We start from the raw sequence: 56,084 nt of genomic DNA, 5'->3' as shown, positions 1-56,084 counted from the left end.
CTCTCCGCGATGAGGGCTCGGCCGATCCGGACGCTCTCACAGCTGTGATCCACCAGCACACCGGCGCTCCCGTGATCTCCTACGACGCGTCCCGTCGCGCGTTCAGGGCCCGTGTGGTCGAACGGCTGGCGTACGAGTCCAGGACGCTCTTCGGCAGCAGCCAGGACGTGATCGACAGATGCCTCGAATTCACCTACGCCCCGGCGAAAGGCCACGCCTGGACGTCGACGGTGTCCGTCCTGAAGTACGACACCTGCGGCCCGTCCCTCTCGATCGGCAGCGGCGCCGGGCTGGCCGGCCGGCGTGTCGCCGCCTTGGACGCGTCGGAGCTGAACCGTTCCGGAGTGCGGAGGGCTCTCGCGCCCTACCGGCGGTTCCTCGAGGTCAGCGCCGTCACGAGGACCGGCGGCACGGTGCGGGTGTCGGTCGTGGTGTCGGAACAGAGCACCCGGCAGTGTTACCGGATCACGCGTAAGCGTTCTCAGGTCTTGTCCGTGCCCGCACAAAGCTGCCAGGGCTGAGACGACCTCCTCGCCCGTGCTCGCCCAAGGCGTTCAGGCGGCCAGCGGATCCAGCACCAGCGGGTCGATCCTGCCGTCCAGCATGGCGCCGAGGCCCTCGATGGCGCACACGTCGGGCCGTTCCGCGATGTGCACCGGCATGCCGGTCGCCCGGATCAGCATCTGGTCGAAGCCGGGGAGCAGCGCGGAGCCCCCGACCAGCGTGATCCCGCGGTCGGCCAGGTCCGCGACGAGATCGGGCGGGCAGTCCCGCAGCACCTTGCCGATGCCGTCCAGCACGGCGGTCAGCGGCGTCCGGATGGCGTTACGCACGGCGGCGGTGCTGACCCGCACACTGCGGGCGAGGCCGGTGACCACGTCCCGTCCGTGGATCTCGGTGGTCTGCGGGGCCTGCGAGGAGAGCCCGGTGCCGGACAGGGCAAGCTGCAGCGGCCGTACGGACTGGCTGGGCAGCATCAGCTCGTGCTCGTGCCGCAGCAGGTGCACGATCGCGCGGTCGACGGCCTCGCCGCCCACCGGGATCCGCTCGGCGGTGACGATCGACCCCAGGGAGAGGACGGCGACCTGGGTCGCCGCGGCCCCGCACACCATGATCATGGTGGCCTCGGGCCGCTCCACCGGCAGCCCGCACCCCACCGCCGCGGCGATGAGCGTGTCGACCAGCTCGACACGCCGGGCGCCGAGCCCGACCAGCGTCTCGACCGTGGCCCGCTGGGCCAGCGGATCGGCGTCGTGCGGGGTGCAGGCCGCCGCGCGCAGCCGGGGCCTGCGGCGCAGGCTGCGCCGCGTCTTGTCGCCCAGCAGATGACGCAGCATGCGCTGGGCCATCTCGATGTCGACGACCGTGCCGCCGGAGACCGGCCGTACGACGCGGATGTAACCGGGGGTCCGTCCCGTCATCCGCGCGGCGAACTCACCCACCGCGATCAGCCCTCCGGTGCGGACGTTCACGGCGGCCACGGACGGCTCGTCGACGACGATCCCCGCCCCCCTGACGTACACACGGGTCCGGGCCGCCCCCAGGTCGACGGCGAAGTGACAGCGGCGCAGCTGCTCCAGACTGACGGTCATGGCAGATCCTCCGAGTGCGCGGACCATGGGGCCGGGGCGCCGGCGGACGACAGCCCTCCCGTGCATGGTGCGCGCGGCGCCGGGCCGGGCGCCCCTTGTGGGGGGCCGGGCGGGGTGCGGCCGAACGGGTGCTCGTCCGGCCGTCCCGGCGTGTCGCGGGTGACAGTGGCGGCCGGCACACGACCCGGCCCAGCGGACGCGGAGCAGCCGGCGGTGGTCGGCCGGGCGCCCCGGAGCAGGCCGACGCCGCCCGCGGCGGTCGGAGGCGGTCCGTGGGGCAGCGGGCCTGCCGGGCGGCGCCGCTCATGACCGAGCGGCGGGCTCCTCTCCGGCCGTCGTCGGGGTGGCCGCCGCAGGCCCCGACGCCCAGCTCAGCCGGACCACCAGTTGCCCCTCCGCCGCACCCTTGGCGATCACCGCACCGGCCTCCGCGCTCAGCTTCACCCCGAACTCCAGCTCCACGGAGTCGGGCCGCAGCGCGCCGTCCCGGAAGACCCGGAGCGCGGACTGGGCCGCCGAGCGGACACCGTCGAGCGCGGTCTCGAAGGTGCCGGTGACCCGCTCCGCGGGCCCCTCGCCGCGCGACACGAGACGGGAGCCGCCCGTGCCGTCCGCCGTCTCCACGACGACGATCGCGCCGTCCTCGGTCGTGAACTCCACCAGCCTGCTCATGGCGCTGCCCCCCGTGACGCACGCTCCTCGACGGACTCCATTGTCGGCCGGGAGCCGCGTCGCGCAAGGGTTCACCGGTGGTCCACCACGCCCCGGACCACCCCCAGCTCCACCAGGTCCTGCGGCCGGACGCGCAGTTGCTCGGTCGTCGCCTCGACCTCCTCCGGCGGGCGCTTGAGGATCGCCGCCGCGAGCTCGGGGGCGATGACGGAGAAGTAACTGTCCGGCGTGGCCCAGGTGTTGCCGGGCGCGGCCAGCGCGAGCGCGCCCCCCGAACCGCCCTCGCCCACGACCAGGGTGGTGACCGGCGTGCGGGCGGCGGCCACCGCGCCGAACAGGTCCGCGATCGCCGCGCCCGCGCCCTGCCGCTCCGCGTCGGCGTCGTTCGCCGCACCCGGCGTGTCCACCAGCGTCAGCACCGGGATGCCCAGCCGGTCCGCCAGCCGTATGAGCCGGGCCGCCGTGCGGTATCCGGCGGGCCGGGTGGCCGTCCCGGTCTGCGCGGCGTAGGCGACGGTACGTCCGTCCCGCTCGCCGAAGCCGCACAGCATCCCGTCGGGGTCGCTGCCGCCGCAGCGGTCACCGCTGATCGCCGCCCGGCGGGTGAAGTAGGCGTCCAGGTAGGCCTCGGCGCGGGGCCGTTCGGCGGCGCGGGCCCGCTGGACGGCGGCCCAGCCGGTGCGCGGGCACTCCGTGGCGCCGAGGGCCCGGGGGACGGGAGCGGGCTCGGCACCGACCGCGGCGCCGGCCCCCGCCGTGCCGCCACTCAGCAGCCGCAGCCACAGCCCGAGCACCTCCCGCAGCCGGGCCGCGGGCACCACCTCGTCCGCCGCGCCCGCCGCCACCTGGGCCTCGGCCGTGTACGCGGCCGGGTCGGCCCCGGCCGGGCGGACACGGGAGCCGGCGAAGCCGACCTGGGCGCCGGGCAGCGCCAGGACCACGTCGGCGCCCGCGCCGAGCGTGGCCCAGCCGCCGCCCGTGGTCGGGTCCCGCAGCACCGCTATCTGCGGCAGGCCCGCCTCCCGGGTGAGCACGGACTGGCGGGCCACCCGCTGGAGTTGGGTGAGGGCGAGCATGCCCTCCTGCATCCGGCTGCCGCCCGTCGCGACCAGCGGCACCACCGGTAGCCGCCGCTCACGGGCGTGGGCGTAGGCCGCCTCCAGCCGGTCACCGGTGCGTTCGCCCAGCGAGCCGCCGAGGAAGCCGAACTCGAAAGCGATCAGCACGGCCGGGGTGCCCTCGACGCACGCGGTGCCGCAGACCACGGACTCCCGCTCCCCGGTGCGTTCGGCGGCACGGGCGCGCGAGGCGTCGTAGCCCTGCCAGGACAGCGGGCCGTCCGGCTTGGAATCCCGTAGGGGGGAGGGGAGTTCGGTGAAGGTGCCGGGGTCGGTGACCAGGTCGAGCGTCGCCCGTGCCGAAAGACGCTCAGGCATCGCCCAGCGCCCGCTTCATGATCTTCCCCATGTCGTTGCGCGGGAGGGCGTCCAGGTGGCGGACCACCCGGGGCCGCTTGTGCGGGGCCAGACGCCTGGCCACATGGTCGGCCAACTCCTGCGTGGACGGCGGACGCCCGGGGTCGGCCGGGACGATCCACGCCACGATCCGCTCGCCGAGGTCCGCGTCCGGCTCCCCGGTGACCGCCGCCTCGCGCACCCCCGGATGCTCCAGGAGGGCGTTCTCGATCTCCCCGGCCCCGATCTTGTAGCCGCCGCTCTTGATCAGGTCGGTGGCCTTGCGGCCGACGATCCGCACGTACCCGTCCGCCTCGCGCACCGCCATGTCACCGGTACGGAACCAGCCGTCGGCGGTGAACGCGGCGGCGGTGGCGTCCGGCCGGTTGAGGTACTCGGTGAACAGGTTCGGGCCGCGCACCTGGATCTCGCCGACGGTCTCCCCGTCGTACGCCGTCACCTCCGTGCCGTCCTCCTCCACCAGCCGCAGCTCCACGCCCGGCAGCGGCACGCCGACCGTCCCGGCCCGCGGCTCCCCGTCGGCCCGCACGCTGGTGTTCATCAGGGTCTCGGTCATGCCGTACCGCTCGATCACCCGCCGCCCGGTCGCGGTGTGGATCCGCTCGTGGTCGTGCACCGGCAGCGCCGCCGAGCCCGAGACCAGCAGCCGGGCCCGGCCCAGCGCCTCGGCCAGCTCCGGGTCGGCCGGGAGCGCCTCGGCGATCCGGTGGTACATGGTCGGCACCCCGAACAGCATGGTGGCGCCCTCGTTCAGTTCCCGGGTCACGCCCTCGGTGGTGAACCGGCCCAGGTGCCGCACCGAGCCGCCGCGCCGGAGCGGGCCGAGAATTCCCAGAACCAGCCCGTGCACGTGGAACAGCGGCAGCCCGTGCACCAGCACGTCGTCCCCGGTCCACCGCCAGGCGTCGGCCAGCGCGTCCAGGGTGGTGGCGAGGGCCCGGCGGGGGAGGACCGCGCCCTTGGGCGGGCCGGTGGTGCCGGAGGTGTACACGATCAGCGCCGGGTCGCCCTCCGCGGCGCGGTCCTCGGGGACGGCCCCGGCGCCGTGCACGTCGATGTCCACCCGTTCCAAGCCGGCCGCGACGGAAGGCAGTTCCGCGCCCGGCGCGGCCAGGACGAGCGCGGGCGCGCTGTCGGAGAGGATGTGCGCGAGCTCCTTCTCGCCCGACTTCGGGTTCAGCGGTACCGCGGCCGCCCCGGCGAGCAGCACGCCCACCACCCCCACCGCCGTCTCCAGCTCCGGCGTCGCCCAGACCGCGACCCGGCGACCCGCGCCCCGGACCCGCCCGGCCACGGCTCCCGCCGCGGCGCCCAGTTCCCCGTACGTCAACGACCGGTCACCGAACCTCAGGGCGACACGCTCGCCGGAACCGGCCGCCAGGGCCGGAAAGAGGGAGGACACGCGGGGCACTCCTTAACTGTCGGGGGCATACGGCACCAACGCCCCCTTCCTACACCAGGCTCCTCGCCCCCGCCTCGACCAGGTCGGCCACCACACAGCTCACGTTGTCCGGACCGCCGGCGGCGTTCGCCGCGTCGACCAGGGCGTGCACGGCGGCGTCCGGGTCCGGGCCGGCGGTCAGCAGACGCCGGATGTCCTCCTCCGGTACGACCCGGGACAGGCCGTCGGAGCACAGCAGGTACCGGTCGCCGGGCCGGACGTCGTGCAGCCGCAGGTCCGGGGCCGTGGACGGGTCGCCCGTCAGGGCCTTGAGGAGCAGGGTGCGCTGCGGGTGGCTGACGGCCTCCGCGGGGGTCAGCCGGCCCTCGTCGATCAGCGACTGCACCACGCTGTGGTCATGGGTGATGCGGAAGAGCTCCCCGGCCCGCAGCACATAGGCGCGGGAGTCGCCGATGTGCACCAGGGCCAGCCGGGACCCCGTCCACAACAGCGCCGTGAGGGTCGTACCGACGTCCTCGCCGAGGTCCCGGATCACCCGGCTCGCGCCCTGCACGGCGTCCTCCAGCAGGTTCAGCACCCCGCCCGCCGACAGGTCCTCGCCCTCCAGGGACCTCAGCGCCTCCACGGCGGCACCGCTCGCGGGCCCGCCCGCCGGACCGAAACCGTCGGCCACGGCGAGCAGCCGGCGTCCCGCGTACACGGTGTCCTGGTTGGCGGGCCGTACGTGCCCGGTGTCCGTGCGGGCGCTGTAGCGCAGTTCCAGCATGGCTGTGTCCTCCCTCGGCTTACCCGGATCCGCCGACAGGTGGTCGACGAGGAACGCGGCGAGGTCCCGCCGTACCGCCGTCTCCGCCTCGACCCGCGCCCAGTAGGCGCGGATCTCCGCGGCCGCCTCCTCCGGCGGCAGCGCGCACACCTCACGGATCCCGGCCAGCGGCATCCCGAGCCGCCGCAGCCAGGCGACGAGCCGCGCCCGCTCCAACTGGCCGAGCGCGTAGTAGCGGTAGCCGGTGCCCGGGTCGACCCGTGCGGGCCGCAGCAGCTCCAGCTCGTCGTACAGCCGCAGCGCCTTGGGCGACAGCCGGGACGCCCTGGCGAAGGCGCCGATCGTCAGCATCTCCATGTGCACCTCGAACTCCTCCGGTTCCGCCCCCGATGCTGGGGCTTCACCGAAGGGGAAGGTCAACGGCCTGTCTCGGTTGCGGCGAAGATTGTTAGCCTGCGGGAGCCGCCCCCTCCGCCCCGAAGGAGCCCACCGTGCCCCGCATCGCACTCGCCACCTACGACCCCGGAGCGGGGCCCAGCAAGGACCGTGATCTGCCGGGGCTGGTGGGGGCCCTGCGCGCGGCCGGGGCCGACGCGGTCGCCGCCCCCTGGGACGACCCCGGCACGGACTGGGGCGGCTTCGACCTGGTGGTCATACGGTCGACCTGGGACTACAGCTGGCGGGCCGAGGAGTTCGTGGCCTGGGCCGAACGGTGCGCGAAGGCGACCCGCGTGGCCAATCCGGTCCCCGTCGTGCGCTGGAACGCCGACAAGCGCTACCTCGGCGACCTCGCGGCGGCGGGTGTGCCCGTGGTCCCCACCCGGTACCTCGCACCCGGCGACGAGGCCGGCCCGGACGCCCTGCCCGGCGACCACGACTTCGTCGTGAAGCCGACCTTCGGCGCGGGCGCCCGGTTCGCCGCGCGGTACACGCCCGCGGAGCGGGAGACGGCCGTACGGCAGCTGGCGCGGATGCACAAGGAGGGGCTGACCGCGATGGTGCAGCCGTACCTGACCCACATCGACGTCAGCGGCGAGCGCGCGCTGCAGTTCTTCGGCGGCCGGCTGCTGCACGCCAGCCGCAAGCGGGCGGTGCTGGCCCCCGGCACGGCCTACGACGCGGACAAGGTGGCCCACCCCGACCTGGAACCCTGGACCCCGACCCCGGCCGAACTCGCCGTCGCCGAACAGGCGTTGGCCGCCGTACCGGACGCACCCGAGCTGCTGTACGCCCGGGTGGACCTGGCCGACGGAGCGGACGGGAGGCCCCGGGTGATGGAACTGGAACTGGTGGAGCCGAACCTGTTCCTCTTCCTGCATCCGGGATCCGTGCCGAGGGTGGCCGAGGCGATCCTGGCGGCGGCCGAGGGGAGCGCCCTACCGTCCTAGTCCGCGACCAGGGCCTCGTGCGTCTCCTCCACGCCGGCGATCTCGGCCCGGACGGCGAGCGGATGGGTGTCGGGCAGGGCGAGCAGACAGGGCTCCTCGGCGACCACCGTCCAGCTGGCAGGCTGGACCGTGTCAGCGAGGAAGCGGACCTACGAGACCTACGGGGAGTCGTCGTGAACAAGGTATGGCTGGTGACCGGGGCGAGCAGCGGGTTCGGGCGGGCGATCGCCGAGGCGGCGGTCGCCGCCGGTGACGTGGTGGTCGGCGCGGTCCGCCGCCCGGAGGCGCTGGACGACCTGGTGGCCGCTCACCCGGACCAGGTGGAGGCGCTGCGCCTGGACGTGACCGAGCCGGCCGCGGCCGAGACGGCCGTACGGGACGTGCTGGCGCGGCACGGGCGGATCGACGTACTGGTCAACAACGCGGGCCGCACCCATGTCGGGGCGGTCGAGGAGACCACCGACCAGGAGCTGCGCGACCTGTTCGACCTGCATGTCTTCGGCCCGGCGGCCCTGGTGCGGGCGGTGCTGCCGCACATGCGGGAGCGGCGCTCGGGCGCGATCGTGCAGATGAGCAGCATGGGCGGCCAGATGTCCTTCGCGGGCTTCGGGGCGTACAGCGGAACCAAGTTCGCGTTGGAGGGCATGTCCGAGGCGCTCGCGGACGAGGTGCGGGAGTTCGGCATCAAGGTGCTGATCGTGGAGCCGGGAGCGTTCCGGACCTCGCTGTTCGGCACCGGACGGGCCGGGGTCAGCGCGGACAGCGGGGTGTACGCCGGGGTGAGCGAGACCCGCGCTGCCGTCGCCGGCGGTGACGGTGCGCAGCCCGGCGACCCGGCCAAGGCGGCGGCCGTCGTCCTCGCCGCGCTGGAGGCCGAGCGGACCCCCCTCCGGCTGCCGCTCGGCGAGGACGCGGTGAACGCCGTCCTCGGCCACCTGGAGCAGGTCCGCGAGGACGTCACCGGCTGGGAGAAGCCGGCCAGGGCGACGGCGTTCGACGCCTGACCCGCTCAGCCGTTCCCGTCGGCCACGGCCGTCCGCTGCAGCAGCCCCCACGTGAACTCGGCGACCACCTCGTGCCGTACGCCCCGCGCGTCGGGGGCGGTGAAGGCCAGGCCCCAGCGGGTGGGGGCGGTGCCCTCCAGGGGGCGGGCGGGGGCGAAGGCGCGGGCGGCCTCGTCGACCGTGCAGGACCAGGGGACGAGGTCCTCGACGGTCCGCAGGGCGGGGCCCTCCGCGCCGGGGGCGCGTACCAGCCACTCGTTCCAGACGGCGCCCTCGGGCGAGACCAGCACCTCGAAGCGCAGATCCGGCCAGAGGGGAAGCGGCCACTGCCAGACCCGGCACTCCAGGTCGCCGAGGGGGCGCTTGCCCTCCTGCTCCGGGGGACCGAGGACGGAGCGATAACGGGAGGCCGCCGAGCGGGACCGGGGCGAGCGGACCATCGCCTGCCAGCGCTTGTTGGTCTCCCGCATCCGCGCGACCGAGACGCCCAGCTCCCGGCGGGCTTCCTCCACCAGGTCCGGATTGTGGTCGGCCATGCGGCGCAGCAGCACCAGCTGGAAGTCGAGATCCATGGCCCCATGGTGCCCCCCGCGGTTCCCGGCCATTGCCCAGGCACCGCCCCATGGCTAGCCTGTGTTCGTCATGCCGATCGTCTGTTGAAATCTCGAACGCAGACGCTGAGACCCAAGGGAGGGGGCCGGACATGGGGCGCCTCGTACCTGCCGTGACCCGGGCTCTCGACATTCTCGAGCTCTTCCTCGACGGAGACGGGACGCTCTCCGCCCCCGACATCGTGCGCAGGCTCCAGCTGCCGCGCACCACCGTGCACGAGCTGGTGACCACGCTCGCCGCCCGGCAGTACATCGTTCCCGTGACCGGGCAGCCCGGACGCTACCGGCTCGGCGTACGTCCGTACCAGCTCGGCAGCCGGTACGCCGAGCAGCTCGACCTCGCCGCCGAGGGGCAGCAGGTGGCCCGCTCGATCGCCGAGACCTGCGACGAGACCGTGCACGTGGCGATCCTCGAGAACACCGACGTCATCTACATCGCCAAGGTCGACTCCACGCACGCGGTGCGCATGGTGTCGGCGGCCGGCCGCCGGCTTCCCGCCCACTGCACCTCGGTCGGCAAGATGCTGCTGGCCTCGCTGACCGAGACGGAACTGGCCGCGCGTATCCCGGACGGCAGCGAGCTGCCCGGGATGACCCCCAACAGCATCACCGATCCGGGCGCCCTGCGCGAGGCCCTGGCCGAGATCCGGCAGCGGGGGATCGCGGTGGAGAACCGCGAGTCCAACCCGGACGTGTCCTGTGTGGCCGCTCCGGTGCGCGACCGCACCGGCCGGGTGGTGGCCGCCATGTCCATCTCCGTGCCCATGATCCGCTGGAGCGAGGACCGCCGGAGCGAGCTCGAGCAGCTCGCGGCGAAGGGCGCGGCGGAGCTGTCGGAGCGGCTCGGACACCGGAGCGTGGCATGACCGGGTACGAGGTCGCGATACGGGCCGGGGCGGAACTCGGGGAGGGGCCGACGTGGGACCCGGCCGCCGGCCGGCTGATCTGGATCGACATCCTGCAGTCCCGCGTCCACACCTACGACCCGTCGTCCGGCCGGCGCACGGTCCGTACGGCACCGCAGCACGTGGGCGCGGTCAAGCCCCGGGCGGGCGGCGGTCTGGTCCTCAATCTCCGGGACGGCGTGGGCCTGCTGGACCCGGACGACACCTTCCGCTGGCTGCACCACGAGCCGGTCCCGGGCCGGCGGGCGAACGACGCGGCGGTGGCGCCCGACGGTTCCCTCTGGGCGGGGACCATGCGTTACGACGAGGCGGCCGGCGGCGGCACGCTGGCCCGGGTCACCGGGGACGGCGGTGTGACGACGGTGCTCCCGGACGTCGCCGTGAGCAACGGAACGGGGTGGAGTCCGGACGGCCGCCTCATGTACTACATCGACTCTCCCACGCGGCGGGTGGACGTCTTCGACTTCGACGGCGAGCGGGTGTCCGGGCGGCGGCCGCTCGTGGAGATCGAGGAGGGCGCCGGATTCCCCGACGGGCTCACGGTGGACGCCGACGGGTGCGTGTGGGTGGCGCTGTGGGACGGCGGGGCGGTACGGCGGTACACACCCGGTGGTGAACTGGACCGGGTGATCCGGGTACCGGCACCGCGGACGACCGCGTGTGCCTTCGGCGGCGCCGACCTGACCGACCTGTACATCACGACTGCCCGCACGGGGCTGGCGGCGCCGCATCCGCTGTCCGGGTCGGTGCTGGTGGTACCCGGGGCGGGGAAGGGGCTGCCGCAGCCGGCGTTCGCCGGCTGAGCCGGGTGACCTCCGGGGAGGGGCGGGCGGGCCGGTGACCGCACGGCTGCGGGAGACCGGCCGCCGTCCGCTCCCGCGTGCGCTCGGCGCCGTCGTCCGCCGCGATCCGAACGCCGGTCACCGCCGCGCCCGAGCCGGCAGCCCGTTGCGCGGGGCGGGCCCGTCCGGCAGCGTGTCCCGCTCGGCGGGGGGCCGCCGAGGGCGACCGCGGTGGTGCGCTCACTCACGCACGGAGACGCTCTCCGCCGCGGCGGCGGCACGGCTGCGGACCGCCGCCACCTCCTCCGGGTGGTGCAGGGCCCGGGAGACGGCGCCGATCTCCTGCAGCAGGTGCAGGGTGTCGGAGGAGCCGGCCGGTTCCGCCGGCCCGGACGTCCGGCCGCGGGCCTCGACGGCGTCCAGAACCACCACCGCGGCGGCCAGCGCCCGCGCCCGGTCCGGTGGATGGCCGAGGGCGAGCGCGGTCGCGTAGGACCGCCTGCCCAGGCCGGTGTCGACATGCCGGACCAGCGGAAGCAGCGCGTCCCGGATGAAGGTCTCGCGGCGGGTCAGCCGCAGCTCGGGGGTGGCGCGCAGCACGAAGGGCACGCCCTCGCCGCTCACGGTCCGCATCAGCTGGTACAGAGGCCGCAGTTCACGGTGGGCGGCCCGGACCCGCCAGCGGTCGTGCAGGTACTGGCCGGCGTGCGGCAGGATGAACCCGGCCGCGATCAGGATGGCGGACAGCGCGGCCACGGGCGGGGCCAGGTCGGTGCTCAGCCAGTCCAGGTCGTGACCGCTCCAGCGGGCCGCGACGGCGGTCAGCTTGGAGCTGTCGAAGGCGAGGTTCAGCACATAGCCCGCGCCCAGCAGCTTCAGCCCCCAGCGCAGCAACGCGTCCAGGCCGTCGGTGCGCGCCCAGTTCCAGATCAGCCTGGACGTGATCAGGCACGCCACGCAGTGCGCGACCAGGTAGAGCAGGGTCTCCTCGCGCATGAAGGGCGTGTTGGCGTAGTACGTGTCCAGGTCCCGCAGTCGCTCCACGGGCGCGTCGGCGAGCGCGAACAGCACCCACAGGGCGACGATCACCCCCGAGTAGACGGCGATGACCCAGCGCACCGCGCGGCGTGTCGCCGCCGAGCGGTCGGCCAGACCGTTGCGCCAGGTGATGATCAGCAGCAGGCAGGAGCCGCAGAACGCGGTGATCAGCGAGTAGCACCAGGGTGCGGAGATGTTGGGCACGCCCGCCAGCCGGTTGACCCGGGCGATCGTCGACGGGGTGCAGAACACGAAGACCGCACAGGCGAGCAGCAGCAGTCCGCCGACCGCGCGCAGCAGCGGGTCCCGCCACAGCCGGATGATGGTGGGGAGCTTGATCACCAGGGCGGCGGTGAGTACCGCGGTGGGGATCCAGAAGGAGATGTAGAGCTCGCCCACCAACCGGGACGGGTTCTCCGCCGGCAGGGTCACCGGGCCCTTCCTCCGCGGCCCCGGTAGCCCAGGGCCCGCTGGGCCGGGTCGAGCGGGGCTTGTGGGCCGCCGGCGCGGACGTACGGCCTGAACAGGGTCGCCAGCCGGTGCCCGAAGTCGTCGGCCTCGGCCTCGTCGGCCTCCCGGGAGCCGTTGCGGGCGGCGACCGTCAGGGCGAGGTCGCGCCAGCCGGGCCCGTCGGCCAGGGCGCGGGCCGCCGCGGCCCCCGCCCGGTGGTGGTGCCGGTGGCCGGCGTGCAGGTGCCACAGCTCGTGACCCAGGATGACCAGTTGCTGCACCGCCTCGGCGCGCTCCTCCACGATGACCAGGTCGAAGTCCTGGAACTCCACCCAGAGGCCGGTGACCTCTATCTCGTCGGGGAAGCGCTCGAAGCGCAGTTCGACGGGCCGGCCGGAGCGCCGTGCGCTCATCTCCTCGCACAGCACCCGGCACAACTCCCGTACGCCGTCGGGCGCCTGTGGACGGTCCCGAACCGCGCGGGCGAGGTCGGCGGCCAGGCCGCGCATCGCCGAACCGGGCAGTAAGCGCCGGAGCGCGCCCGCGATGTCCATCGCTCCCCCTTCGGGCCGTCGTTCGGCGGCCCTCCGAGATTACGCGTCCGGATGTGTCCGCGTCATGGGGGTTACGCGCCCATCGTTCAAACAGAAACGATCAGATCCCTACGGCCCCACTCATTGACGTGGGAGCACTTCGCTTCTACGGTCCCGTTCGAAAGTACGGGCATCATCCGCAGTATCGAACAGCAGGGGCGTCGGGCTGAACAGCCGGACCGTGACGGCCGGCCGCCCTGAGACAGCGCCCGTCACCGAAAGGACCCCATGAGCAACCGAACCGCCCGTTTCACTCTCGACCCCGCCTTCACCGTCGGCGCGGTCGACCCCCGTCTCTTCGGATCCTTCGTCGAACACCTCGGCCGCTGCGTCTACACGGGCGTGTACGAGCCCGGCCACCCCTCGGCCGACGAGGCGGGCATCCGCACCGACGTCCTCGACCTGGTCCGTGAACTCGGCGTCACCGCCATCCGCTACCCCGGCGGCAACTTCGTCTCCGGCTACAAGTGGGAGGACTCGGTCGGCCCGGTGGAGAGCCGCCCCCGCCGCCTGGACCTCGCCTGGCACTCCACCGAGACCAACCGGTTCGGCCTCTCGGAGTACATCTCGTTCGTCAGGAAGATCGGCCCGCGGGCCGAGCCCATGATGGCCGTCAACCTCGGCACCCGCGGCGTCGCCGAGGCCCTGCAGCTCCAGGAGTACGCCAACCATCCCGAGGGCACCGCCCTGTCCGACCTCCGTGTCGCCCACGGCGACAAGGACCCCTTCGGTATCCGGCTCTGGTGCCTCGGCAACGAGATGGACGGTCCCTGGCAGACCGGCCACAAGACAGCCGAGGAGTACGGCCGCGTCGCCGCCGAGACGGCCCGCGCCATGCGCCAGATCGACCCGAAGGTGCAACTCGTCGCCTGCGGCTCCTCCAGCCAGTCCATGCCCACCTTCGCCGAGTGGGAGGCGACGGTCCTCGAGGAGACCTACGACCTCGTCGACTACATCTCCCTGCACGCCTACTACTGGCCCGAGAACGGCGACGTCGACTCCTTCCTGGCCTCCGCCGTCGACATGGAGTCCTTCATCGAGAACGTGGTCGCGACCGCCGACCACGTGGGCGCGAAGCTCAAGTCGAAGAAGAAGATCAACCTCTCCTTCGACGAGTGGAACGTCTGGTACCTGCCCGAGTGGGAGGAGTACTCGAAGACGATCGGGCAGAACGACTGGCCCGAAGCCCCGCGCCTGCTGGAGGACAACTACAGCGTCACGGACGCCGTCGTCTTCGGCTCCCTCCTCATCGCCCTGCTCCGGCACGCAGACCGGGTCACCGTCGCCTGCCTCGCCCAGCTGGTCAACGTCATCGCCCCGATCATGACCGAGCCGGGCGGCCCGGCCTGGCGGCAGACGACGTTCTTCCCCTTCGCGCAGGCCGCGAAGTACGGGCACGGGCAGGTGCTGGACGTCCGCGTGGACTCACCGACGTACGAGACGAAGAAGTACGGCGAGGCGGACCTGCTGCACGCCACCGCCGTCCGCGCCGAAGACGGCACGGTCACCGTCTTCGCCGTCAACCGCGACCGCGACCAGGCCCTGCCCCTCCACATCGCCGTGGCCGGGCTCGGCCTGACCTCGGTCGTCGAGCACAGCGTGCTCGCGGACGCCGACCCCGACGCCCGCAACACCCTCGCCGCACCCGAGCGGGTCGCCCCGCACCCGGCCGAGGGCACCGCCCTGAAGGACGGCGCGCTCACCGCCGTACTGGAGCCGCTGTCCTGGAACGTGATCCGGCTCGCGTAGGTCCCGTGCGTCTCGTGGCGCTCAGCGGCCGGGGGAGGCCACCGGTGTCACCGGTGTTCCGCCGGCCGCGGCGCCCAGCAGGGTCAGCCGCACCTTCCCCGGCCCCGACTCCGAGGTGAACTCGGACAGGACGGCCAGGGCCAGGGTGTTGTCGCCCCGGGTGCGCAGGATGCCGTTCGGCAGGACGAAGGTGTGCTGCGGGCCCACGTTGTTGATGTACTGCCCCATGTTCCAGCCGTTGAGGAACAGCTGCACGCGGTACGCCCGGTACGGGTCGTCCTCCAGGGTCAGGCCCACCGAGGCGTCGATGCCCGCGGGCACCGCCAGCCTGAACGTGGTCCGGTACCAGGTCACGCCCTGCCGCCGCTCGGCGCGCGGGAAGCGCACCGCCTCCCAGTCCCGGTCGGCGAAGCCGGGCAGGTGCCAGCCCTCCCGCTCCCCGAACAGCCCGCCGTTGTTCAGCGGCCCGCGCACCGGGTCGGGTGCCGCCTCGCCCTGCAGGCGCCAGGTCACCCTCGGCGAACCGCCCTTGAAGGTGACCGCCGTCAGCCCGCGCGCGACCTTGTGGGTGTCCAGCCCCTTGCCGTCCTGGTCGTGCTGCATCCGCCGCACCAGCACCGACAGCACGTGCCGTCCCGGCCCGCGCAGTTCCTCCCGTACCGGGAAGACTGCGGTGTCCGCCCAGCTGCCCTGCCGGACGGTGCCCTTGTCCGGCACTGGCATGCGGTGTGTGCCCAGCGGCTCGCCGTCCAGCCACGCCATCAGCAGGCCCTGCGTGCCGGTGCTGTAGGCGAGCGAGACCTCCTCGATGCCGGTGGAGTCCGTGAACGAGCCCCGGTACCAGACGTCGCCGTAGTGGAAGCCGTAGTCGTCGGCGAACAGGACCGGCCGGCCCTTCGGCACCGCGGTGGTGCTGAACGACGAGGTCCGGTCGGCGACCTTCCACCCCGAGTCGTCGAAGGCGGGCCCGACCTCCGGGTTCTCCGTCCGCGTCCGCCAGCCCCCCAGCTCGGGCAGCCGCACCGCGGGCACCCCCGGCAGCAGCGCCTCGGTCACCAGACTCCCGGCCCGCGCCACCCTGGTGGCCACCGGCCGCCCGTTCCACGTCACGCGCTCGATCCCGCGCGGCCCCCAGACCTCCAGGCCGGTCGCCTGGACGGTGTCGCCGGTGAGGTGCACCGTGGAGCCGCGCACCTCGGCGTGGCGCACCAGCGCCGGGCCGTAGACCAGCAGCGTGCCGGACGGGGTGTCGTACGGGAACAGCCGCACCGCGGTCGCCTCGTCGGCGAACAGCAGCAGCAGCGGCGTCTCGCTCTCGCCGCGCTCCACCCGCACACGGGTCAGCCCGCCGACGCCGAGGGGCACCGTCACGTGCAGCTCGTCCTGGTCGTAGGTCCAGCCCGCCTCGGTGTCCAGCCGGGTGACGTACGGCTCGCTCGGGCACTCCAGGACCAGGTGCGCCATCTCGCCGTGGCGGCCCGTGAACAGGGCGATGTCCTGTCGCCCGGCGGTCAGGCGCAGCATCGGCTGGGCGGTGCAGTACTTCAGCTTCCGGTGCCCGAGCGACAGCCCCGTGGTCAGGACCCGGGCGTCCCGGCCCGGGACGGTGATCTCGAGGTGGCCCGCGTGGGTCGGCAGGGTGGAGGTGACCTCCTCGGCGCCGTCGTTGCGGGCCACGTACACATGGGCGCCGGTGTCCGGGTTGGTGAGGTGGTACACCTTCAGCCCGGCCGCCTTCACGTCCGCCGCCCGGTCCAGCTTGGCGAAGTCGGGGACGCGCTGCAGCATGTGCCCGATCTGGTGCATCGGCGCGATCTTGCCGGTGACGTTGCGGCCCTCGTCGAGGGCGGCGCCGTAGTCGTACGACGTGTACACCACCGGTGCGGGCAGCCAGCCCCAGGAGGTGCCGCCGAAGGTCATGTAGACGTTGTGCAGGGTGATGCCGTTGGCGAGGTTGGTGAGGTAGAAGCGCCGCTCGTAGGCCGCGTCCCGGGTGCGCCGGGACTCCGCGTACCCCTTGCCGTCGAACCAGGCCCCGCCCCACGGGTCGAACCAGCCGCCGCCGAACTCGGGCATGAACCCGGGCGTGCGCGGCGAGGCGGTGGCCCCGCCCTTTGGCCCGCCGGGCCCGTAGTGCCCCCAGTCCGGCGGCACCTGGGACGGCGAGGGATACCCGTCGAACCCGTACAGCCACTCGCCCCGCTCGCCACCGGTGTCGAACGAACCCGGGACCCAGTAGCCGTTGCGCCCCTTGTCGTTGTGGAAGAGGGGGACGTCGATGCCGTCCGCCCGCACCTTCCGGTACAGGTGGGACATGTAGTTCCGGCCGGACGGCTCGTCGACGTGGGCGTCGTACTCGTTCTCGATCTGGTACAGCAGGACCGTGCCGGTGCCCCGGGTGAACAGGTGCCGGCGCGCGATCCGGTTCACGGCGGTCAGCCACTCGTCGACGTGACCGAGATACGTCGGGTCGTCGGTGCGGGCCACGCCCCTGGTCGCCGTCAGCCAGCCGGGGAAGCCGCCGCCGTCGACCTCGGCGTTGATGTACGGTCCCGGGCGCAGGATCACGTACAGCCCGGTCTCGGTCGCCGTGCGCAGGAACAGGTCCAGGTCCCGGACGCCCGTGAAGTCGTACTTCCCCGGAGCGGGGGAGTGGTAGTTCCAGGCCACGTAGACACTGACCGCGTTGTAGCCGTGCGCCCGCATCTTCTGCAGCACGTCCCGCCACAGGGAGGGGCTGGGCAGCCGGAAGGGGTGCATCTCACCGGACCACAGCACCAGCCGCCTGCCGTCGACGACGAGCGAGTACTGGTCGTGGCCGACGGTGTGCCGCTTCCCGTCCGCCCTCGGGGGCGCGGGCGCCGGGCCGGTCGGCACGCTGCGCGCAGCGTACGCCGAGGGCGCCCCGGGGCCGCCGCTGCCGCCCAGGGCGAAGCCGAGCGCCGCGGAGCCGGCGAGGGCACTGAAGGTACGTCTGCTGAGCGCCAAGGGATCCTCCCGGGCGATGGTACGGGGACCGGGTCCGGCCATTCTCCATGGCCCCACGCCCCACAATGGACACATGAGGATCTCGGCGCGGGCGGATTACGCGGTACGAGCGGTACTGGAGCTCGCCGTAAGGAATGACGACGGCCCGGTGAAGGCGGAGGAGATCGCCGCCGTGCAGGACATTCCGCACAAGTTCCTGGAGGGCATCCTCGGGGATCTGCGGCGGGCCGGGATCGTCGGCAGCCGGCGCGGCGGGGGCGGCGGTTACCGGCTGGCCCGGGAGGCCTCGGACCTCACCGTGGCGGATGTCATCCGCGCGGTGGACGGCCCGATCGTGTCGGTCCGGGGCGAGCGGCCCACCGGCCTCGCCTACACGGGCACCGCCCGGCCGCTGCTGCCCCTGTGGATCGCGCTGCGCGCCAACGTGCGCCGCGTCCTGGAGGGCGTCACGGTCGCCGACCTCGCGGCGGACGCCCTGCCGGAACCCGTGCGGCAGCTGGCGGCGGAGCCGGCGGCGTGGGAGAACCCGTAACCGGGTGCCGGTGGCTGCGTCCTGTCGGTGAGGTGCGCCGGCGGTAGGACGGTGCGGCGGTACGGCGGTACGGCGGTACGGCGGTACGGCGGTACGGCGGTACGGCGGTACGGCGGTGCGCGGTGCGTGAAATACCCGTTGTGAATGGCCGGAGTTCGCCCTAACCCACCCGGGGTGCGGGTTCCTACGATGCCAACGCCTCCGGCCTCCACAGGTTGCACACAGTTTCTCCTAGGCCTGGGGCGGCCCACCCCCCACCCGAGAACAGGGAGAAACCATGGCTCGTGGCCTGCTCCTGAGCGGCGCGGTAGCCGCGCTCCTGACGAGCGCGATACCTTCCGCGCACGCCGAGTCGCCGGTCGTCAGCAACCCGCCCCCGGACAAGATCGTCATCGACGTCGCCACGGTGAACGGCTCCGGCTGTCCCCAGGGCACGGCCGCGGTGGCGGTCTCCCCGGACAACACCGCCTTCACGGTCACCTACAGCGCCTACCTGGCCCAGGCCGGCGGCAACTCCGACCCGACCGCGTTCCGCAGGAACTGCCAGCTCAACCTGATCGTGCACGTCCCGCAGGGCTTCACCTACGCCATCGCCAGCGCCGACTACCGCGGCTTCGCCTCGCTCCAGCGCGGTGCGACCGCCACGCAGAAGGCCTCGTACTACTTCCAGGGCCAGCCGGACACCACCACCAAGACCCACCCGTTCAGCGGCCCGCTGAACGACGACTGGCAGGCCACGGACAGCACCGACGTGGCCCAGCTGGTGTACGCCCCCTGCGGCGTGCTGCGCAACTTCAACATCAACACCGAGCTCCGCGTCAACGCGGGGACGGCGTCGCCCGGCAAGGTCAGCTTCATGACCATGGACTCGACCGACGGGGACATCAGTACGACCTACCACATGGCGTGGAAGGCCTGCCCGTAGTCCTGACGGCGAGGATCCGGCCCGCCCGGTCCGCCCGGTGGGACCGGGCGGACCGGATCGCCGGTCGGGAGCGGCTCAGCCGGACACGCCGAGCGTGAGCGTCCCGCTGTAGCCGGAGGACGCCGAGCTGCCCAGGGCGGTGAGGGTGAGGAGGCCGGACGAGGCACCCCCGCCGTCGTAGATGGAGTCCTGGGACAGGGTGGTGCGGGTGACCTTGTTGGTCGAGTAGGGCGACACCTTGGCCACGGCGGCGGTGATCGTCTCGTTGAAGAACAGCTGGCCGGTGTGGACGGTCCTGCCGCCGGTGAAGTGGCCGTCGGAGGTGACCGTGACACCGGTGTGCACCTTGACGTGGACGTGGATGCAGCGGCCGCGGTACCAGCCGGGGTAGATCGTCGTGATGTCGGCGACGCCGCTGGTGTTCGTGAGCACGCCGCCACGCAGGAAGGTGCCGTCGTCCGACTCGCTGTGGCCGTTGTTGCCCACGTAGCCGGAGTACTCGCCGAGCGCGTCGGAGTGCCAGATCTCCACCAGGGCGTCGCGGACCGGGGTGCAGGCGGAGTTGACGACGGTCAGGGCGAGTTTGAGCGGGACGCCCGGCTTGCCTTCGGTGACGTCCGGGCGGACGAGCGCTCCGTCGAGGTAGTAGGGGCCTTCGGTCATCTCCTTCGTGAGGGTGCAGACGGCTGCCGCGGCGGGGGCCGGAGCGGTGTCCGGTGCGGTGTTCGGAGCGGTCTCCGGTGTCTGGGTGGCGGAGGCGGTTCCGGTGGCGGCGGCTCCCACGGCCAGTGCGGCGGCCGTGGTCCCGGTCGCGATCAGCAGGGCGCGGCGGCCGACCGGGCGGGCGTCGGGGCGGGACTCCGGGGTGAGTGAGTTTTCTGTCATGGACACGGCAGGTTAGGGACGCTGCCTGTCGATGGGCTGTGGGTTCGGCAAAGTGATGCGGCGTCAAGGGTGTTGCCGGTCAGGGGGAGGTGGGGGAGAGGGCGGGGTGGGGTGGGGGTAAGGGTGGGGGTAGGGAAGGGGTGCGGGGGATGGCAGCGCCTGCTGCGAAGTGGCCGCGGGGGCCGCTCGCTTCTTGTGATTGTCGTGCTTCCGCGTCCCGCCTCAAGGGCGCTTCGCGTCGCCTTCGGCGATCGGCCTGCGGCCGACCCTTGACCCGGGCCGCTCCAGCACGCGGAAGAAGCGAGCGAGCGGCCCGGAAAGCCGGTGGCCGGGGCAGGTGGTCCCTGAGGCTGACTGGGCCGTGGGCCGGGGTTGGGCGCGCGATTACGCCTCGCCTGCACGCCGGGTGGGTTCGGCGGCGAGCGGTGGGTGGGGTGGTGGGCGGCCGGCGGTGGGTGGCGCGCGGTGGCGGCCGGCGGTGGGTGGCGCGCGGTGGGTGGCGAGCGGTGGGTGGCCGGCGGTGGGCGGCCGGCGGTGGGTGGGGTGGTGGGCGGCCGGCGCCGGGTGGCGAATGGCGGGCGGTCAGCGGTGGGTGGGGGTGGCGTTGCTGTGGGCCGTCGCCTCCTGCGGACCGTAGGCTGAGGGCGAAGGCGGACCATTGCCGTCACATCGGCCTCAGCAGTCACAGTCGCGCGGTGATTGGTAGATATGGGCGCTAGACGGACGGTAGAACCGCAGGTCACTGAGTTCGGGTGTGGCCCATATCTGCCAATCAGCCGCATCGGCCGACCGAACGCCACCATGGATCACGCCGGTCACGGACATCCGGTCATCGGTGGGCCGGACGAGATCGGGCGTGGTGGTCAGAGGCCGTGGACGGAGATCTCGTACAGGCCGGTCTCCCAGTCGGCCTCCTTGTGGTGGGCGATGTCGTAGGTGCTGAAGTCGGTCACCCTGACGTAGCGGAACTTGCCGTTGAGACCGTGGGACTGGTAGCCGACGACGTTGTTCTGGGTGTTGTCGACCTGCTCGGTCCAGTGGACCTTGTCGTTGCTCGTCTCGACGGTGTACCGGTCGGCGGCGTCCGAACCGCCGACGGTCTTGAAGGAAAGCCCGACGCGGGTGAGGCGGTGCGCCGCGCCGAGGTCGACCATCCATTGGAAGGGCATCGGCCGTGGCTGGTAGTACTGCTCGACGCCGTCGTGGACGTCGATGTCGTATGCCTGGCCGTCGACGGCGACCTCGGGGCTGTAGTCGACCGTGCCGGAGGCCTTCTGCTCGTCCGTCAGGGGGACCGACGGGTCGGCCGTGACCGGCTTGCGCAGCGACAGCAACCGGTCGTCGGGCGGTACGACCCTGTGCACTGGTTGAGAAGCGGGCGGCCCCACGGTCACTTCGCGACGTACGTGACGAAGTCGGCCCACGCGGTGGGGGTGACGGTGACTCGCGGGCCCTGCTTGTCCTTCGAGTCACGGACGTGGATTGTGCGCAGGGCGGTGGCCATCTCTACGCAGTCGCCGTCCCCGCTGCTGCTGTAGCTCGACTTGAACCAGGTCAATTCGGTGGAGTTCATAGCGCTCCTCGCATCCGCTCCAGCAGGCTCACGGAGTCCGAGAGGGAGAGAGCCTGCCCTCGCATCCTGGCATATCGCCTCTGAAGCACGCTCACCTCATTGGCGTCGGAGAAGAGGAGGCCTCCTCGTTGCCCTTCGTTGTACGCGAACCACTTGTTCTCGGGCGACTCGAGCAACTGCATGGGGCCGGCCAATCCGGCGTGCGACTCCTGCGCCACCGGCATGACCTGGATCTCGACGTTCCGCAGCTGAGCGATGGCGAGCACGTGATCGATGAGCTCCCGGGCGACCTCCGAGCCACCGGTGCGGCGCAGGAAAATGTGCTCTTCGAGGATGAATCCGAAGGCCGTGTTCGGTCGCTCCCGAAGCAACCTCTGCCGCTCCGCCCGTGCCGCCCACTGCGTCTCGATCTGCTCGTCCGTCAGCGGCGGCAGCTGATCCATGAACAACTGCCGCGCATACGCCTCCGTCTGCAACAGCCCTGGAACCAGCCGACACTCATACGTGTACAACGTGATCGCCGCCGCCTCCATCCGCGCCCACTGCCGGAACCACGCCGCCAACCCGGGCTGACGCGCCAGATGTCCCGCCGCCTTCCGCAGGGCGCCCGTGTTGCCCAGGGTTTCCTCCGCCCGCTCCACGAACGCCGGGTCCGGCATGCGGCGTCCCAGCTCTACGGAGGCCACCGTGTGTTTGGAGTAGCGCACCCGTTCGCCGAACTGCTCGCGGCTCAGTCCCGCGTGTTCGCGCAACGTTTGGACGACCGCCCCGAACGTGCGCAGACTGTCCGAGGATTCCGGCTCGGCTCCTTTGACGTCTGCCATACCCGCATAGTCACGGACAGTTATGAGTACTGTCCAGTCCGTGACCGCGTACGCATCGTCACCGTACACGCCTCCCACCTGGTGAAGTGGCCTGCTCAGCGGTCAGATTGGGCCCATGACAGCTCCCGCCGCACCCACCGGGCCCCAGGGGCCGGTTACCGTACGTGTGTTCAGTCAGCGGTTCAGCTCGACGCCGCGTGGCGCACGGCTCGCCCGCTACCTCGCGTTGGACCAGCTCCGCGCCTGGGGCGTCCCGCATCGCACGGACGCCTCTGACACCGTGCGCGTGATCGTCGCCGAGCTGGCCGCCAACGCGGTCACCCACAGACGCGTACCCGGGCGGGACTTCGAGTTGCGCCTCGTGCTCGTCCCGGGGAGCGTCCGTATCGAGGCCACGGACACCCGCAGTGGTCCGCCGAGCCCGCCCGGACCAGGAGGCGTACGGTCTCCGCACGGCCTCGCCGAGTCCGGTCGCGGGCTCCTGCTCGTGGACGCGCTCGCCGACCGGTGGGAGGTCGTGGACCGGGATCCGCCGCCCGGCAAGACCGTGCGGGCCGAGGTCGATCTGCCGTACTGAGACCGAGCCGACCTACCCCGCCTGGCCCATTCCCGCCGCGTTCGGCCAGCTCTGCGCGTTGGGCCAGCCGGTTGGAGGGGCCGGAGTGAGGCCCTGGGCGTTGGGGGCGGGGGCGGTCATGCCCCGTACCTGGGCCGCGGTGAGGCCGCCGCGGGCGGGAACACCCGGCGGCGTCGGACCGCTCGCCGCAGGGGCGGGGACAGGGGTCGGGACAGGTGTGGGGGCCGGGGCGGGGACTGGGGCGGGTGTCGGCGTGGGAAACGGTGTGGGCGCGGGTGCGGGCGTGGCCGCCGCGGCCGGCTGGGGGATCTGCTGCGGCACCTGCGGTATCTGCTGTGGCACTTGCGGTATCTGCTGCGGCACCTGCGGCACCTGCTGTGCGACCTGGGCGACCTGCTGGACCTGGGCTGCCGCCGGCATCGGCATCCCGCCGCCGACCGACGGTGCGGCGGCGGGGAGCGGCATGCCGGTGCCGGCGGCGGGGGCGGTCGGCAGCCCCGGGACGGGACCGGCGCCGACGGCCTGCGCGGCAAGCCCCAGCATTCCGGCCCCGTTGGTCTCGCTGACCAGCCGGTCGACGGCCGCCGTACCCGAGCTGTAGCTGGTCCCTGCACTCAGCTCGGGCACGGCGGCTCCCCTCCTGGTCCCGTAGAGCACCGACTCCAGGCCGGATACCAGGCGACGCACGTCGACCTGGGGGCGCACCACGAGCCGCAGGAAGCGGCTGGACGAACCGATCTTGTTGCCGCACTCGCGGACCAGGATCCGGTGCTCGGAGAGCATCCGGTCCCGGACCACGGTGCCTTCGGCGCCGACGGGAAGGCGCACGAAGAGGAAGTTGCCCTGGGAGGGATACACGGTCAGCCCGGGCAGCGCGGAGAGCTGGCTGGCCATGTCGAGGCGGTCGCGGCGGATCTGCTGCAGGCTCTGCGCGTACTCGGCGCCGTGCTCCTTGAGCATGAAGACCACGTGCTCGGCGAAGGAGTTGAGGTTCCACTTCGGCAGCATCGTGCGGATCTTGGTGGCGAGCGCCGGGTTGGCGACCAGGTAGCCGAAGCGTATGCCGTGCAGGCCGAAGTTCTTGCCCAGGCTGCGCAGGACCACCACGTTGGGGCGGAGCATGGCTTCCTGGACGACGCTCGGCTCGGACTCGGCGTCGGCGAACTCCAGGAACGACTCGTCGACCACGACCAGGTCCAGGTCGGCCATCGCGTCCATGAACTGCACCACCGACTGCTTGCGCAGATAGCCGCCGTCGGGGTTGTTGGGGTTGCAGATGACCGCCACCCGGGTGCCGCGGGACCGGATGAAGTCGCCGTACTGGGCGAGGTCGAGGGCGAAGCCGTTGGATTCCTGGAGTGGGTACATGTCCACCCGCTTGCCGGTCTCCATCGGCTGGTCGGTCCAGCGGCCGAAGGTGGGGACCGGGACGGCGAGGGACTCGCGGACCAGGAGGTGGTCGATCCAGGTGATCAGCTCGGTCGATCCGTTGCCCATCGCGACGCACTGCGGCGGCAGCTGGAGCAGGTTGCACAGCTCGGCCGTGATGGTGTCGGCGCTGCTGGGGTAGTACGAGATGATGTCGCGCAACCGGCCCGCCATTTCGTCGAACATGGCGGGGGTGGGGAAGTAGGGGTTGCACGGGATGCAGAAGTCCACCGGGCCGGACCCGTCGCCCTCGCGAGTCAGCGCCGCCATCGAGGGGCTGTGCGCCGCCGTGTTGCGGAACAACGAGGTGACTTTGTCAGCCAAGGAAACCTCCGTCTATGGGTGGCCCGTGCGGGGGAGCACGGGCCACCCATGAGTACGGAGACCGGCGGGGCGCCGTTCAACGCACGTGAAAGAAGTGTGACCTCACATCACGCGCTGAACGTGTGGACCGTCGACGTACGGTACTTCTGCCCCGGCCGGAGCACGGTGGACGGGAAGTTCGAGTGGTTCGGCGAGTCCGGGAAGTGCTGCGTCTCCAGGCACAGCGCGTCCCCCTGGCGGTAGGTGCGGCCGCCGGTGCCGGTCAGGGTGCCGTCGAGGAAGTTGCCCGAGTAGAACTGCAGACCGGGCTGATCCGTGGCGATCTTCAGCGTGCGGCCGGAGTGCGGGTCGTGGAGCGTCGCGACGTGCTCGGGCTTCGACGTGATGCCCTTGTCCAGCACCCAGTTGTGGTCGTAGCCCTTGGCCTGCACCTGCTGGACGTGGCCGGCCCGGATGTCCCGGCCGATCGGCTTGCCCTTGCGGAAGTCGAAGGGGGTGCCGGAGACCTTCGCCAGCTCGCCGGTGGGGATCAGGCCCGAGTCGGTGGGCGTGTAGCGGGAGGCGGCGATGGTGAGCTCGTGGTTCTCGATGGTGCCGCTGCCCTCGCCGGCCAGGTTCCAGTAGACGTGACTGGTGAGGTTGACGATGGTGGCCTTGTCGGTGGTGGCCTCGTAGTCGATGTGCCAGTCGCCGTGCTTGGTGAGGGTGTAGGTCACCTTCGCCTTGAGCGTGCCCGGGTAGCCCATCTCGCCGTCGACGCTGGTGTAGTGCAGGTGCAGGCCGACGTCGGAGCCCTTGGTGAACGGCTCGACGTCCCAGATGTGCTTGTCGAAGCCCGTCTTGCCGCCGTGCAGGTGGTTCACGCCGTCGTTGACGGAGAGCTGGTAGCTCTTGCCGTCCAGGGTGAACTGGCCCTTGCCGATGCGGTTGCCGTAGCGGCCGATCAGGGCGCCGAAGTACGGGCTCTTGGCGACGTAGTCGTCGATGTTGTCGAAGCCCGCGACGATGTTGGCGTGGCGGCCGTGCCGGTCCGGTACCTCCAGGCACTGGACGATCCCGCCCCAGGAGAGGACCTTCAGCCGCGTGCCGCCGTTCTCCAGCGACCAGCGGTAGACCTTCGTGCCGTCGGCGAGTTTGCCGAAGAGCTCCTTCACCGGCTTCCTGCCTTCCGAAGCGGCCTGCGCCGTACCCGTGCCGAGCGTGGTCGCCGCGATGCCCGCGGCCGCGGCTCCTGCGATGACCGTGCGTCTGTTCAGTTCCATATGTGCGGCTCCTTCAAGAGGAAGGGCCCCGCCGTTTCCGGCGGGGCCCGAGCTGACTTACGAACCGGACTTGCGCTTGTTCCACACGTCGAAGCCGACCGCGGCCAGCAGGGCGAGGCCCTTGATGACCTGCTGCCAGTCGGTACCGACACTGAGGAGGTTCATGCCGTTGTTCAGCACGCCGAGGACGAGACCGCCGACGATCGCGCCGAGGACGGTACCGACACCGCCGCTCATCGACGCACCGCCGATGAACGACGAGGCGATCGCCTCGAGCTCGAAGTTGACGCCCGCCTTCGGCGAGGCCGCGTTCAGGCGGGCGGCGACCACCAGACCCGCCAGGGCCGCGAGCACGCCCATGTTCAGGAACACCTGGAAGGTGACTCGCTTGTCCTTGACGCCGGACAGCTTCGCGGCCGGCAGGTTGCCGCCGATCGCGTAGATGTGGCGGCCGAAGACGGCGTTGCGCATGACGTAGCCGTAGCCGACCACCAGGACGCCGAGGACGATGAGGATGATCGGGGCGCCCTTGTAGCTCGCCAGCAGCAGCGTGACGGAGAGGACTGCTGCGGCCAGCGCGACGAGCTTCAGCGCGAACGCCTTCACGGGCAGCACATCGAGGGCGAACTCCTGCTGCCGCCGCCGGTCACGCACTTCCTGCCACACCACGGAGGCGAGCAGCACGAGACCGAGGAGCACCGTGAGGTTGTGGTAGTTGGTGTTCGGGCCGACCGCCGGCAGGAAGCCGTTGCCGAGGTTCTGCAGACCGTCCGGGAACGGACCGACGGTCTGTCCCTTGAGCACGATCTCCGTGAGACCGCGGAAGAGCAGCATCCCGGCGAGGGTGACGATGAACGACGGTATGCCGAAGTAGGCGATGAGATAACCCTGGACCGCGCCCGCGACCGCGCCCGTCAGCAGGCACACCGCTGTCGCGAGGGGCCAGGCCATGTGGTGGTTCACCGTCAGCACGGCCGCCGTCGCGCCGACGAAGGCCGTGAGCGAACCGACCGACAGGTCGATGTGGCCCGCGATGATGACCAGCATCATGCCGATCGCGAGGATCAGGATGTAGCTGTTCTGCAGGACCAGGTTGGAGACGTTGCGCGGCAGCAGCAGGTCCCCGCCCGTCCAGATCTGGAAGAGGACGACGATCAGGCCGAGCGCGAGCAGCATCCCGTACTGCCGCATGTTGCGGCGCAGACCGCCCAGTATCAGCTGGAGCAGGCCCTCGCCGCTGGCCGATCCGCTCTTGCCCGGCGGCGCGGGGGCCGGGGTCTTGGCGGTCACATCCGTGCTCATCGGGTTACCTCTTTGTCCTTCGTCATCTGGCGCATCAGCGATTCCTGCGAGGCCTCGGCCCGTGAGAACTCGCCGGTCAGCCGCCCCGCGGCCATGGTGTAGATGCGGTCGCACATACCGAGCAGCTCCGGCAGCTCGGAGGAGATGAAGACGACCGCCTTCCCCTCGGCGGCCAGCTGGTCGATGACCGTGTAGATCTCGTACTTGGCGCCGACGTCGATGCCGCGCGTCGGTTCGTCGAGGATCAGCACATCGGGACCGGCGAAGATCCACTTGCTCAGGACGACCTTCTGCTGGTTGCCGCCGGACAGCTTGCCCACCGGCTCGAAGACGGTCGGCGCCTTGATGTTCATGGACTTGCGGAAGCGCTCGGCGACCTGCCGCTCCTCGTGCTCGTCCACCACGCCCCGCTTGGCGACCTTCTTCAGCGCGGTCAGCGAGATGTTGCGGTTGATGGTGTCGATGAGGTTGAGCCCGTAGTGCTTGCGGTCCTCGGTGACGTAGGCGATGCCGTGCTCGACCGCCTCGGCGACGGTCTTGGTACGGATCTCCTTGCCGTCCTTGAGGACCGTGCCCCCCGAGTACCGGCCGTAGGAGCGCCCGAAGACGTTCATGGCCAGCTCGGTGCGGCCGGCGCCCATGAGGCCCGCGATGCCGACGATCTCCCCGCGGCGCACCTGGATCGACACGTCGTCGACCACCTTGCGCTGCTGGTCGATCGGGTGGTGCACGGTCCAGCCGCGGATCTCCAGTGCCGGGGCCGCGCCCTCCTCCGGCTGATGCGGGGTGCGCTCGGGGAACCGGTGGTCGAGGTCGCGGCCGACCATGCCGCTGATGATCCGGTCCTCGGTCGTCTCCGCCGCCTTCACGTCGAGCGTCTCGATGGAGCGCCCGTCGCGGATGATCGTCACCGAGTCGGCGACGTGGCGGATCTCGTTCAGCTTGTGGGAGATGATGATCGAGGTGATGCCCTGCTTCTTCAACTCGAGGATGAGCTCGAGGAGTTTGCCGCTGTCCTCGTCGTTCAGCGCCGCCGTCGGCTCGTCCAGGATGAGCAGCTTCACCTTCTTCGAGAGCGCCTTGGCGATCTCCACCAGCTGCTGCTTGCCCACGCCGATGTCGGCGACGCGGGTCTCCGGGTGGTCGGTCAGACCGACCCGGCGCAGCAGTTCGGTGGCGTGCTTGAGCGTCTCGTTCCAGTTGATGAGCCCGCCCTTGGCGTGCTCGTTGCCGAGGAAGATGTTCTCCGCGATGGAGAGGTACGGCACCAGTGCGAGCTCCTGGTGGATGATCACGATGCCGCGCTGCTCGCTGGCCCGGATGTCCTTGAACTCGCAGACCTCACCCTCGAAGAGGATGTCGCCCTCGTAGGTGCCGTGCGGATGGACGCCGGAGAGCACCTTCATCAGGGTGGACTTGCCGGCGCCGTTCTCCCCGCAGATGGCGTGGACCTCGCCCTGCCGGACCGTCAGCGTGACGTCGGAGAGCGCTTTGACACCGGGAAAGGTCTTGACGATCGAGCGCATTTCCAGGACGGGTCCCGCCATGGTTGTGCCTTCCAATCAGTGTGGGTCGGTCGGTTGGCGGGATTACTTGAGCTGGGCGTCGGTGTAGTAGCCGCCCTTGACCAGGACTTCCTCGTAGTTGCTCTTGTCGACGCTCACCGGCTGCAGCAGGTAGGCGGGGACGACCTTGGTGCCGTTGTTGTACGACTTGGTGTCGTTGATCTCCGGCTTCTTGCCGTTGAGGTCGTCGTCGATCATGTTCGCGGCGACCTTGGCGAGCTTGCGGAGGTCCTTGTAGATCGTCTGCGTCTGCTGGCCCGCGATGATCGACTTCACCGAGGCGACCTCGGCGTCCTGGCCGGTGATGACCGGCAGCGGCTTGCTGCCGGAGCCGTAGCCGTCCGACTTCAGCGCGGCGAGGATGCCGATGGAGATGCCGTCGTAGGGCGAGAGCACGGCGTCGACCTTGGCGCTCTTGTACGTGGAGGTGAGGATGTCCTCCATGCGGTTCTGCGCGGTGGCGCCGTCCCAGCGCAGGGTGGTGACCTTGTTCAGCGCGGTCTGCCCGGACTTGACGACCAGCTGCTTCTTGTCCATGTACGGCTTGAGTACTTCCATCGCGCCGTTGAAGAAGTAGCGGGTGTTGTTGTCGTCGTTCGAGCCGGCGAACAGCTCGATGTTGAACGGGCCCTTCTTGCCGCTGTCCAGCCCGAGCTTGTGCACGATGTACGTGCCCTGGAGCTTGCCGACCTTCTCGTTGTCGAACGAGGCGTAGTAGTCGACGTTCTTGGTGCCGAGGATCAGCCGGTCGTAGGAGATGACCGGGATGTTGGCGTCCTTGGCCTCCTGCAGCACGTTGTTCAGGGACTTGTTGTCGATGGCCGCGACGATCAGGCCCTTGACGCCCTGCGTGATCAGGTTCTCGATCTGGGAGACCTGGGTGTCCGGGTTGTCCTCGCCGTAGACGAGCTTGGTCTTGTAGCCCTTGGCCTGGAGCTCCTTGACGACGTTCTTGCCGTCGTAGATCCAGCGCTCGGAGGACTTGGTCGGCATCGCGATGCCGATGGTGCCGCCCTTGGCGCTGCCCTTCTTCTCCTTGCTGCCGCCCTCGCTGTTCTGGCCGCAGGCGGACAGGGTCAGGGCGAGGGAGGCGGCGGAGGCCACGGCGGCTATGGCGGCTCTGCGAGTGCGCATGGTCATCATCCTTGATGTGTGGAGTGCGGCTCGGTGCGTTGGATTCTGTGCGGTCATGTCTCGTTTTGTGAAGCCAGTTGTCCGGAACGTTATGCGGAAGTTCCGAACCGCTTCAAAGCGCCGGGGAGACGTGACCCCAGAGGCGCCATGTCGCCGTCGACTCCGTGCCGTTGCAGCAGGTCCAGGGCCAGCCGGCCGCGCCGGACGCGCTCCTTGGCGGTGGACAGCGTCAGGTCCCGCAGGTGATGGCCGTACGGGTAGATGCTGGGGGCCTTGGACAGGCCGAACTTCAGATAGAGCGGTGCGCCACGCCGGATCAGCTCGGCCACCTCGTACATCCGGATGTATCCGCCGAGGTCGTCGGGAGCCTCGATGTACATGTCCATGGGAGCGCCGGACACCCGTCTGATCTCCGTGAGGTGATCGAGCGTCAGGTCGCTGGGCACGTTGACGGAGTCGGCACCGAGCCCCTCGTACACCGCATACGAGGCGGGGTTGACCGGTCCGATCAGCGCCGAGACCTTCAGGGTGGTGTCGGCGGGGATGATGCCCTGCTCGCGCGCCCGGTGCAGGGTCCACAGCACACCCTCGTCGGCGACGAGGAGGCACTTGACGCCCAGTTCGGTGGCCCGGACGGCGTCCTCGACACAGCCGGCGACCGCGTCGTGGCCGCGCGCCCTGAGGCCGCCGCCCCGCGAGTCGGTGCGCACCGAGCCGCCGATGTCCCAGGTGCCGCGCGGGCCGGTGAACAGGCAGAGTTCGATGTCCCGTTCGCCGGTGGCGTCGACCATCTCGGTGATCTCGGCGTCGGTCAGCATCCACACGCCGCTGCCCTGGCTGATGCGGTGGATCGGCACGTCGAGCCGCGAGGCCTCCTTCAGGACGACCGCCAGCGCCTCGGGACCCTCGCACGAGGGGATCTCGGTGCGCCAGCGACCGCCGCCCGGGAAGGAGTGCGGCGAGGCGTCGGCGGGGTCGAGTGCGGGCGCGCCCAGGCCGAGGGCGGTGAGTGCCTGCTCACCGGGCCTGCGGGCTGCCGTGGTGGAAGCGTCGGTCACAAGCTGTCCTTTGTGTTCGGTATTTCGGACGAGGTTCGCGGCTCGGGGTACGGAAAAAGCTGGTGCACGCCGGTGCGGGGGCGGTCAGGTCACCCCCGTACCGGCGTACGGCTAGGGGTGGAGCAGCACCTTGCCGACCTTCGGGTCGCCTGCGCCGACCAGCTCGATGGCCTGCGAGAACTCGGTCAGTGGCAGCTCGTGCGTGACCAGTGGCAGTGGATCCAGCAACCCGGCGCCGAACACCCGCACCGTGTGCGACCAGGCCTGGGGCGGCGCACCGAAGACGGTGTGCACCTCCAGCTGCCGTACGACGAGGTCGGTCGGGTCGAGACCGTCGGCGCCCGGCGCCGGGATCCCGGTCAGGACCAGGCGTCCGCCGCGCCTGAGCAGGGCGGCGGCGGTCCGCGCCGCGGACGCGGAGCCGGCGGTCTCGATGACGACGTCGAAGTCGTCCGGGAGCTCCTCGTCCTTCAGCCGGAAGTCGGTCGCGCCGAACCGCCTCGACAGCGCCTCCCGGTCGCCCCGGGTGCCGACGACCAGCAGTTCGGTGGGGGAGACCGCCTTCAGGAACTGCACGGCGAACATCCCGAGGGTGCCGGTGCCGACGACCGCCACCCGCTCGCCCGGCTGGGCGTTCCCCTTCAGGGCGGCGGCCGCGATGCAGGCGGCCGGCTCCAGCAGGGCGGCGGCGGTCAGGTCGGCGTGGTCCGGCAGCGGGTGCAGCAGCCGGGCCGGGAGGGTGAGCGTGGTGGCCATGGCGCCCGGCTGGGTGAAGCCGGTCTCCTCGTACCCCGCGGTGCACAGGGTGGTCTCGCCCGCGTGGCAGCGGTCGCACACCTGGCAGTTGCGGAACCCCTCCCCGACGACCTTGCGGCCGACCAGGGAGGAGGGGACCCCGGCGCCCACCGCCCGCACGGTCCCGGACCACTCGTGGCCGGGCGTGAGCGGGTAGCGGACGTACCCTTCCGGCCGGTTGCCCTGGTACACCTCGCGGTCGCTTCCGCAAATGCCCACGGCGTGCACGGCGACCAGCGCCTCGCCGGGACCCGGCTCGCGCGGCTCGTGCGGGACGACCCGGTGGGTGCCCGGCGCCTCGATCAGGACGGCGCAGCTCACTTGGTGCCCTTCGGCTTGCGCTGCTCCCAGCCCTCGGCCCACAGGTCGAACCGGGCCTGCTGCTGCGGGAACTCGGCAGCCGCGTCGGTGTCCAGCTCGACGCCGAGGCCGGGCGCGTCGGAGAGGTGGAAGTAGCCGTCGACGACCTGGGGGGCGCCCTTGACCACCTTCTTGATCTCCGCGTCGGCGAAGTCGTTGAAGTGCTCGAGGATCTTGAAGTTGGGGGAGGTGAAGCCGACCTGGAGGCTCGCGGCCGTCAGGACCGGGCCGCCCACGTTGTGCGGGGCCACCAGCATGTAGTGGGTCTCGGCGGTCGCCGCCAGCTTCCGGGTCTCCCAGATGCCGCCGATGTGGCCGACGTCCGGCTGGATGATGTCCACGGCCTGGCTCTCGAAGAGCTCGCGGAACTCGATGCGGTCGTGGATGCGCTCACCGGTGGCGACCGGGATGTCGACCTTGGCGGCGACCTTCTCCAGCGCCTTCAGGTTCTCCGGCGGGCAGGGCTCCTCCAGCCAGGCCGGCTTGAAGGGCGCCATCTCGTTGGCCAGCCGGACGGCGGTGGCGGGGGAGAAGCGGCCGTGCATCTCCAGCATCAGCTCGGCGTCGGGACCGATCGCGTCCCGGACGGCCTCGATGAGGGAGACGGCGTACAGGGTCTGCTCGTGGTCGAGCTCGAAGTGCCCGGTGCCGAAGGGGTCGATCTTGAGCGCCTTGTAACCGCGCTCCATGACCCCCTGGGCGGCCTTGTGGTAGGCCTCCGGGGTCCGCTCGGTGGTGTACCAGCCGTTGGCGTAGGCCTTCACCTTGTCGGTGACCTTGCCGCCCAGCAGCTGCCAGACCGGGACGCCGAGCGCCTTGCCCTTGATGTCCCAGCAGGCCATCTCGATGACCGCGATGCCGGACATCACGATCTCACCCGCGCGGCCGTAGTCGCCGTACTTCATCCGGCGCGTGAGGTCCTCGACAGCGAACGGGTCGGAGCCGAGAATGTGATTGGCCTCGGCCTCCCTCAAGTAGCCGATCAGCGCGTCTGTGTGACCGAGCATCCGGGTCTCGCCGACTCCAGTGATCCCCTCGTCGGTGTGCACCTGGACGTAGGTCAGGTTGCGCCACGGCGTGCCGACCACGTGTGTGCTGATTCCGGTGATGCGCACGGAGATTGCCCCTCAGCTGTTCGAGATTTCGTCACACGTTCGAAATGCTGGCGTGACAGTAAGGATGGGGTGAGGTGGGTGTCAATGGGTCGCACAGGTAACGGTTTCGACAAGGCTTTCGAGAACTCTTTCGGTCCCCTACGAAACCTTCACAGAGGCACCTAGGAACGTTACCGTCCGGGAACCTAGTCTTCCCGCGTCATGGACTTCTGCGACCCGTGCCGTCGGCACCTCAATGGCGCCCTCACCTGCCCGGGGTGCGGCGCGCCGGCCCGGACCTCCCACGCGTACGCGCCCGAGGGCGCCGCGACGCCGTACCGGCCTCAGGGGGCCTACGAGCCGTACGAGGCCTACGAACCCCACGAGGGCGCGGTGGACCACCACGCGCACGAGGGCGCCGAGGATCCCTACGCGCACGAGGACGCCGAGGATCCCTACGCGGACGACGCCGACGCCGACGATCCCTACGCGGACGACGCCGACGCCGACGGGACCGACGCCGACGCCGACGGGACCGACGCCGACGCCGACGGGACCGGCGCCGACGACGCGGACCGCGCGGCCGGCGCGGCCGGGGGTGAACCGCAGGGGCGGGCGGCGGCCCGGCGCCGGTCGGGCGGGCGCGGGCGCGGCGGGGCCGACGAGGGGCCGGCGGGCGCGGCCGCGAGCCGTCGGGACCGAAAGGCCGCGGCGCACCGCCGCCGACGGCGGCGCATCCTTCTGGTCTCCGCGGGCTTCGTCCTCGCGGCGGGCGGCCTGAGCCTCGCCGAACTGGGCATCGACGCCCCCGGTTTCTCGAACCCGAACCCCGCGACGGCCGGGGGCGAGGCACCGGACGGCGGTGCGTCGACCGCCGGTCCGGCCCCGACGGCCCGCCCCGTGGACGAGGCCTCCCGGGGCGGCACGAGCGCGCCCACGCGGAGCGCCTCCTCCTCGCCCTCCGCCTCCAGGTCCCCGAAGGACAAGGCCTCGCACTCCCCGGACGACGGCGGCACCGCCAAGGCGCGGCAGTCGGCGCAGACCGGTTCGGGCGGGACCACCGCGGCCCCGAACCCCCCGGCGACGAGCGGGCCGACGACCACCCCGACGGCGGCCCCGACGACCTCCGGCCCGACTCCGCAACCGTCGCCGTCGCAGACGTGCAAACGGTTCCTGTGGTGGTGCTCCTGACCCCGGTGCCCGCCCGTCGGTGCTACGCCGGGGTCACCGCCACGACCACACCCCGCTCGGCCGCCGGACTGACCGCCGCCGACACGCGTACCGCCACCGCCCGGGCGGCGCGGCCCGTGCGGGAGGCGGTCGCCAGGAGCAGGGGCTGGAGCTGTTCCAGGCCCGCCACGAACAGTTCCTCGCCCGCGACCAGGGCCGGCCGGGCCGCCTTCGTCGCCGCTGTCGCCGCCTCCGTCAGGTCGGCGAAAGGCGGCAGCGTGGCCCGGGCGACATCGGCGGCGACCGCGGCCGCGCGTTCCGCCAGGGCGACCTGGAGGGGCAGCGCGGGAGCGATCGCGGCGGTCAGCGCGTCGGCGATGCGGCGCAGTTCGGGAGTGGAGTCCCGCATGACCTCGGCCGCCGCACGGAGCACCGGGATCAGGACGAGCAGAAGGCCCGCGGCGAGCCCCGCCGTCGCGGGCAGCAGCGGGGACAGCGCCTCGGTGAGCTCCCCGGCCACCGCCGCCGACTCCTCCACCGCCGGCTCCATCGCGTCCAGCACCGGAAGCAGGCTGTCGCCGAGGGCGGCGAGCAGGACCTGGGCCGGTTCGCTGACCGGGTGCGTCGCCAGCGGGGCGCCGGTCGTGCCCAGCCGGGTGAGGGTGTCCACGATGCGGCGGAACGCCTCCTGAGTCTGCGGTGAGGCGCTGGCCTCGGCCAGTCCGGCGGTCGTCCGGTGCAGCACCCGCAGCAGCTCGGGGCCCGAACCACCCCTCGGGTCGAGGGTGTTGACCGCGATCCGGGTGATGTTGCCGGCCGTGTCCAGGAGCTGGCCGGTGATGTCGGTGGTGCCGCGCAGCATGCGCAGTACGTCGTTCCCGCTGGGGAGCGAGGAAAACGTGGCCATGGCCCCTCCCGCCTGTCCGCTGCCCGCCCCGGGCCCTCACCAGCATGCCCGCGGCGGGCCGTCCGCGGGAGACATCGCGGCGACGAGGACGGCAACAGATGGGTGGGCCATCCACCGGTTGAGTCGAAGGGATGCGTCGCGCCGTATTCGATCTAGGGAACCATCCCGGAGGAGGCACGCGGATGACGCAGGAGATCACCGTCCACGGCACGGTCGCCGATGGCTTCGAGACGGTGCGCGAGGAGTTCGCCGCGTTCGTGGCGGAGGAGCGCGACGACTACGAGGGCCAGCTGTGCGCCTACGTGAACGGGCGGCGGGTCGTCGACCTGTGGGCGGGCGAAGGCGTCGAGGCCGGCTCCCTGTACGGGGTCTACTCGTCGACCAAGGGGGCCGCTTATCTCGTCGTGGCGCTGCTCGTGCAGGACGGCACACTGGAACTGGACCGCAAGGTCTCCTACTACTGGCCGGAGTTCGCGGCCGAGGGCAAGGGAGCACTGACCCTGCGCGACCTGCTGGCGCACCGGGCGGGCCTGGTCGGCACGGACTCCGGCTTCTCCCCGGCGGAACTGGCCGACGACCGGGCGATGGCCGAACGCCTCGCCGACCAGCGGCCGTTCTGGCGGCCCGGCACCGGTTTCGGTTACCACGCCCTGGTCATCGGAGCCCTGACCGGCGAGGTCGTGCGGCGGGCCACCGGCCGCACGATCCAGGAACTGCACGAGGAGCGGGTGCGCGCCCCCTACGGCCTGGACTTCTTCCTGGGGCTCCCGCCCTCCCGGGAGCCGCTCTTCCGCAGTGTCCAGCCGATGCTGCCGACCCCGAAGCAGCAGGCTCTGCTGGACGCGAGTCCGACCGGGCCGCACACGCTGGCCGCCATAGCCCTGAACCGGCACGCGGCCGAGCCGACCGACCTGCAGGAACTGCCCAACGACCCCTTGATCCGCGCCAAGGGCCCGGCGTCGGTGGGCGGAGTCGCCTCGGCGCGCGGGCTGGCCGGGCTGTACACGGTGATGATCAGTGCGCGGGACGGCGACGCGCCGCTGCTCAAGCCGGACACGGTGGCGGAGTTCGGGCAGCTCCATTCCGCCGGGTACGACCTGGTGGGCCGGGCCCACAAGGCGTTCGGCCTGGGGTTCCAGGCGACCGCGGACGCCTGGTACCCCTTCCTCGGCGCGGGGGCGTTCGGGCACGCCGGCGCGGGCGGCTCCCAGGCCTTCGCGGACCCGCGCAGTGGCCTCGCGTACGGCTACACCCGCCGCCGGTTCACCTTCCCGGGCGGCGCCGCCCCGGAGAACGAGCGGCTGGCGAGGGCGGTGCACCGGGCGGCCCTGGCGAGCTGATCCGCCCCCGGGACGGGGCGAAGGCCGCACCCCACGTCCAAGGGTGCGGCCTCCGTCGTACGCAACGACCGCGGTCCGGCGGGCGTCACGGGGCGACTGCGCTCAGAGCTTGACGATCATCTTCCCGGTGTTGTCGCCGCGCAGGACGCCGAGGAACGCCTCCACGTTGTTCTCGATGCCCTCGACGACCGTCTCGCGGTACTTCAGCTCGCCGGAGCGGACCCAGGCGCCGACCTCCTGGACGAACTGCGGCTGCAGGTCGTAGTGGTCGCCGACCAGGAAGCCCTCGATGCGGCCCCGGGTCTGGATGAGGCGGGCGAGGTTCCTGGGGCCCGGGGCGGCCTCGGTGTTGTTGTAGACCGAGATCATGCCGCAGACCGCGATCCGCCCGCCCTGGTTGAGCTGGCCGATGGCCGCCTCCAGGTGGTCGCCGCCGACGTTGTCGAAGTAGACGTCGACGCCGTCCGGCGCGGCCTCCCGCAGCTGCTCGCTCACCGGGCCGTTCTTGTAGTTGAAGGCCGCGTCGAAGCCGTACTCCTCGACGAGCAGCTTCACCTTCTCGTCGGAGCCGGCCGAGCCGATGACCCGCGAGGCGCCCTTGAGCCTGGCGATCTGGCCGACCTGGCTGCCCACGGCGCCGGCCGCGCCCGACACGAAGACGGAGTCGCCCTCCTTGAAGGAGGCGGTGCGCAGCAGACCGGCGTAGGCGGTCAGACCGGTCATACCGAGGACACCGAGGTACGTCGACAGGGGCGCGGCCTCCGGGTCGACCTTGACGGCGTTCTTCGCGTCCAGGACCGCGTACTCCCGCCAGCCGAAGAAGTGCAGCACGTGGTCGCCGACGGAGATGCCCTCGGCGTTGGAGGCGACGACCTCGCCCACCGCCCCGCCCTGCATGACCTTGCCCAGCTCGAACGGTGCGACGTACGACTTGGCGGCGCTCATCCGGCCGCGCATGTACGGGTCGACGGACAGGTACTCGTTCCGCACCAGCACCTGACCCTCGCCCGGGGTCGGGACCTCCGCCTCGACCAGGGCGAAGTCCTCGGGCTTCGGCCAGCCGACGGGACGGCTGAGCAGGTGCCACTCGCGGTTGATCATGACAATGCCTTTCGCGTTCGCTCCAGCAGTTACTTCAGTACCTGAAACAACGATGCTCCTGAATATTTCAGGATGTCAAGTAAGCGGGTATCCTGAAGGCATGTCCACCCCATCGAAGACCCGGCGGACCGGCCGGCCCGACGCCCTGACCATGGAGGTCGTCGAGCTCATCGGGGACGTCGTGGCCCGGTTCTACGCGGACTACGAGGAGGCGGCGGGCGAGCACACGCTCACCGGCGCGCAGGCCCGGCTACTCAGTCTGCTTTCCCTCGAGTCGCTGCCCATGCGCAAACTGGCGCAGAAGCTGAAGTGCGAGCCGTCGAACGTCACCGGGATCGTGGACCGGCTGGAGTCCCGCGGTCTGGTGGAGCGCCGCCCCGACCCGGCCGACCGCCGGGTGAAGCTGGCGGCGGCGACCGAGGACGGCCGCAGGGTCGCCCAGGACCTGCGCGAAGGCCTCCGCTTCGCCCGCGAACCACTGGCCGGGCTGTCCGACGAGGAGCGGCTCGCCCTGCGGGACCTGCTGCGGCGGATGCTGGAGGCCCGAGGCGCAGACCAGGGCACCGACACGCCCCTATAGGGTTCCCCCATGCGTGATCTCGGGGCGGGTTTCGGTTATCTCCTGCAGGGCCAGCGCTGGGTGGCCCGGCACGGCAGGAGCTACGGCTTCGGACTGCTCCCCGGGCTGATCACCCTGGTCCTGTACGCGGCGGCGCTGGTCGCCCTCGCCCTGTGGGGCGAGGACTTCGTGGCCTGGGCCACCCCGTTCGCCGACCACTGGTCGAGCCCCTGGCAGGGCCTGTTCCGCGGCTTCCTCACAGCGGTCCTCTTCGCCCTCGGCCTCCTGCTGTCCGTCGTCACCTTCACGGCCGTGACACTGCTCGTCGGCCAGCCCTTCTACGAGAGCCTCTCCGAGAAGGTCGACCGGGACGTCTCACCCGACGGCACGGCACCCGAGTCCGGCCTCCCGCTCTGGCGCGAGCTGTGGATCTCCGCCCGCGACAGCCTGCGGATCGTGGTCCGTGCCGCCCTCTGGGGCGTACTGCTGTTCGGCCTGGGCTTTCTGCCCTTCGTCGGCCAGACCGTCGTACCAGTGATCGGCTTCTTCGTCACCGGCTTCTTCCTCACAGAGGAACTCGCCGCCGTGGCCCTGCAGCGCCGCGGCGTCGAACTGCGCGCCCGCCTCACCCTGCTCCGTTCCCGCAAGACCCTGGTCTGGGGCTTCGGCACGCCCCTGGGCCTGGCCTTCCTGGTGCCGTTCGTCGCGGTGTTCCTGATGCCGGGCGCGGTCGCGGGCGCCACTCTCCTCGCCCGTGACCTGCTGGGCGAGGAGACCGCCCAGGACGACGCCGCCGCCGAGGAGGAGGACGTCACCCCGTGACCCCGGTACGTGCCGTCGCGGTCATCACGGCCGCCGGCCCGGCACACCGGTCCGCCGGCTCGCGCTCGCGCCGTCCCGTCGGGGCGGGCGTCCGGTAGGCGGGCATCCGGCCGTCAGGCGGGCATCCTGGCCGCCGCCTCCCGCAGTGCCGCCAGGAACGCGTGGACCGCCGGGGACGGGGACCCTCCCCGTGCCGTCGCCGCGTACACCGCCCGGGCCGGGGCGCCCTCGTCCAGCACCCGCAGCAGGGTGATGTCGGGCCGGACGGACTCGGCGGCCAGCGCCGGGACCAGGGCCACGCCGAGACCGGCGGCGACGTAGCCCTGCTTGGCCGTCCACTCGGCGACGACGTGCGAAACGCGCGGCCGGAAGCCGCGGCGCAGGGCGGCGTCCAGCAGGGTGCCCTCGGGGTGCGGGCTGCCGGAGATCCAGTCGGCGTCGGCGAACCGGTCGAGCGGGACCGGGCCCTGATGACCGGCCAGGGGGTGGCCGGCGGGGACGGCGACGTACAGGGACTCGTCGAGGAGGTGGTGGAGGTCGTACCCCTCCAGCGGGACGCGACCGGTCGTCGAGACGATCGCCACATCGAGGTGGCCGGTGCCGAGCCGGTCCAGGAACGCGGGCGTGAGGCCCTCCTCGCGGTGCACCCGGACCCGCGGATGACGGGCCCGGAAGGCGGCCAGGGCGTGCGGCACCAGCGCCGCGTCGGCCGTGGGGAACGCCCCGAACCTCAGCCGCCCGCCCGCCACTTCGCGCAGCGCCGCGAGTTCACGCGCGGCGCCGTGCAGCACCCCGGCGACCGCCTCCGCGTGCGGGACGAACGCCCGGCCCGCCTCCGTGAGCCGTACGCCCCTCGGCAGCCGGTCGAACAGCGGGCCCCCGCCGAGCGCCCCCTCCAGCGACGCCACCTGACGGGACACCGCCGACTGCGTCCAGCCGAGCGTCCGCGCGGCCACGGTGAACGAGCCGCTGCGGGCCACCTCCAGGAACACCCGCAGCCAGGCCGTGGAGAGTTCGGGGAGGTCGGGGCAGACCTTGCCATGCGTGTCGCGCATGGCCGCCATGCTAGACATTCGCTTGTCGCATCACGGGGGCGGGCCTAGCGTCGAGCCAGGAAACCGATCGAGAAGGCCGAGAAGGTCGCCTGCCAAGGAGCCCCGTGAAGATCACCCTGGACAGCCCCGCCTCCGCGCCCCAGCCCCTCAGCCCCTACTACTCCCAGGTCGCCCGGGTAGAACAGGCCGACGGCGGCGTCCTGTTGTTCCTCTCCGGACAGATCGCCGAGGGCGCGACCCTCGCCGAGCAGACCCGGGGCGTCTTCGAGACGATCGCCGCGCTGCTGGAGGCGCACGGCGCGGGCCTCGCGGACGTCGTCAACATCCGCACGTACCTGACCGACATCTCCCGGCTCGACGAATACGGTGCCGTGCGCCGGGAGTTCCTCACCGGCACCCCGCCCACCAGCATGACCTTCGAGGTCCCGCGGCTGTTCCGGCCGGAGGCACAGGTGGAGATCGAGATCGTGGCGGCGGTGCCGGCCGGAAGGTGACCGTGCCCGGTGCCCGCGCGGAGCCGCGGTCCCGGGGCCGCGGATCCGGGGCCGCGGCTCCGGGGGCGCGCCCGGCCCACACGCGGCCGGCGGTCGCTTCGCGGCGGAGGAAACCGAGTTGGCAGGCGCCGCGGTCCCGGCCTAGCCTGCGGCAGCATGAAGGCAGCCAATCTCGGCGTGTTGTTCCTCATCGAACTGGGCGCCCTGGCGGCCGTCGCGTACTGGGGGTTCACCCTCGACGTCGCCGCACCGCTCGCCTGGCTGCTCGGGCTCGGCGCCCCCGCCGTACTGATGGTGCTGTGGGCGCTCTTCGCGTCACCGAAGGCCGCGTACAAGACCCGTGGCGCGGTCCGCGCCGGGTTCGAGCTGGTGTGGTTCGGTACCGGCGTGGCCGCGCTCGCCGTCGCCGGGGCATGGGGGTGGGCGCTGGTCCTCGCCCTGGTCTGTCTGCTGAGCAAGACGCTGGCCGTCGCCTGGGGGCAGTAGGACGAGCCTCCGGCGGGGAAGGATGGGGGCACCGGACGGACTTCGACGAGGAGGCACCGCGATGGTGGGAACCCCGGACGACCAGGCCCGTGAGGCGGTCGTGGAGGCCGCGCTCGGCCGGCTCGACCTGACCGCCAAGACCCGGCTGCTGGCCGGCCAGGACATGTGGACCCTGCCCGCGCTGCCGGAGATCGGTCTGGCGTCCCTCGTCATGTCCGACGGCCCGATCGGCGTCCGCGGCGTGCGCTGGACCGCCGACGACCCCTCCGTAGCCCTTCCCTCACCGACCGCGCTCGCGGCCGGCTGGGACCCGGAACTGGCCCGCCGCGCGGGAGTGCTGCTCGCCCAGGAAGCCCGCCGCAAGGGCGTCCACGTGCTGCTCGCGCCCACCGTCAACCTGCACCGCTCCCCGCTGGGCGGCCGCCACTTCGAGGCCTACAGCGAGGACCCGTACCTGACCGGACGGATCGGCGCGGCCTATGTGAGCGGTGTGCAGTCCGGCGGTGTCGGCACCACCGTCAAGCACTTCGTCGCCAACGACGCGGAGACCGACCGCCTGACGGTGAACAACCTGGTCGACGAACGGACCCTGCGCGAGCTGTACCTGGCCCCCTTCGAGGCGATCGTCGAACACGCCCGCCCCTGGGGCGTGATGACCGCCTACAACACGGTCAACGGCACGACGATGACCGAGCACCGGCACCTCGTCGAGGAGGTCCTGCGCGGCGAGTGGGGCTTCGACGGGGTCAACGTCTCCGACTGGACGGCCGCCCGCTCCACGGCCGGCGCCATCGGCGGCGGCCTCGACATCGCCATGCCCGGCCCGGTCACCGTGTACGGCGAGGCCCTCGCCCGGGCCGTGTGGGAGGGGACGGTCACCGAGGCCAGGGTCGACGCCGCCGTGCGGAACGTGCTGCGGCTGGCCGCCCGCGTCGGCGTCCTGGCCGGCGCCCGACCGGTGGTCACCGAGCCGCCGCGGCCGGTCGACGGTCAGGCCCTGGCCCGTGAGATCGCCCGCCGCTCCTTCGTCCTCGTACGGAACGAGATCCGCGACCAGCGCCCCGCCCTGCCCCTGAGGCCCGGAAAGGTCGCGCTGAGCGGCGCCGCGGCCCGTGACGCCCGCGTGCTCGGCGGCGGCTCCGCCACCGTCTTCCCGCCCCGGGTCGTCTCCCCGCTCGACGCCCTCACCGCGGCCCTGCCCGAGGGCACCCTCACCTACACCGTCGGCGCCGACCCGAACACCGGACTCGCCACCGGGGACCCGGGTTTCGACCTGCGCGCGATCTGCCGCGACGCCGCCGGCCAGGTGATCGGCACCGGCAGCGCACCCGGCGGGCAGATCCAGTGGATGGGCTCCGACATCCCCGAGGGGGTCACCCACGAGGCCCTCCACACCGTCGAGCTGACCGGCACCTTCACCCCGCGCGAGAGCGGTACGCACACCTTCGGCATCCGCGGCCTGGGCGCCTTCACCCTCGCCGTCGGCGGCACGACGTACTACGACGACGTCCAGCGCCCCACCGGCGAGGACCCGTTCGCCGCCTTCTTCGACGCCCCCGTGCCCCGCGCCGAGGTCCCCCTCACCGAGGGCGAACCGGTCGAGGTGTCCCTCACCCACGTCGTGACGCAGCCGGCGGGCATCCCGCTGAAGAGCGTCATCTTCGCCGTCGCCCACCAGGCACCCCGCCGCGACCCCGACGCGCTCGTCGCCGAGGCCGCCCGGGCCGCGCGCGAGGCCGACACGGCCGTCGTCGTGGTCGCCACCACCGAGCGCGTGGAGTCCGAGGGCTTCGACCGCACCGACCTGCGCCTGCCCGGCCGCCAGGACGACCTGGTCCGCGCCGTCGCCGCCGCCAACCCGAACACCGTGGTGGTCGTGAACTCCGGCTCCCCGGTGGAGCTGCCGTGGCGGGAGGAGGCCGCGGCGGTGCTGCTGAGCTGGTTCCCCGGCCAGGAGGGCGGCGCGGCCCTGGCGGACGTGCTGACGGGGGCGTACGAGCCGGGCGGGCGCCTGCCCACCACCTGGGGCGCCCTGGCCGACGCCCCGGTCACCCGGGTCGTCCCGGACAACGGCGAGCTGCGCTACTCGGAAGGCGTGTTCATCGGCTACCGGGCCTGGGAGAGGGCCGGGCGCACCCCGTCGTACCCCTTCGGACACGGGCTGGGCTACACCGACTGGACGTACGAGTCGCTCCACGTCGACGGCACCACCGTCACGGTCCGGGTCCGCAACACCGGCGAGCGGCCGGGCCGCGAGGTCGTCCAGGTCTACCTGGCCCCGAGCGAACCCGACCCCGGCCGTCCCGCCAGGTGGCTCGCGGGGTTCGCGGGCGCCGAGGCGGGGCCCGGCGAGAGCGTGGAGGTGACCGTCACCGTGCCGCGCCGCGCCTTCGAGATCTGGGAGGGGAACGGTTGGGTCTTTGTGAAGGGTTCGTACGAAATCCAGGCCGGCCGCTCGATCGCCGACCGCAGGCTCACCGCGACGATTAACGTCTGACCGGGACACCCCATGAGCAGCCCCGGTCCGGGACCTGACCTCCGGGCCGGGGCTCGGGTCTCTCAGGCGGACATGGCAGACTCCCGGGCCGCGAGACGACGGAACACGCCGGCACGCGCCGGTACGGGGGGAGAAGCCACACATGTATCCAGGTCAGGGTCAGCAGCAGCAGCCGGGGCCGTACGGTCAGCAGCAGCCGTACCAGCCGTACCCGCCGCAGCAACCCCGGTACCAGCAGCCGTACCCGCCCCAACAGCCCTATCCGCAGGCCCACAACCCCTACCAGCAGCCCCGGCAGCCGTACCCGCCGCACGCTCCCGAGCAGCGCCTCGGTGAGGGCCGGGTGCGGCTCGATCCGGACCTCACCCCGGGGCAGCGCGAGCTGGTCGTGAAGATCCAGCAGAAGGCCAAGTTCATGGCCTACGGATTCGTCCTCGGCATCCCGCTCACCTTCGGCGGCGCCCACTACGGCGTCACCCGCGCCCCGGTCGGCTTCGCCGGCACGGCCGTCGGCCTGGCCATGGTGGCCGTTGGCGTCCTCGCCCTGATGCAGATGCAGGCGATGAAGCGGCAGCTGCGGCTCATCACCCCGGACGCCTGGCGCTCCCCGGCCGCCCATCTGCCGGGCGCCCGCAAGGCGGCAACGCAGGCCGCGTACGTCAACGGCCTGCTGGTCCTGCTGTCCTTCGGCGCGGCGGGCTACCTGCTGTTCAAGGGGGCCGGGTGGGGCGCGTACGGCAACTCCTTCGGCTTCGGCGCCCTGGTGCTCGGCGCGGCCGTCCCCTTCGGCATGGGCCTCGCCGCCGCGACCACCGTCCCGCAGCTGCTGCGGGTGATCCCGGCCGGTGCCAGGGTCGGCCGGAGCCTGTACTCGGTCATCCTCGTGCTGGCCACCACCGTGACCGGCGAGGGCATCAAGGGCGGCACACTGCCCCCGGTCCTGATCGGCGGCACCGCCCTGCTTGTCTGCCTGGGCGCGATGGCCGTCCTGGGGAAGGCCACCCGCCGGATGCGCGGCGAAGCCGCTTAGACCCGCACCCCGAAGGCGTACACCGTCTCCGAGCGGTACACCCCGCCCGGCCGCAGCTCCGTGCTGGGGAAGTCCGGCCGGTTGGGGGAGTCCGGGAAGTGCTGGGTCTCCAGGGCGATGCCGGCGTTGGGCGTGAACGGGGCGCTCAGATGGTCGGCCGTGTACACCTGGAGGCCGGGTTCGGTGGTGGCGATCGTGAGCAGCCGCCCGGACACCGGGTCGTGCAGCTCGGCGACCTCCTCGGGGGTGTCCGTGACGCCTTTGTCGAGCACGAAGTTGTGGTCGTAGCCGGTGCCGACTTCACGGGCCGTACGGAAGTCGAAGCGCGAACCGGTGACGTCCCGCAGGGCGCCGGTCGGGATCAGATCGGCGTCGACGGGGGTGAACCGGGAGGCGGCGAGGCGGAGTTCGTGGCCGCTCGGGCCCGTGCCACCGCCGAGGTCGAAGTAGCTGTGGTTGGTCAGGTTCACCACGGTCGGCGCGTCCGTCACCGCCTCGTACGCGATCCGCAGCGCGCCGGACGCGTCCAGGGTGTAAGTCGCCGAGACCTCCAGCCGACCCGGGAAGCCCTCTTCGCCGTCCGGGCTGACCCGGGTCAGGCGCACCCCGTGCTCCACCGGCTCCGCGTCCCACACCCGCTTGTCGAAGCCGCGCTCGCCGCCGTGCAGGGAGTTCGGGCCGTTGTTCGGGACGAGCGGGTGGGTGACGCCGTCGAGGGAGAACCGGGCGCCGCCGATCCGGTTGGCGTACCGGCCCACCAGGGCGCCCAGATACGGCTCCGGGTGTGTGAGGTAGCCGTCGAGGCCGGCGAACCCCAGCACCACGTCCGCCGTCCGCCCCTCCCGGTCGGGGACCTCCACCGACTGCACGATCCCGCCGTACGTCAGGACCCCCACCCGTGTCCCGGCGCGCTCCAGCGTCCAGCGACGGACCTCGGTGCCGTCGGAAAGTGTGCCGAAAAGTTCGCTCATGTGGGAAACCCTAGGTCACTCGTCCGATCGGCGGACCTAGGAGCCCGGCTCCTTCGCCGTCACCGTCCGGTACGCGATCGCCGCCAGCCGGGCCTGGCCGTCCGTACTGGGGTGGAACCAGTCCCAGCGGCTCAGTTGGCCGGTGCCGAACCGGTAGTCGAACACGGCGTTCCCGTCGAAGCGGCACCGCTCGTCCTTGGCGCAGACCTCCTCGAGCACCTTGTTGTAGGCCCGCACCCGCTCCTGCACCGTGTCCCGGCGCAGGGTGGCCGCGCTGGTCAGGTCGTCGGCGTCACCCAGCATCGAAGGGCAGATGCCCAGCTTCCACACCTGCTTGCCCAGCGGGCTCGTCCGGCCCTCGGACCACAGCCGCTTCAGGTTGGGCACGCTCGCCACGTACACCTGCGTCCTGGGCAGCGCCTCGCGCAGCGTGCCCATCGCCTTCTCGAAGGAGGCCCGGAAACCCGCCACCGAGGTCATGGCCGAGGTCGTCGTCCGGCAGGCGTCGTTCGCGCCGGCCATCACCGTCACCAGCTGGGGCTTCCGGGTGACCGCCTGGGCCATCTGCCCGGGCAGGTCGGTCATCCGGGCGCCGGTCACCGCGTAGTTCCAGCTGCGCTCGGCCGCCCCGGCCCGCCCCAGCAGCCGGACCGCGAGGCTGTCGACCCGCGTGTTCGTGCCGGTCGCCCAGGACACCTCGGGGCAGTCGGAGAGCACCGTGCACGCGTCGAAGCCGCGGGTGATGGAGTCGCCGACGGCGGCGATCGAGGAGGGACTCGAGTCCCACACCGGGACCGGACGCGACGCCTTGCCGCTCTTCGGCGCGGGGGAGGCGCCGCCCACCGCGTCGCAGCCGGCCACGCCCAGGACCGCTGCCAGTACGACGGTGAGCGCCGTCCGTGCCCGCCGGCGTCGGTTTCGCATGCCTGAGGCCCATCCCCTTCGTCGTGCCGTCATCGTCCCCAACCCATGACAACGCGAGAGAGTTCCCGACGGGCGGCATGGAACGGCTCCCACCCGTACAAGCGTCCCCATGGGTGAATAGTGGGCGTTTCCTGGCACCGGGACAGACAGTACGTCACACTCCTTGCGCCGCCGCACGGTAGCCTCGCCATCAACGCGGCCGTCGCCCCACTGCCGCCAGCCAGTCAGCAAGATGTCCCGCTCTGCCCGGAGGTTCCGGTGACGACACGTGGAGTTCTGTACGTGCACTCCGCGCCGCGCGCGCTGTGCCCGCACGTCGAGTGGGCCGTCGCCGGGGTGCTCGGCACCCGGGTCAGCCTCGACTGGATCCGGCAGCCCGCCGCCCCCGGCACCTGGCGCTCGGAGTTCTCCTGGCAGGGCGAGGCCGGCACCGCCTCCAAGCTCGCGTCGGCGCTGCGCGGCTGGCACCTGCTGCGCTTCGAGGTCACCGCCGAGCCCTGTCCCACGGCCGAGGGCGAACGCTACAGCTGCACCCCCGACCTGGGCATTTTCCACGCCGTCACCGGCATCCACGGCGACATCCTCATCCCCGAGGACCGGCTGCGGGCGGCACTGACGCGCTCCCAGCGCGGCGAGACGGACCTGGAGGCCGAGATCGCCAAGCTGCTGGGCAAGCCGTGGGACGACGAACTGGAACCGTTCCGGTACGCGGGCGAGGGCGCCCCGGTGCGCTGGCTGCACCAGGTGGTGTGAGCCCGTCCCGCGTCCGCGCCCCGTCTCCCGCACGTGAAGGAGCCCCCACCGGCCGGTGGGGGCTCCTTCAGGTTCGTACCGGAGGGTCTCAGACCGACCGGAACGCCAGCACCACGTTGTGCCCGCCGAAGCCGAACGAGTCGTTCAGCGCGGCGACGGGGCCCTCGGGCAGCTGCCGGGCCTCACCGCCCACCACGTCCGCGTTCACCTCGGGGTCGAGCTGGTCGAGGTTGATCGTCGGCGGAGCCGTCCGCTTGGTCAGGGCGAGGATCGACGCGACCGTCTCGATGCCGCCGGCACCACCGAGCAGGTGGCCCGTCATCGACTTGGTCGCGGAGATCGCCATGTGGTCGACGTCGTCGCCGAACACCTTCCGCAGCGCCTTGATCTCGGCGACGTCACCCTGCGGCGTCGAGGTGGCGTGCGCGTTGACGTGCACGATCTCGGCCGGCTTGAGGTCGGTGTGGTCGAGCAGGTTCTGCAGCGCGTGCGCGATGCCGTTGCCGGACGGTTCGGGCTGCGTGATGTGGTGGGCGTCGGACGAGATGCCCTGGCCGACGGCCTCGACGTAGATCCGGGCGCCGCGGGCCTTCGCGTGCTCCTCGGACTCCAGGACGATCACGCCCGCGCCCTCGCCCATGACGAAGCCGTCACGGCCGGAGTCGTAGGGGCGTGAGGCGCCCCGCGGGTCGTCGTTGTTCTTGGACATCGCCATCATGTTGCCGAACGCGACGATCGGCAGCGGGTGGATGGCCGCCTCCGTGCCACCGGCGACGACGACGTCGGCGCGGCCGGTGCGGATCATCTCGATGGCGTAGCCGATGGCCTCCGCACCCGAGGCACAGGCCGAGACGGGGGTGTGCACACCGGCGCGGGCGCCCAGCTCGATACCGACGTTGGCCGCCGGCGAGTTGGGCATCAGCATCGGCACGGTGTGCGGGGAGACCCGGCGCACGCCCTTCTCCCGAAGGACGTCGTACTGGTCGAGCAGGGTCGTGACGCCGCCGATGCCGGAGGCGATGACCGCGCCCAGCCGGTCGGGGTTCACGGAGGTGTCCTCGCCGGCCCTGGCGGTGAAACCCGCGTCCTTCCAGGCCTCCTGGGCGGCGATCAGCGCGAACTGCGCGGACCGGTCCAGCTTGCGGGCCTGCGGGCGGGGGATGATCTCGCCGGGTTCCACGGCGATCTGCGCGGCGATGCGGACCGGCAGTTCTGCCGCCCACTCCTGCTCCAGCAGGCTGACGCCGGACTGGCCGGCGACCAGGGCCTCCCAGAACGAGGCTGCGTCGCCACCCAGCGGTGTGGTTGCGCCGATACCGGTGACGACCACGGTGCGATTGGTCGGGCTCACGGGAATTCTTTCTCCAACGGAATGGGGATTCAGCGGCGCCACCGCCGGGTGGCGGGGCTTTGCAGCCTGACGGCCCGAGGGTGACTCAGGCCTGGTGCGTGAGGATGTAGTTGGTCGCGTCGCCGACGGTCTTGAGGTTCTTGACGTCCTCGTCGGGGATCTTGACGTCGAAGCGCTCCTCGGCGGCGACGACGACCTCGACCATGGACAGCGAGTCGACGTCCAGGTCGTCGGTGAAGGACTTGTCCAGCTGGACGTCCTCGACCGGGATGCCGGCGATCTCGTTCACGATCTCGGCGAGACCGGCGACGATCTCCTTCTCAGTGGCGGCCATGTCAGGCGCTCCTTCGTAGTAATCCAGAGGGTGTGGCGGTGTTTCGTGTTTCCGCACCGGACCCGATGATGATCCGGCACGGAGTGCCTAGGGGAGGGTAACGACCGTCGCGGCGTACACGAGACCCGCCCCGAATCCGATGACGAGTGCGGTGTCGCCGCTCTTCGCCTCGCCGGTCGCCAGGAGCCGCTCCATCGCGAGCGGGATCGAGGCGGCCGAGGTGTTGCCGGTGGTCCGCACGTCACGCGCGACCGTGACGTGCTCCGGCAGCTTCAGCGTCTTCACCATCGAGTCGATGATCCGCTCGTTGGCCTGGTGCGGAATGAAGACGTCCAGGTCGTCCGCGCTGATCCCGGCCGCGTCCAGCGCCTGCTGGGCGACCTTCGCCATCTCGAACACGGCCCAGCGGAACACCGCCTGGCCTTCCTGCGTGATCGCGGGGAACTTGACGTTGCCCGCACTGTCCAGCGGGAGCCGGGAGAGGTCGCCGCTCCTGAAGCGGTCCCAGGGGACCGTCTGCTTGATGGTCCCGGCCTTGTCGCCCTCGGAGCCCCACACGGTCGGGCCGATGTGCGGCTCCTGGGACGGGCCCACGACGACCGCGCCCGCGCCGTCACCGAACAGGAAGGCCGTCGCGCGGTCCTCCAGGTCGGTCAGGTCGGACAGCCGCTCGACACCGATGACTAGCACGTACTCCGCCGAGCCCTCGACGACCATGCCCTTGGCGAGCGTGAGGCCGTACCCGAAGCCCGCGCAGCCCGCCGAGATGTCGAACGCGGCGGCCTTGCCCGTGCCGAGCTTGTCGGCGATCTCCGTGGCGATGGCGGGCGTCTGGCTGAAGTGCGAGACGGTGGAGACGACCACGGCGCCGATCTGCTCGGCGGAGATGCCGGCGTCGGCGATGGCCTTGCCGGACGCCTCGATCGACATCGCGGCGACCGTCTCCTCGTCGTTCGCCCAGTGCCGGGTCTCGATGCCGGAGCGCGAGCGGATCCACTCGTCGGAGGAGTCGATCGTCTCGAGGATCACCTCGTTGGGCACCACCCGGGTCGGACGGTAGCCGCCCACACCGAGGATGCGCGCGTACGGGGCGCCCTTGCTGGGTTTGATCTTCGCCATCAGGGCTCCTTAGGCGGCGTGCTCGGAGACGAGCTCGCGGGCCGCGTCGAGGTCGGCGGGGGTCTTCAGCGCGAGCGTCCGGACGCCCGGCAGGGCACGCTTGGCCAGACCGGTCAGCGTACCGCCGGGGCACACCTCGATCAGCGCGGTGACGCCGAGTTCCCCGAACGTCTCCATGCACAGGTCCCAGCGGACCGGGTTGGCGACCTGGCCGACCAGCCGCTCGAGCACCTCGGGGCCGGAGGCGACGGTCCGCCCGTCCTTGTTGGAGACGTACGTGACCTTCGGGTCGGCCGGTGTCAGGGCCGAGGCGGCCTTGGCGAGGGTCTCGACGGCGGGGGCCATGTGGTGCGTGTGGAAGGCGCCGGCGACCTTCAGCGGAACGACCTTGCGGACGCCCTCCGGCTTGTCCTCGTTCAGCGCGGCCAGCTGCTCCAGCGTGCCCGCGGCGACGATCTGCCCCGCGCCGTTGATGTTCGCCGGGGTCAGGCCGAGCTTCTCCAGGTGCGCGACGGACACCTCGGGGTCGCCGCCGAGCAGCGCCGACATCCCGGTCTCGGTGATCGCCGCGGCCTCGGCCATGGCCAGTCCGCGCCTGCGGACCAGACCCAGCGCGGCGGTGTCGTCCAGTACCCCCGCGAACGCGGCAGCGGTGATCTCGCCGACGCTGTGGCCCGCGACCGCGCCCGGCAGTACGTCACCGAGTGCCGCGGCGGACAGCAGTCCGGCGGCGACCAGCAGCGGCTGGGCCACCGCGGTGTCACGGATGGCGTCCGCGTCGGCCTGCGTGCCGTAGTGGGCGAGATCCAGTCCGAGGGCGTCCGACCAGGCGGCCACGCGGTCGGCGGCGCCTGGCAGTTCGAGCCAGGGAGTCAGGAAGCCGGGCGTCTGGGCGCCTTGGCCGGGAGCGACGAGTACGAGCACTCTCACACTCTCTCTTGGGTACGGGCACGGCCGCCCGTGAGGACAGGGACGAAGAACGGAAGGGGGTTTTGTGGACCTCCGACAAAAGCCTAGGGCTGAGTATCCCCATCGGCCAGACGCCCCAGGATCAGCGCGATCCGCAGCGTGAAGGCGGATCGTACATCGGAAGGCGACCAACCGGTGACGTCAGTCACACGTCGGAGCCGGTAGCGAACGGTGTTGGGGTGAACGAAGAGCATCCGCGCGGCTCCCTCCAGACTGCTGGCCTGCTCCAGATACACGCTCAGGGTCTCCAGGAGAGCGGACCCGGCCTCCTCCAGCGGTCTGTAGATCTCCTCCACCAGTTGCTCGCGCGCCCCCGGATCCCCGGCGATGGCGCGCTCCGGCAGCAGATCGTCCGCCAGCACCGGCCGCGGCGCGTCCTGCCAGGCGGTACAGGCCTTCAGCCCGGCCGCCGCGGCCTGCGCGGACCGGGTCGCGGCCAGCAGGTCGGGCACCACCGGACCCGCGACGACCGGTCCGGCGGCGAACGGGCCGATGAGCGAACGGGCCACGGCCAGCGGATTGTCGCTGCCGCCCGCGATGACGACCAGCCGCTCCCCGAGGACCCCGGTGAGCACCTGCAGCTTGGCGTGTCGCGCGGCCCGCCGGATGGCCTCGACGGTCAGCTCGCTGTCCCCGTCGGGGGCGGTGCCCAAGACCACGCACACATGTTCGGGCGAGTTCCATCCGAGCGCCGCCGCCCGGCTGACCGCGCCCTCGTCGGCCTCGCCACTGAGCACGGCGTTCACGACCAGCGACTCCAGCCGCGCGTCCCAGGCACCGCGTGCCTCGGCGGCCTGGGCGTACACCTGGGCGGTGGCGAAGGCGATCTCCCGGGCGTAGACGAGCAGTGCCTCTCTCAGCACCCCCTCGTCACCGGGCGCCGCGACCTCGTCGATCGCGGACTCCATGACCTCGATGGTGGTCCGCACCATCTCCACGGTCTGCCGCAGCGTGATGGCCCGGGTCAGCTCGCGCGGCGCGGTCCCGAACACGTCCGTGGAGATGGCCTGCGGCGCGTCGGGGTGCCGGAACCACTCGGTGAAGGCGGCGATGCCCGCCTGGGCCACGAGTCCGATCCAGGAACGGTTCTCCGGGGGCATCGCCCGGTACCACGGCAGGGTCTCGTCCATCCGCGCGATGGCCTGCGCGGCGAGGTTCCCGGACGACTTCTCCAGCCGCCGCAGGGTCGCCTGGTGCGGGTGGACGTCGGGCGCTGCGTGTTCGGACTTGCCGGTTTCTGGTTCGGGCACGGGACAAGACTGCCTTATCGGGACGGGCCCGTGCGCCGCCGGGTCTACCGTGGTGCACGTGATGGACGTACGGCGCGCGGCGGAGCGCTACCGCGGAGGGGACCCGGAGGTCGGGATCGACTCCCGCCACGCCTTCTCCTTCGGCCCGCACTACGACCCCGACAACCTCCGCTTCGGCGCGGTCATCGCGTGCAACGAGGAGCGGCTCGCCCCGGGCGCCGGCTTCGACGAGCATCCGCACAGCCATACCGAGATCGTGACGTGGGTGGTCGAGGGCGAGCTGACCCACCGTGACTCCACCGGCCACGAGACGGTCGTCCGCCCCGGCGACGTGCAGCGCCTGAGCGCGGCGTCCGGGGTCCGCCACGTCGAGCGCAACGCGGGCGCGGTTCCGCTCACCTTCGTCCAGATGTGGCTCGCGCCCCGCGACCCGGGCGGCACCCCGTCCTACGAGATCGTCCACGGCATCGCCGACTCCACGCCGTACGCCGTCCCGTCGGCGGGCGCGATGCTCCACGTGCGCCGGTTGTCCCCGGGCCAACGCACGGCCATCCCGAACGGGGGATACGTGTACGTGCACGTGGTGCGGGGCGGGATCCAGTTGGGCGGCGAGGAGCTGGGGCAGGGGGACGCAGCACGGATCACGGGGGCGCGGGGGCTGGAGGCGGTGGCGGTCGGCACGGCTGAGCTGCTCGTCTGGCAGATGCCCGACACCTGACCCACCCAGCTCTCCGGGGGTGCCCCCTCTGGGGGACTCTGAGGACGAGGCCGTTCAGGCCGCTCCCTGCCCCGGCCGCCGGAGGACTCAGCCCCGCAGCTCCCCCAGCACCGCGTCCGTGAACACCGGCCACACCTCGACCGCCCACGGCCCGAACGCCCGGTCCGTCAGGGCGGCACACGCCACCCCCGCCACCGGGTCGATCCACAGGAACGTACCGGACTGACCGAAGTGGCCGAACGTACGCGGCGAGGACGAGGACCCCGTCCAGTGCGGCGACTTGGAGTCACGGATCTCGAACCCCAGCCCCCAGTCGTTCGGGTTCTGGTGACCGTACCCCGGCAGCACACCCTTCGTCCCCGGATACTGCACCGTCATCGCCTCGGCCACCGTCCGTGGGTCCAGGAGCCGTGGGGCCTGCACCTCCGCCGCGAACCGCAGCAGGTCCTCCACCGTCGACACCCCGTCCTTCGCGGGGGACCGGGTCCCCTCCAGCGACGTGGACGCCATTCCCAGCGGCTCCAGCACGGCCTGCCGCAGATACTCGGCGAAGGGGATGTCCGTCGCCTTGGCGATGTGGTCCCCCAACTGCTCGAACCCGGCGTTGGAGTACAGCCGCCGCTCCCCGGCCGCCGCCGTCACCCGGTGCTCGTCGAACGCCAGCCCCGAGGTGTGCGCGAGCAGATGACGGACCGTCGAGCCGGGCGGCCCCGCCGGTTCGTCCAGCTCGATCGCCCCCTCCTCGTACGCGACCAGTACCGCGTACGCCGCCAGCGGCTTGGTGACCGAGGCCAGCGGAAAGCGCCGCCCGACCGGCCCATGGGTCCCCAGGACCGTGCCGTCGGCCCGCACCACACCCGTCGCGGCGGCCGGCACGGGCCAGTTCTCGATCAACGCCAAGCTGTTCAACGCCATGGCCCGAGCCTAGCCGCGGCTCAGAGCGCCAGCCGCATCGAGGGGTCGGGCTTGCGGACGAAGCCGAGCGCCGCGTACAGCGGCTCGGCATCGGCGGACGCGTTCAGGTCGACGTGCCGGGCGCCCCGCTCCCGGAACCACTCCAGCAGCTCTTCCACGCACGCGCGCGCGTAACCGCGACGCCGCACGCCGGGGTCGGTGGCGACGCTGAAGACGTACCCGACCCGCCCGTGCGGGTTGTCCGACCGCCCGATCCGGTACTCCAGCGTCCCCGCCGCCATCGCGGCCAGCGCCCCCGGCCGCTCGGGGTGGTCCACCACGAAGGCCGCGAAGTCCCCCTCCGGCGCGGTGAGTCGGGCCCGCAGGGTGGGCAGCGACTCCGCATGCCAGTCGGTGGCGCCGCCCGTCGCGGCGAACACGGAGTCGATCATGACCTGGCGCAGCCGCAGCACTTCGGCGGCGTCCGCGGGCGTGGCACGGCGTACGAGACTCATGGCCCGCACGCTAACGACCGCGCCCCCGACCCGTCCTCCGGATTTCTTACCGCGGTCCGCTTGCTTGGAGTGCACTCCAAGGTCATAGCGTGGGGGCCATGACGGTGATGCAGACCACGCCAGTGACCACCGAGCGGGAAGCGAACACCCCAGCCGACATCTGCTCCGCCCCACCCCGCCGGCATCCGCGTCCCGACGGCCAGGACAGATACACGATCAGCGAGGTCGTGGCCTTCACCGGCCTCACCGCCCACACCCTGCGCTGGTACGAGCGGATCGGCCTGATGTCCCACATCGACCGCTCGCACACCGGCCAGCGCCGCTACTGCAACCGCGACCTGGACTGGCTGGACTTCGTGAGCAAGCTCCGGCTGACCGGTATGCCGGTCGCCGACATGGTGCGGTACGCGGAACTGGTGCGCGAGGGCGACACCACCTACGGGGAGCGGCGGGACCTGCTGGAGGCGACCCGCCGGGACGTGCTGGCCCGGATCGCCGAACTGCGGGACACGCTCGCCGTGCTCGACCGGAAGATCAGTTTCTACGCCCAGGAGGGGACCACTCGATGACCGACGCCAGGATTCCGACGGTACGGCTCGGCGAAGGCGGACCGGAGGTGGGTGCCCAGGGTCTCGGCTGCATGGGCATGAGCTTCGGCTACGGTCCCGCCGACGCGGGGGAGTCCCGGGCCGCCCTGGAGCGGGCGCTGGAGCTCGGCGTCACGCTGTACGACACGGCGGACGCGTACGGCGCCGGGGAGAACGAGAAGTTCCTCTCGCCCTTCTTCAAGGCGCACCGCGACGAGGTCGTCATAGCCACCAAGTTCGCCCTGTCGATCCCGCCGGACGAGCCGACCCGGCGGATCATCCGCAACGACGCGCCGTACATCCGCCAGGCCGTCGAGGCGAGCCTGCGGCGGCTGGACGTCGATGTCATCGACCTCTACTACATGCACCGCCGCGATGTGAACGTCCCCATCGAGGAGACCGTCGGCACGATGGCCGACCTGGTGCGCGAGGGCAAGGTCAAGTACCTCGGCCTGAGCGAGGTCACCGCCGGCGAACTGCGCGCGGCCCAGGGCGTGCACCCGATCACCGCCGTGCAGTCGGAGTGGTCGCTGTTCAGCCGCGACATCGAGGCCAGGGTGGTCCCGGCGGCCCGCGAGCTGGGCGTGGCCCTCGTCCCGTACTCGCCGCTCGGCCGCGGCTTCCTGACCGGCTCCTTCGCCAACGCCGAACAGGACCTGACGGCCGGCGACTTCCGCCGCCAGCAGCCCCGCTTCACCGGGGACAACGCGTCGGCGAACGCGGCCCTGCTGGAGCCGATCCGCGAGATCGCGCAGGCCCACGGTGTCTCCGTCGGCCAGATCGCCCTGGCCTGGGTCCAGCAGCAGGCGACGGTCCACGGCCTCCCGGTCGTCCCGATCCCGGGCACCCGCAAGCCCACCCGGGTGGAGGAGAACACGGCGGCGACGGCCATCAGGCTGACCGAGGAGGAACTCGCCCAGCTGGAGCCGATAGCGGCCAAGGTGGCAGGAGACCGCTACGCGGACATGAGCTTCACTTCTGCCGGCCGGGAAGAGTAACCGACCCAGGGGCGCGGGGAACTGCGCGACCAGCCCCCACCGACCCGCGGTCGACAGCAGAACCGCATCCGGCAGACGCGCACGCGAACCGGCTAGTGCTGCGACCGGAAAGGTTTGCCGGGAAGCTCGCGGCGTCCGGTGCGGTGCCTCGCAAGGCGGAGCATCACCCGCGTACTGGATGTACTCG

General features: G+C 71.9%; 54 protein-coding genes (1 of these 54 running past the window's edge). 21 read left to right on the top strand and 33 right to left on the bottom strand.

From position 1 onward, the window contains the following. Positions 1-521, top strand: the 3' portion of a protein-coding gene (locus ACWC21_RS24375) for a hypothetical protein (protein ID WP_450884927.1). The gene continues 196 nt to the left of window position 1, outside the view; 521 of the gene's 717 nt are visible here — the last part of the coding sequence; its start codon lies off the left edge, out of view; the stop codon is at positions 519-521. 33 nt (positions 522-554) lie between these two features. Here ACWC21_RS24375 and ACWC21_RS24370 read toward each other — a convergent pair whose 3' ends face one another. From ACWC21_RS24370 to ACWC21_RS24350, 5 genes are all read right to left on the bottom strand, one after another. Beyond that, a complete protein-coding gene (locus ACWC21_RS24370; protein WP_450884926.1) occupies positions 555-1,592 on the bottom strand; it encodes a rod shape-determining protein in 1,038 nt (345 codons plus the stop codon). 303 nt (positions 1,593-1,895) lie between these two features. Then, the gene (locus tag ACWC21_RS24365) at positions 1,896-2,264 is read right to left on the bottom strand and encodes a CU044_2847 family protein (protein ID WP_450884925.1); all 369 of its coding nucleotides are present in this window, start codon (positions 2,262-2,264) and stop codon (positions 1,896-1,898) included. Between the two features lie 71 nt (positions 2,265-2,335). Beyond that, positions 2,336-3,700: a carboxyl transferase domain-containing protein gene (locus ACWC21_RS24360; protein WP_450884924.1), complete on the bottom strand. Its 1,365-nt coding sequence runs from the start codon at positions 3,698-3,700 to the stop codon at positions 2,336-2,338. Next, on the bottom strand, positions 3,693-5,141 hold the full coding sequence (locus ACWC21_RS24355) for an acyl-CoA synthetase (protein WP_450884923.1): 1,449 nt from the start codon (positions 5,139-5,141) through the stop codon (positions 3,693-3,695). Before ACWC21_RS24355 ends, ACWC21_RS24360 begins: the two co-directional genes overlap by 8 nt. A 49-nt stretch (positions 5,142-5,190) precedes the next feature. Then, entirely contained in the window at positions 5,191-6,264 is a 1,074-nt protein-coding gene (locus tag ACWC21_RS24350) for a MerR family transcriptional regulator (protein WP_450884922.1), read from the bottom strand. Positions 6,265-6,398: 134 nt separating this feature from the next. Between ACWC21_RS24350 and ACWC21_RS24345 the strand changes: the two genes are divergently transcribed. After that, a complete protein-coding gene (locus ACWC21_RS24345; RefSeq protein ID WP_450884921.1) occupies positions 6,399-7,295 on the top strand; it encodes an ATP-grasp domain-containing protein in 897 nt (298 codons plus the stop codon). Between the two features lie 173 nt (positions 7,296-7,468). Then, positions 7,469-8,299 (top strand): oxidoreductase, encoded by an 831-nt coding sequence (locus tag ACWC21_RS24340; RefSeq protein WP_450884920.1) that lies wholly within the window; start codon positions 7,469-7,471, stop codon positions 8,297-8,299. A 5-nt stretch (positions 8,300-8,304) separates the two neighbouring features. Here ACWC21_RS24340 and ACWC21_RS24335 read toward each other — a convergent pair whose 3' ends face one another. Continuing rightward, complete coding sequence (locus ACWC21_RS24335) at positions 8,305-8,871, bottom strand: hypothetical protein (protein ID WP_450884919.1); 567 nt, start codon at positions 8,869-8,871, stop codon at positions 8,305-8,307. Between the two features lie 131 nt (positions 8,872-9,002). On the opposite strand from ACWC21_RS24335, the gene ACWC21_RS24330 reads away from it, so the two are divergent. After that, the gene (locus ACWC21_RS24330) at positions 9,003-9,776 is read left to right on the top strand and encodes an IclR family transcriptional regulator (protein ID WP_450884918.1); all 774 of its coding nucleotides are present in this window, start codon (positions 9,003-9,005) and stop codon (positions 9,774-9,776) included. Then, the gene (locus tag ACWC21_RS24325; protein WP_450884917.1) at positions 9,773-10,618 is read left to right on the top strand and encodes an SMP-30/gluconolactonase/LRE family protein; all 846 of its coding nucleotides are present in this window, start codon (positions 9,773-9,775) and stop codon (positions 10,616-10,618) included. Before ACWC21_RS24330 ends, ACWC21_RS24325 begins: the two co-directional genes overlap by 4 nt. Before the next feature lie 219 nt (positions 10,619-10,837). On the opposite strand, the gene ACWC21_RS24320 is transcribed toward ACWC21_RS24325, so the two are convergent. Next, the gene (locus tag ACWC21_RS24320; protein ID WP_450884916.1) at positions 10,838-12,067 is read right to left on the bottom strand and encodes an MAB_1171c family putative transporter; all 1,230 of its coding nucleotides are present in this window, start codon (positions 12,065-12,067) and stop codon (positions 10,838-10,840) included. After that, positions 12,064-12,639 (bottom strand): toxin-antitoxin system, toxin component family protein, encoded by a 576-nt coding sequence (locus ACWC21_RS24315; protein ID WP_450884915.1) that lies wholly within the window; start codon positions 12,637-12,639, stop codon positions 12,064-12,066. The genes ACWC21_RS24320 and ACWC21_RS24315 overlap by 4 nt, the downstream gene beginning before the upstream one ends. Before the next feature lie 267 nt (positions 12,640-12,906). Between ACWC21_RS24315 and arfA the strand changes: the two genes are divergently transcribed. Then, the gene (gene arfA / locus ACWC21_RS24310; RefSeq protein WP_450884914.1) at positions 12,907-14,427 is read left to right on the top strand and encodes an arabinosylfuranosidase ArfA; all 1,521 of its coding nucleotides are present in this window, start codon (positions 12,907-12,909) and stop codon (positions 14,425-14,427) included. Positions 14,428-14,448: 21 nt separating this feature from the next. Here the strand turns inward: arfA and ACWC21_RS24305 are convergent, their stop codons facing one another. Then, complete coding sequence (locus ACWC21_RS24305) at positions 14,449-17,415, bottom strand: glycoside hydrolase family 35 protein (RefSeq protein WP_450884913.1); 2,967 nt, start codon at positions 17,413-17,415, stop codon at positions 14,449-14,451. A gap of 73 nt (positions 17,416-17,488) precedes the next feature. Here ACWC21_RS24305 and ACWC21_RS24300 point away from each other — a divergent pair, with 73 nt between their 5' ends. After that, complete coding sequence (locus ACWC21_RS24300) at positions 17,489-17,947, top strand: RrF2 family transcriptional regulator (RefSeq protein ID WP_450884912.1); 459 nt, start codon at positions 17,489-17,491, stop codon at positions 17,945-17,947. A 277-nt stretch (positions 17,948-18,224) separates the two neighbouring features. Next, positions 18,225-18,872 carry a DUF4360 domain-containing protein gene (locus tag ACWC21_RS24295; RefSeq protein WP_450884911.1) on the top strand — a complete coding sequence of 216 codons (648 nt, stop codon included), beginning with the start codon at positions 18,225-18,227 and terminating at the stop codon, positions 18,870-18,872. A 75-nt stretch (positions 18,873-18,947) separates the two neighbouring features. On the opposite strand, the gene ACWC21_RS24290 is transcribed toward ACWC21_RS24295, so the two are convergent. The 4 genes from ACWC21_RS24290 to ACWC21_RS24275 form a co-directional block, all read right to left on the bottom strand. After that, positions 18,948-19,757 carry an intradiol ring-cleavage dioxygenase gene (locus tag ACWC21_RS24290; protein ID WP_450884910.1) on the bottom strand — a complete coding sequence of 270 codons (810 nt, stop codon included), beginning with the start codon at positions 19,755-19,757 and terminating at the stop codon, positions 18,948-18,950. An 863-nt stretch (positions 19,758-20,620) separates the two neighbouring features. Next, the gene (locus ACWC21_RS24285; RefSeq protein ID WP_450884909.1) at positions 20,621-21,121 is read right to left on the bottom strand and encodes a discoidin domain-containing protein; all 501 of its coding nucleotides are present in this window, start codon (positions 21,119-21,121) and stop codon (positions 20,621-20,623) included. A gap of 26 nt (positions 21,122-21,147) precedes the next feature. Further along, a complete protein-coding gene (locus ACWC21_RS24280) occupies positions 21,148-21,330 on the bottom strand; it encodes a DUF397 domain-containing protein (RefSeq protein ID WP_450884908.1) in 183 nt (60 codons plus the stop codon). Next, entirely contained in the window at positions 21,327-22,154 is an 828-nt protein-coding gene (locus tag ACWC21_RS24275) for a helix-turn-helix domain-containing protein (protein ID WP_450884907.1), read from the bottom strand. Before ACWC21_RS24275 ends, ACWC21_RS24280 begins: the two co-directional genes overlap by 4 nt. Positions 22,155-22,269: 115 nt before the next feature. Between ACWC21_RS24275 and ACWC21_RS24270 the strand changes: the two genes are divergently transcribed. Continuing rightward, positions 22,270-22,731 carry an ATP-binding protein gene (locus ACWC21_RS24270; protein ID WP_450884906.1) on the top strand — a complete coding sequence of 154 codons (462 nt, stop codon included), beginning with the start codon at positions 22,270-22,272 and terminating at the stop codon, positions 22,729-22,731. 12 nt (positions 22,732-22,743) lie between these two features. Here the strand turns inward: ACWC21_RS24270 and ACWC21_RS24265 are convergent, their stop codons facing one another. From ACWC21_RS24265 to ACWC21_RS24230, 8 genes are all read right to left on the bottom strand, one after another. After that, positions 22,744-24,483, bottom strand: a complete 1,740-nt coding sequence (locus tag ACWC21_RS24265) for a pyridoxal phosphate-dependent aminotransferase (protein ID WP_450884905.1) — start codon at positions 24,481-24,483, stop codon at positions 22,744-22,746. A 107-nt stretch (positions 24,484-24,590) separates the two neighbouring features. After that, positions 24,591-25,745, bottom strand: coding sequence for an aldose epimerase family protein (locus tag ACWC21_RS24260; RefSeq protein ID WP_450884904.1), 1,155 nt, complete (start codon positions 25,743-25,745; stop codon positions 24,591-24,593). A gap of 57 nt (positions 25,746-25,802) precedes the next feature. Next, entirely contained in the window at positions 25,803-27,047 is a 1,245-nt protein-coding gene (gene mmsB, locus ACWC21_RS24255; protein WP_450884903.1) for a multiple monosaccharide ABC transporter permease, read from the bottom strand. Then, the gene (gene mmsA, locus ACWC21_RS24250) at positions 27,044-28,594 is read right to left on the bottom strand and encodes a multiple monosaccharide ABC transporter ATP-binding protein (RefSeq protein ID WP_450884902.1); all 1,551 of its coding nucleotides are present in this window, start codon (positions 28,592-28,594) and stop codon (positions 27,044-27,046) included. The genes mmsB and mmsA overlap by 4 nt, the downstream gene beginning before the upstream one ends. A 42-nt stretch (positions 28,595-28,636) precedes the next feature. Continuing rightward, the gene (gene chvE, locus ACWC21_RS24245) at positions 28,637-29,746 is read right to left on the bottom strand and encodes a multiple monosaccharide ABC transporter substrate-binding protein (protein ID WP_450884901.1); all 1,110 of its coding nucleotides are present in this window, start codon (positions 29,744-29,746) and stop codon (positions 28,637-28,639) included. A gap of 89 nt (positions 29,747-29,835) precedes the next feature. Further along, on the bottom strand, positions 29,836-30,804 hold the full coding sequence (locus ACWC21_RS24240; RefSeq protein ID WP_450884900.1) for a hypothetical protein: 969 nt from the start codon (positions 30,802-30,804) through the stop codon (positions 29,836-29,838). A gap of 111 nt (positions 30,805-30,915) precedes the next feature. Further along, a complete protein-coding gene (locus tag ACWC21_RS24235) occupies positions 30,916-31,920 on the bottom strand; it encodes a zinc-dependent alcohol dehydrogenase (RefSeq protein ID WP_450884899.1) in 1,005 nt (334 codons plus the stop codon). Further along, a complete protein-coding gene (locus tag ACWC21_RS24230; RefSeq protein WP_450884898.1) occupies positions 31,917-33,074 on the bottom strand; it encodes a mandelate racemase/muconate lactonizing enzyme family protein in 1,158 nt (385 codons plus the stop codon). Before ACWC21_RS24230 ends, ACWC21_RS24235 begins: the two co-directional genes overlap by 4 nt. 201 nt (positions 33,075-33,275) lie before the next feature. Between ACWC21_RS24230 and ACWC21_RS24225 the strand changes: the two genes are divergently transcribed. After that, positions 33,276-34,244, top strand: a complete 969-nt coding sequence (locus tag ACWC21_RS24225) for an SCO2400 family protein (protein ID WP_450884897.1) — start codon at positions 33,276-33,278, stop codon at positions 34,242-34,244. Between the two features lie 22 nt (positions 34,245-34,266). Here ACWC21_RS24225 and ACWC21_RS24220 read toward each other — a convergent pair whose 3' ends face one another. Further along, the gene (locus ACWC21_RS24220; protein WP_450884896.1) at positions 34,267-35,130 is read right to left on the bottom strand and encodes a hypothetical protein; all 864 of its coding nucleotides are present in this window, start codon (positions 35,128-35,130) and stop codon (positions 34,267-34,269) included. A gap of 182 nt (positions 35,131-35,312) precedes the next feature. Here ACWC21_RS24220 and ACWC21_RS24215 point away from each other — a divergent pair, with 182 nt between their 5' ends. Beyond that, positions 35,313-36,470 (top strand): serine hydrolase domain-containing protein, encoded by a 1,158-nt coding sequence (locus ACWC21_RS24215; RefSeq protein WP_450884895.1) that lies wholly within the window; start codon positions 35,313-35,315, stop codon positions 36,468-36,470. A gap of 102 nt (positions 36,471-36,572) precedes the next feature. Here ACWC21_RS24215 and ACWC21_RS24210 read toward each other — a convergent pair whose 3' ends face one another. Beyond that, positions 36,573-37,571 carry an NADP-dependent oxidoreductase gene (locus ACWC21_RS24210; RefSeq protein WP_450884894.1) on the bottom strand — a complete coding sequence of 333 codons (999 nt, stop codon included), beginning with the start codon at positions 37,569-37,571 and terminating at the stop codon, positions 36,573-36,575. Between the two features lie 100 nt (positions 37,572-37,671). Here ACWC21_RS24210 and ACWC21_RS24205 point away from each other — a divergent pair, with 100 nt between their 5' ends. Both ACWC21_RS24205 and ACWC21_RS24200 read left to right on the top strand, forming a co-directional pair. Next, on the top strand, positions 37,672-38,151 hold the full coding sequence (locus ACWC21_RS24205; RefSeq protein WP_450884893.1) for a MarR family winged helix-turn-helix transcriptional regulator: 480 nt from the start codon (positions 37,672-37,674) through the stop codon (positions 38,149-38,151). A gap of 9 nt (positions 38,152-38,160) precedes the next feature. Continuing rightward, positions 38,161-38,952, top strand: coding sequence for an EI24 domain-containing protein (locus ACWC21_RS24200; RefSeq protein WP_450884892.1), 792 nt, complete (start codon positions 38,161-38,163; stop codon positions 38,950-38,952). Positions 38,953-39,065: 113 nt separating this feature from the next. Here ACWC21_RS24200 and ACWC21_RS24195 read toward each other — a convergent pair whose 3' ends face one another. Further along, the gene (locus ACWC21_RS24195; protein ID WP_450884891.1) at positions 39,066-40,016 is read right to left on the bottom strand and encodes a LysR family transcriptional regulator; all 951 of its coding nucleotides are present in this window, start codon (positions 40,014-40,016) and stop codon (positions 39,066-39,068) included. A gap of 95 nt (positions 40,017-40,111) precedes the next feature. Between ACWC21_RS24195 and ACWC21_RS24190 the strand changes: the two genes are divergently transcribed. The 4 genes from ACWC21_RS24190 (at position 40,112) to ACWC21_RS24175 (ending at position 44,514) form a co-directional block, all read left to right on the top strand. Then, positions 40,112-40,501 (top strand): RidA family protein, encoded by a 390-nt coding sequence (locus ACWC21_RS24190; RefSeq protein ID WP_450884890.1) that lies wholly within the window; start codon positions 40,112-40,114, stop codon positions 40,499-40,501. A gap of 156 nt (positions 40,502-40,657) precedes the next feature. Beyond that, on the top strand, positions 40,658-40,987 hold the full coding sequence (locus ACWC21_RS24185; protein ID WP_450884889.1) for a YrdB family protein: 330 nt from the start codon (positions 40,658-40,660) through the stop codon (positions 40,985-40,987). A gap of 61 nt (positions 40,988-41,048) precedes the next feature. Further along, positions 41,049-43,484 (top strand): glycoside hydrolase family 3 protein, encoded by a 2,436-nt coding sequence (locus ACWC21_RS24180; RefSeq protein WP_450884888.1) that lies wholly within the window; start codon positions 41,049-41,051, stop codon positions 43,482-43,484. Positions 43,485-43,626: 142 nt separating this feature from the next. Further along, positions 43,627-44,514: a hypothetical protein gene (locus ACWC21_RS24175; protein WP_450884887.1), complete on the top strand. Its 888-nt coding sequence runs from the start codon at positions 43,627-43,629 to the stop codon at positions 44,512-44,514. On the opposite strand, the gene ACWC21_RS24170 is transcribed toward ACWC21_RS24175, so the two are convergent. Then, entirely contained in the window at positions 44,511-45,485 is a 975-nt protein-coding gene (locus tag ACWC21_RS24170; protein WP_450884886.1) for an aldose epimerase family protein, read from the bottom strand. The two genes, ACWC21_RS24175 and ACWC21_RS24170, sit on opposite strands and share 4 nt — an antisense overlap. A 36-nt stretch (positions 45,486-45,521) precedes the next feature. Next, positions 45,522-46,409, bottom strand: a complete 888-nt coding sequence (locus ACWC21_RS24165; protein ID WP_450884885.1) for an SGNH/GDSL hydrolase family protein — start codon at positions 46,407-46,409, stop codon at positions 45,522-45,524. Between the two features lie 258 nt (positions 46,410-46,667). Between ACWC21_RS24165 and ACWC21_RS24160 the strand changes: the two genes are divergently transcribed. Further along, complete coding sequence (locus tag ACWC21_RS24160; RefSeq protein ID WP_330340336.1) at positions 46,668-47,162, top strand: DUF3145 domain-containing protein; 495 nt, start codon at positions 46,668-46,670, stop codon at positions 47,160-47,162. 88 nt (positions 47,163-47,250) lie between these two features. Here the strand turns inward: ACWC21_RS24160 and fabF are convergent, their stop codons facing one another. The 5 genes from fabF to fasR all read right to left on the bottom strand — a co-directional run bounded on the left by fabF (position 47,251) and on the right by fasR (position 52,185). Further along, positions 47,251-48,513, bottom strand: a complete 1,263-nt coding sequence (fabF, locus tag ACWC21_RS24155; protein ID WP_450884884.1) for a beta-ketoacyl-ACP synthase II — start codon at positions 48,511-48,513, stop codon at positions 47,251-47,253. An 85-nt stretch (positions 48,514-48,598) separates the two neighbouring features. Next, on the bottom strand, positions 48,599-48,847 hold the full coding sequence (locus tag ACWC21_RS24150; RefSeq protein ID WP_388787728.1) for an acyl carrier protein: 249 nt from the start codon (positions 48,845-48,847) through the stop codon (positions 48,599-48,601). Between the two features lie 87 nt (positions 48,848-48,934). Next, positions 48,935-49,966 carry a beta-ketoacyl-ACP synthase 3 gene (locus ACWC21_RS24145; RefSeq protein WP_450884883.1) on the bottom strand — a complete coding sequence of 344 codons (1,032 nt, stop codon included), beginning with the start codon at positions 49,964-49,966 and terminating at the stop codon, positions 48,935-48,937. Between the two features lie 9 nt (positions 49,967-49,975). Then, on the bottom strand, positions 49,976-50,890 hold the full coding sequence (locus ACWC21_RS24140; RefSeq protein WP_450884882.1) for an ACP S-malonyltransferase: 915 nt from the start codon (positions 50,888-50,890) through the stop codon (positions 49,976-49,978). A gap of 89 nt (positions 50,891-50,979) precedes the next feature. Further along, complete coding sequence (gene fasR, locus ACWC21_RS24135) at positions 50,980-52,185, bottom strand: fatty acid biosynthesis transcriptional regulator FasR (RefSeq protein ID WP_450884881.1); 1,206 nt, start codon at positions 52,183-52,185, stop codon at positions 50,980-50,982. Positions 52,186-52,246: 61 nt separating this feature from the next. On the opposite strand from fasR, the gene ACWC21_RS24130 reads away from it, so the two are divergent. Then, positions 52,247-52,903: a pirin family protein gene (locus tag ACWC21_RS24130; protein WP_450884984.1), complete on the top strand. Its 657-nt coding sequence runs from the start codon at positions 52,247-52,249 to the stop codon at positions 52,901-52,903. A gap of 87 nt (positions 52,904-52,990) precedes the next feature. Here the strand turns inward: ACWC21_RS24130 and ACWC21_RS24125 are convergent, their stop codons facing one another. Continuing rightward, positions 52,991-53,818, bottom strand: a complete 828-nt coding sequence (locus tag ACWC21_RS24125) for a serine hydrolase domain-containing protein (protein ID WP_450884880.1) — start codon at positions 53,816-53,818, stop codon at positions 52,991-52,993. Between the two features lie 20 nt (positions 53,819-53,838). Then, complete coding sequence (locus ACWC21_RS24120) at positions 53,839-54,312, bottom strand: GNAT family N-acetyltransferase (protein ID WP_450884879.1); 474 nt, start codon at positions 54,310-54,312, stop codon at positions 53,839-53,841. A 98-nt stretch (positions 54,313-54,410) separates the two neighbouring features. On the opposite strand from ACWC21_RS24120, the gene ACWC21_RS24115 reads away from it, so the two are divergent. Next, the gene (locus tag ACWC21_RS24115) at positions 54,411-54,881 is read left to right on the top strand and encodes a MerR family transcriptional regulator (protein ID WP_450884878.1); all 471 of its coding nucleotides are present in this window, start codon (positions 54,411-54,413) and stop codon (positions 54,879-54,881) included. After that, the gene (locus ACWC21_RS24110; protein WP_450884877.1) at positions 54,878-55,897 is read left to right on the top strand and encodes an aldo/keto reductase; all 1,020 of its coding nucleotides are present in this window, start codon (positions 54,878-54,880) and stop codon (positions 55,895-55,897) included. The genes ACWC21_RS24115 and ACWC21_RS24110 overlap by 4 nt, the downstream gene beginning before the upstream one ends. Positions 55,898-56,084 lie beyond the last annotated feature (187 nt).

The sequence above is a fragment of the Streptomyces sp. NPDC001348 genome (genome assembly GCF_053597535.1).
The sequence above is the reverse complement of the archived record's forward strand: the minus strand, read 5'-3'. Positions and strand labels throughout refer to the sequence as shown.

Coding starts and splice junctions, on each gene's coding strand:
- ACWC21_RS24370 (WP_450884926.1), bottom strand. CDS start 1,592: ATGACCGTCAGTCTGGAGCAGCTGCGCCGCTGTCACTTCGCCGTCGAC.
- ACWC21_RS24365 (WP_450884925.1), bottom strand. CDS start 2,264: ATGAGCAGGCTGGTGGAGTTCACGACCGAGGACGGCGCGATCGTCGTC.
- ACWC21_RS24360 (WP_450884924.1), bottom strand. CDS start 3,700: ATGCCTGAGCGTCTTTCGGCACGGGCGACGCTCGACCTGGTCACCGAC.
- ACWC21_RS24350 (WP_450884922.1), bottom strand. CDS start 6,264: ATGGAGATGCTGACGATCGGCGCCTTCGCCAGGGCGTCCCGGCTGTCG.
- ACWC21_RS24335 (WP_450884919.1), bottom strand. CDS start 8,871: ATGGATCTCGACTTCCAGCTGGTGCTGCTGCGCCGCATGGCCGACCAC.
- ACWC21_RS24330 (WP_450884918.1), top strand. CDS start 9,003: ATGGGGCGCCTCGTACCTGCCGTGACCCGGGCTCTCGACATTCTCGAG.
- ACWC21_RS24325 (WP_450884917.1), top strand. CDS start 9,773: ATGACCGGGTACGAGGTCGCGATACGGGCCGGGGCGGAACTCGGGGAG.
- ACWC21_RS24315 (WP_450884915.1), bottom strand. CDS start 12,639: ATGGACATCGCGGGCGCGCTCCGGCGCTTACTGCCCGGTTCGGCGATG.
- arfA (WP_450884914.1), top strand. CDS start 12,907: ATGAGCAACCGAACCGCCCGTTTCACTCTCGACCCCGCCTTCACCGTC.
- ACWC21_RS24300 (WP_450884912.1), top strand. CDS start 17,489: ATGAGGATCTCGGCGCGGGCGGATTACGCGGTACGAGCGGTACTGGAG.
- ACWC21_RS24295 (WP_450884911.1), top strand. CDS start 18,225: ATGGCTCGTGGCCTGCTCCTGAGCGGCGCGGTAGCCGCGCTCCTGACG.
- ACWC21_RS24290 (WP_450884910.1), bottom strand. CDS start 19,757: ATGACAGAAAACTCACTCACCCCGGAGTCCCGCCCCGACGCCCGCCCG.
- ACWC21_RS24280 (WP_450884908.1), bottom strand. CDS start 21,330: ATGAACTCCACCGAATTGACCTGGTTCAAGTCGAGCTACAGCAGCAGC.
- ACWC21_RS24275 (WP_450884907.1), bottom strand. CDS start 22,154: ATGGCAGACGTCAAAGGAGCCGAGCCGGAATCCTCGGACAGTCTGCGC.
- ACWC21_RS24270 (WP_450884906.1), top strand. CDS start 22,270: ATGACAGCTCCCGCCGCACCCACCGGGCCCCAGGGGCCGGTTACCGTA.
- ACWC21_RS24260 (WP_450884904.1), bottom strand. CDS start 25,745: ATGGAACTGAACAGACGCACGGTCATCGCAGGAGCCGCGGCCGCGGGC.
- mmsB (WP_450884903.1), bottom strand. CDS start 27,047: ATGAGCACGGATGTGACCGCCAAGACCCCGGCCCCCGCGCCGCCGGGC.
- mmsA (WP_450884902.1), bottom strand. CDS start 28,594: ATGGCGGGACCCGTCCTGGAAATGCGCTCGATCGTCAAGACCTTTCCC.
- chvE (WP_450884901.1), bottom strand. CDS start 29,746: ATGCGCACTCGCAGAGCCGCCATAGCCGCCGTGGCCTCCGCCGCCTCC.
- ACWC21_RS24225 (WP_450884897.1), top strand. CDS start 33,276: ATGGACTTCTGCGACCCGTGCCGTCGGCACCTCAATGGCGCCCTCACC.
- ACWC21_RS24220 (WP_450884896.1), bottom strand. CDS start 35,130: ATGGCCACGTTTTCCTCGCTCCCCAGCGGGAACGACGTACTGCGCATG.
- ACWC21_RS24215 (WP_450884895.1), top strand. CDS start 35,313: ATGACGCAGGAGATCACCGTCCACGGCACGGTCGCCGATGGCTTCGAG.
- ACWC21_RS24210 (WP_450884894.1), bottom strand. CDS start 37,571: ATGATCAACCGCGAGTGGCACCTGCTCAGCCGTCCCGTCGGCTGGCCG.
- ACWC21_RS24205 (WP_450884893.1), top strand. CDS start 37,672: ATGTCCACCCCATCGAAGACCCGGCGGACCGGCCGGCCCGACGCCCTG.
- ACWC21_RS24200 (WP_450884892.1), top strand. CDS start 38,161: ATGCGTGATCTCGGGGCGGGTTTCGGTTATCTCCTGCAGGGCCAGCGC.
- ACWC21_RS24195 (WP_450884891.1), bottom strand. CDS start 40,016: ATGGCGGCCATGCGCGACACGCATGGCAAGGTCTGCCCCGACCTCCCC.
- ACWC21_RS24185 (WP_450884889.1), top strand. CDS start 40,658: ATGAAGGCAGCCAATCTCGGCGTGTTGTTCCTCATCGAACTGGGCGCC.
- ACWC21_RS24180 (WP_450884888.1), top strand. CDS start 41,049: ATGGTGGGAACCCCGGACGACCAGGCCCGTGAGGCGGTCGTGGAGGCC.
- ACWC21_RS24175 (WP_450884887.1), top strand. CDS start 43,627: ATGTATCCAGGTCAGGGTCAGCAGCAGCAGCCGGGGCCGTACGGTCAG.
- ACWC21_RS24170 (WP_450884886.1), bottom strand. CDS start 45,485: ATGAGCGAACTTTTCGGCACACTTTCCGACGGCACCGAGGTCCGTCGC.
- ACWC21_RS24165 (WP_450884885.1), bottom strand. CDS start 46,409: ATGCGAAACCGACGCCGGCGGGCACGGACGGCGCTCACCGTCGTACTG.
- ACWC21_RS24150 (WP_388787728.1), bottom strand. CDS start 48,847: ATGGCCGCCACTGAGAAGGAGATCGTCGCCGGTCTCGCCGAGATCGTG.
- ACWC21_RS24145 (WP_450884883.1), bottom strand. CDS start 49,966: ATGGCGAAGATCAAACCCAGCAAGGGCGCCCCGTACGCGCGCATCCTC.
- ACWC21_RS24130 (WP_450884984.1), top strand. CDS start 52,247: ATGGACGTACGGCGCGCGGCGGAGCGCTACCGCGGAGGGGACCCGGAG.
- ACWC21_RS24125 (WP_450884880.1), bottom strand. CDS start 53,818: ATGGCGTTGAACAGCTTGGCGTTGATCGAGAACTGGCCCGTGCCGGCC.
- ACWC21_RS24120 (WP_450884879.1), bottom strand. CDS start 54,312: ATGAGTCTCGTACGCCGTGCCACGCCCGCGGACGCCGCCGAAGTGCTG.
- ACWC21_RS24115 (WP_450884878.1), top strand. CDS start 54,411: ATGACGGTGATGCAGACCACGCCAGTGACCACCGAGCGGGAAGCGAAC.
- ACWC21_RS24110 (WP_450884877.1), top strand. CDS start 54,878: ATGACCGACGCCAGGATTCCGACGGTACGGCTCGGCGAAGGCGGACCG.